This is a genomic window from Streptomyces sp. NPDC048521 (assembly GCF_043199855.1).
Taxonomy (GTDB): Bacteria; Actinomycetota; Actinomycetes; order Streptomycetales; family Streptomycetaceae; genus Streptomyces.
In genome coordinates this window covers 1-55,518 of the sequence record NZ_JBICWR010000002.1, presented here as the reverse complement: position 1 = coordinate 55,518, position 55,518 = coordinate 1, and the positions used below count along the sequence as shown (strand labels likewise).

Below are 55,518 nucleotides of genomic sequence, written 5' to 3'. Positions count from 1 at the left end.
GGCGGGGGGCGCCCCCCACCCCCCGGCCGGGGGGGGCCCCCCCCGGGGGGGGGGCCCCCCCCCCCGCCCGACTGCTTCATCCGGAAGCCGTCAGACGTCCTGGCCGTTCCCGCCGCCGGACGAGACCTTGATCCCCCGGAGGATCTCGTCGATGACGGACACCTTCTGGCCGACGTCCACGCCGAAGCGCACCACGACGATCTGCCGGGCGTCGTTGGGGGAGGGGAAGGCGACCGACTCGACGTAGCCGTCGGCGCCCTTGCTGGTGACCGCCTTCCAGCGCACCAGGTAGCCCTTCTGTCCGGCCACCGTCACCGCCTTGGACGCCAGCACCTCGTGCGAGGTGATGCTGCCGTAGGTGGTGCCGCCGTACGACTGCTTGGCGTTGGCCGCGATGTCCGCCTTGGCGACCTTCTCGGCCGTGTCGTCGTCGATCCCCAGCGCCACCGCCGGAGCGGTGTAGGCGCCGCCGGCGGTGCACGTCTGGTCGCTGTTGCCCGGGCACTTGTAGGAGTTGTCGGAGGTCACCTGGGCGCCGACGCTGATCGCCTGGCCGGTCCAGCCCTGGGGCACCGGCAGGCTGATGCCGTTGACCGGGTCCGGCACCGTGCCGCCGCCCTTGACCTTGGGCGCCTCGGACTGCTTCGGCGACGGCGAGGCGCCGCCCGAGCCGCCGGACCCGCCCGAGCCACCGGACCCGCCGGACCCGCCCGAGTCCCCGGACCCGCCGGACCCGCCGAACGGCCCGCCCGGGCCGCCGTCCTGCCCCTGCCGCGACCCGGCGCGGTCGCTGCCGCCGTCGTCCTTGGAGAGGGCGTACACACCGACTCCGATGCTCGCCAGGACCGCGGCCGCCACCGCGACGGCTATACCGGTACGCAGCCGGCGCCGCGGTCCGGCCGCAGGCTGACCGGGATACGCCGGATACCCCGGGTAGGCGCCGTACCCGGCGGGAGCCGAGGGCGCCGTGTACGGCTCCCCGGCGGGAGCCGAGGGCACCGGGCCGGCCGGTTGCGCCGGGTAGCCCGCTTGCGGGCCGCCGGGTGGCTGCGCCTGCGTCGGGGGACCCCATGCGGCGGCCGTCCCGGTGGGGCGCGTCTGGTCCGTCCAGGCCCTGCCGTCCCACCAGCGCTCGGTGGGCGGACCGTCATTCGTCTGCCCGGGGTCGGGGTACCACCCGGGAGGAGTCACCTGCGTCATGTCCCCACCGTATGAGGCGACGGTGAAAGCGGGATGAGAGGATCCGCCGCCAATCCCGCGGACCGGAACATTTCGCCCGGGTTTTCTCCGTCACTCGTCGGCGCTCGGCGACTGCCCCGGCTCCACGGCTCCCTCTCCGCCGCCTCCACCACCAGCCGCCCGGACCCGCGCGCGTCCGCCGACGGCTCGGGGCGGACACCGTCGAGCAGCCCGGCCGCCCGCGGACACCCGGCGTCGATCAGTTCCTCGCCGGTAACCGACCCGGCGGCCACCGTCCGTACCGTCGGCCCGCGCAGCCGCCCGAAACGGCCTCCCACAGCCAGGGTTGACGGTCCGTCCGGTGCTGACCGGCTGGTCGGGCCGGATGCGCGTCGCCTGCCCGCACTCACTTTCACCCGGCGGGGCAACAGGTGCCCCGACCGGCCACCACACACCTCAGCGGACGACTACGCTCGTGGTCTGTACGTCATTCGGGCGACCTGGGGAGGTAACGGGATGACGGAGGGACGGCCGCCGACGACCGCCTCGGCTCCCCTGTGGGAGCGGGACGCGGAGATCGCCACCGTCGCACAGGCAGTCGACCACCTGTGCGCCGACCGGCAGTCCGCGGGCGGTCTGCTCGTCTTCCGCGGCGAGGCCGGGCTCGGCAAGACGGCGCTGCTGGCCGAGACGCGCCGCATCGCCGAACGCCGTGGCTGCACGGTCTGGTCCGCCCGCGGCGCCGAGACCCTGAGATCCGTCCCGTTCAACGTGGTGCGGCAGTTGCTCCAGCCCGCGCTGTTGTCCTTGCTGCCCGAGGAAGCCCGCGAATACCTCGGCGACTGGTACGACATCGCGGGCCCCGCCCTCGGCATAGTCGACCCCCAGGAAGGCCGCCCCGACCCGCAGTACGTGTGCGACGGACTCGTCGCGGCGGTGCGCCGCCTCGCCCGCCGCGAATGGCCGCTCGTGCTGCTGGTCGACGACGCGCACTGGGCCGACCAGGAGACGCTGCGCTGGCTCGCCGCGTTCGCCGAACGCCTGGAGGACCTGTCCGTCCTCGTCGTGGTCGCCCGCCGGCCCGGCGAGGTCAGCGGGGACAGCGCCCGCCACCTCGACGCGGTGGCCGCCGCCGCGGGCCGTCCCGTCAACACCCTCAGCGCCCTCACCCCCGACGCCACCGCGGGGCTCACCCGGTCCACCGTCGGCCGGCACGCCGACGACGCCTTCTGCCGCGAGGTCTGGGCCGTCACCGCCGGCAACCCCTACGACACCGTCGAGCTCCTCGCCAAGGTGCACGACAGCGAACTCCAGCCGGTCGAGGCCCGGGCCGGCGAACTGCGCGCCCTCAACCGCGCCGCGCGCGGCGGCGGACTGGTCGACCGGCTCAAGGGCCTCGGCCTGGAGGCCACCCAGTTCGCCTGGGCCGCCGCCATCCTCGGCACCCACATCACCGTCGACATGGTCGCCCGCCTCGCCACCATGGACGACGACATCGCCCGCCACTGCGCCGAACTCCTCCGCAGCGCCCGCATCCTCGCCGAGTGCGACCCCACGACCGGCACCGAGTACGAGGACGGCGAGCTGGAGTTCGTCCACCCGCTGATCGCCACCGCCGTCTACAACTCCATCCCGCCCGGCGTGCGCACCGCCATGCACGGCGTCGCCGCACAGATCATCACCCAGCTGGGCCGCGGCGCCGTCGAGGCCGCCCGGCACCTGCTCAAGGTCCACCCGGACGACGACGAAGAACTCGTCGAGCAGCTGCGCGAGGCCGCGCGTGAGCACCTCGCCGTCGGCGCACCCGACGCGGCCCGCCGCTGCCTGGAACGCGCCCTCGAGGAGCCGCCCCGCCCCGAGGTCCACGCACACGTCCTGTACGAACTGGGCTGCGCCACCCTGCTGACCGCACCCGCCGTCACCATCGACCACCTGCAGAGCGCGCTGACCATGCCCGGCCTCGGCGGCGACGACCGCGTCGGCGCCGTCGTCCGCCTCTCCCAGGCGCTGCTCCACAACGACCAGCTGGAGGAGGCCGTCCGCACGGTCGAGGCCGAGGCCGCCCGGCACGACGCCGGCCCCGTCCGGATGCGGCTGCAGGCCATCCAGTACATGTGGGAGGGCATCCACGGCGAGACCGTCTCCCCGGCCCGCTCCCGGAGCCTCGCCGAACTCGCCCGCACCTGCACCGGCCGGGACAACGCCGAACGCGCCCTGCTCATCCTGCGCGGCTTCGACGCGATGACCCACGGCGAGAGCGCCGCCGAGGTCCTCGCACTGTGCGACCGGGCCCTCGTCAACGGGCGCCTCGCGCCCGGACTCGGCTGGACCGACCCCGAGTGGGGCATGGAACTGCTGATGATGCTGGGCAGCGCATACGCCTACGCCGACCGGCTCGACCGCGCCGAGAGCCTCTTCGCCGAGGCCCGCGGCGTCTACACCGGCGCCGGCTGGCGCGGCGGACACCTCTCCCTCGCCAACGCCTTCCTCGGCCTCGCCTACCGCAGACAGGGGCGGCTCAAGGACGCCGAGAACACCCTGCGCGAGGGCCTGGCGCTCGCCGAACGCGTCGGCCGCGGCCTGCCGCTGTACTGGTCCTCCACCTGCGGACTCGTCGACACCCTGCTGGCCCGCGGCCGCGTCGACGAGGCCTGGTCGATCGCCGAGCAGTATGGTTTCGCACCGCCGTACCCGTCCACGATCGTGCTGCCCGACATCCGCTCCGTGCGCGGCCGGCTGCTGCTCGCCGTCGGCCGCACCGAGGAGGGCGTCAACGAACTCGAGGCGGCCGAGAAGACCGCCGCCTCCCGCGGCGGCCACAACCCCGTCCTCGCCCCCTGGTCCATCGACCTCGCCAAGGCCCTCGCCGAGCAGGACCCGGCCCGCGCCGCCCAACTCGCCGCCGACGCCCGCCGGCAGGCCGAGCGGTTCGGCACGGACACCGCCATCGGCGAGGCCCTGCGCTGCGCGGCCGCCCTGGAGACCGGACAGCGCGCGGTCGACCTCGCCGGGCAGGCCGTCACCTACCTGGAGGCCTCACCCTGCCAGTTCGAACACGCGGCGGCCCGGGTCGAGTACGGCATCGCCGCCGGCTCGGTCGCCGAACTCGACCGGGGCCTGGATCTGGCCCGGGCCTGCGGAGCGGACGGGCTGGTGAGGCAGGCGCGGGAGGCGCTGGCGGCGGGGCGGGCGCGGTAGGACGGCCGACCTCCGGGCGACGGCGGGGGCATCCTCACACCTCGGGCTTCTCCTCCTCGGCCAGCACCCGCCGGGCCACCGCGAAGGCCGAGTTGGCGGCCGGCACCCCGCAGTACACGGCGGTCTGCAGCAGTACCGCGCCGATCTCCTGCGGGGTCAGCCCGTTGCGCCGCGCCGCCCGGACGTGCAGGGCCAGTTCGTCGTAGTGGCCGTGCGCGACCAGCGCGGTCAGGGTGATCAGGCTGCGCTCGCGGCGGGACAGCGTCGGGTCGGTCCAGATCTCTCCCCACGCGTAGCGGGAGATGAAGTCCTGGAAGCGGGCGGTGAACGCGGTCTGCCGGGCCTGCGCCCGGTCCACGTGGGCGTCGCCCAGCACCTCACGGCGTACGGTCATGCCGCCGGCGGGTGGACCGTCGAGCTGGGTGCGCAGGGCGGTGAGCACGGCCCGCGGGCACTGGGCCGGGGCCAGGTGGGAGGCCCCGGGCAGTTCCACCAGGGTCGAGGACGGCACCGCGTCGGCGATCTCCCGCAGATGCGCGGGCGGCGTCGCGGGGTCCTGCCGGCCCGCCACGAGGAGGGTCGGTACGGTGATGTCGCCGAGCCGGTCGCGCAGGTCGAAGGAGGCGAGCGCGTCGCAGCAGGCGGCGTACGCCTCGGGGTCGGCCTCGCGGTGGTCCCGTACGAGACGGGGCTCGGTGAATCCGGCCGTGAACCAGCGTGCGTCGGCGCTCTCCACCAGCCACTCCAGGCCGTCCCGGCGCACCCGTTCCGCCCGCTCCCGCCAGGGGGTCTCACCGCCGAAGTGGGCGGAGGAGCAGAGGACCGCCAGGGACAACAGCCGGTCGGGGTGGTGCACGGCCAGGTGCAGACCGACCGCGCCACCGAGGGAGACGCCCGCGTAGCCGAACCGGTCGATGCCGAGCGCGTCGGCGAGGGCCAGCACCAGCGCGGCGAGGTCGCCGACCGTCGCACCGGGTCCGATCAGATCCGCCGCCGAGCCCCCGTGCCCCGGCAGGTCCCAGCGTACGACCCGGTGGCGGGCCGACAGCTCGGGCGCGACCTGGTCCCACAGGGCGTGGGAGGTGCCGAGCGAGGGACCGAGCAGCACCGGGGGCGCGGAAGCAGGGCCTTCGTCGAGGTGGTTGAGGAGTTTCACGGTCAACGTCGCTCCAGTGCACGGTCGGTGAGGGCGCCGGCGAAGCCGGTGTAGCGGGCGGGGTCCGTCAGCTCGGCCAGATCCAGGTCCTTCACTTCCGGTTCGGTGGAAAGGAGTTCGCGCAAGGGTCGCTCCTCGGTGTGCGCCCGGTGGGCCAGTTCGGTGAGGAGTTCCTTGGCGCGGGCACGGCCGAGGCGGGGCGCCAGTGCGGCGGACAGCCGCTCGGAGACGATCAGCCCCCGGGTGAGGCCGAGGTTCCGGCGCATGGCCGCGGCGTCCACCCGCAGGCCCTCCGTCAGTTCGGCCGCGTCACGGGCCGCCCCGCCGGTCAGGCGCAGCAGTTCGCGCAGCGGCTCCCACTCGGCGTGCCAGGCCCCGGCCGGCCGTTCGTCCCCGGCGGCGAGGGAGCCGTACAGGACGGCCGCCAGCTGCGGGGCCCGGCGGGCGGCGGACGCGAGGAGGGTGGAACGCACCGGGTTGGCCTTGTGCGGCATGGCCGACGAGCCGCCGCCGCTGCCCTCGGCCACCTCACCGATCTCGGTGCGCGACAGCGTCAGCACGTCCTCGGCCGTCTTGCCGAGCGCCCCCGCGGTGAACGCGAGACAGCCGGCCAGATCGGCGACGGGCGTCCGCAGCGTGTGCCACGGCAACGGCGGTGCGACGAGGCCGGCTTCCCGTGCGTACGCCCGCGTCAGCGTGGTCGCGTCCTCGCTGCCGTACGCCTGGAAGGCGGCCGCCGTCCCGGCCGCGCCGCCGAGTTGCGCGGGCAGCGTCTGCCGTACCCGGGCGACCCGGTCCCGCGCGTCCAGCACCAGGGACCGCCACCCGGCCGCCTTCAGGCCGAACGTCGTCGGCACGGCGTGCTGGGTGAGGGTGCGCCCCGGCATCGGTGTGTCCCGGTGGGTGGCGGCCAGCAGGGCGAGGGCGCGCTCGGTGCGGGCGAGGTCGGCCAGGACCGCGTCCAGGGCGCGCGCGGCGACCAGCATGGTGGCCGTGTCCAGGATGTCCTGGCTGGTCGCCCCCCGGTGCACATAGGGGCCGTACGGCTCGCCCACCGCCCGGGTGAGGTCGGCGACGAGCGGGATGACCGGGTTGCCCCCGGCGCGGGCGCGCTCCGCGAGCGAGCGGACGTCGAAGCGGGCGGGGTCGGCCGCCTCGGTCACCGCGGCGGCGGCCTCGGCCGGGACGAGGCCCAGCGAGGCCTGGGCACGGGCCAGGGCGGCCTCGGCGTCGAGCAGGGCCCGCAGATAGGCCGTGTCGCTCGTCGCGCTCGCGGCCGGGGAACCGGCCCACCCCGGCCCGAGCAGGCCGCTGTCGCTGTCGTCGGCTGCTGCCGGAACCTCTGTCACTGGAACTCCAGGAAGACCGTCTCGCCCTCGCCCTGAAGGCGGATGTCGAAACGGTAGGTGGCGCCCGCCTCCTCGCCCGCGATCAGCGTGTCGCGCCGCTCGCCCACCTGGGTGAGCAGCGGGTCGGCGGCCAGCGCGGCCTCGTCGCCGGGCAGGTAGATCCGGGTGAACAGGTGCATGAGCAGCCCGCGCGCGAAGACGCAGACGCTCAGGTACGGCGCGCTGCGGCCGCGGGCGCCGGGCCGCAGCGTACGGGTGTACCAGTGGCCGTTCGCGTCGGTCTGCACGCGGCCCCAGCCGGTGAACTCGACGCCGTTGCGGCCCAGGTAGCCGCCGGTGGCGGGGTCGCGCCGGATGGAGCCGTCCACCTGGGGGACCGTGCCGTCGGGGTGCGGCCCCCAGACCTCGACGAAGGCGTCCGGCAGCGGCTTGCCCGCGCCGTCGAGGACGTACCCGTGCACGGTGACGGTGTCAGGGTGGCCGAGCGGCGCGATCTCCTCGCCGCCGCGGAAGGGCAGCGCGTAGCCGTAGAAGGGGCCGACCGTGTGGGACGGGGTGGGCAGCACCCGCTCAGGGCTGCTCGTGTCGATCTTCGTCATGGTGGTCAGCGTCCTTCTTCCGTCCAGGTGGCGGCCGGGCCGTCGAGCACGATGTCCCAGTGGTAGCCGAGCGAGAACTCCGGCACCGACAGGCTGTGGTCGTAGGTGGCCACCATCCGCTGCCGGGCCGCGTCGTCCGTCACGGACTGCAGGATCGGGTCGTACGGGAAGAGCGGGTCGTTCGGGAAGTACATCTGCGTCACCAGCCGCTGCGTGAACGCCGTGCCGAACACCGAGAAGTGGATGTGGGCGGGGCGCCAGGCGCCCACGTGGTTGCGCCACGGGTACGGGCCGGGCCGGACGGTGGTGAAGCGGTAGCGGCCCTCGGCGTCGGTGAGGGTGCGGCCGACGCCGGTGAAGTTCGGGTCGAGCGGGGCGTCGTGCTGCTCGCGCCGGTGGGCGTAGCGTCCGGCGGAGTTGGCCTGCCAGATCTCGATCAGCTGGCCGCGGACCGGGCGCCCGGCACGGTCCAGCAATCGCCCGGAGACGGTGATCCGCTCACCGATCGGCTCCCCGGTGTGCTGCCGGGTGAGGTCGTTGTCGATCTCGGTGACGTCGCGCTCACCGAAGGCCGGCGAGTAAAGCTCCACCAGCTCGGGGTCCTTGCTGGTGTCGATGGCGACCGGGGGCTGCTGCGGGTGGCGCAGCACCGAGGAACGGTAGGGCGCGTAGTCGCGGCGCGGGTGGTGCTCCACGGGAGCGCCGTCGGCGATCCGCTTCTCGTACGCGGCGTGCTCGGCCGCGATCTCCCGGTCGATGTCCTGCTGGGTGAGAGACATGGGGTACCTGACGCTTCCTTATCGTTCGAGGACGAGGGCGAGGCCCTGGCCCACGCCGATGCAGAGGGTGGCCACGCCGATGCCGGAGCCGCGGCGCGCGAGCTGATGGGCGACGGTGCCGGCGAGCCGGGCACCGGAGGCGCCGAGCGGGTGTCCCAACGCGATCGCCCCGCCCTGCGGGTTCAGGATCGCCGGGTCGAACTCGGGCCATTCGGCGAGGCAGCCGAGGACCTGGGCGGCGAAGGCCTCGTTCAGCTCCAGGACCGACAGATCGTCGAACGACCTGCCCGCCTTGCCGAGTGCCCGGTTGACGGCCTCGACGGGAGCGAGCCCGAAGTACCGCGGGTCGGTCGCCGACACCCCGGTCGCACTGATCCGGGCGAGGGGTTCGCGGCCGACGGCCTTCAGGCCCTCCTCGTCGGTGAGGAGCAGCGCGGCGGCGCCGTCGTTGAGCGGGGAGGCGTTGCCCGCGGTGACGGTGCCCCCGTCGGGCCGGAAGGACGGCGCGAGCTTGGCCATCGCGGCGAGGGAGGCATCGGGCCGTACGCATTCGTCGGTGTCGAAGTCGACCGGCTCGCCCTTGCGCCGCGGAACCGGGACCGGCGCCAGCTCCGCGTCGAACAGCCCCTGTTCCTGGGCGGTGGCCGCCTTGCGGTGGGAGGCGAGGGCGAACTCGTCCTGCTGCTCACGGCCGATCTTGTGCTTGTCGGCGATCAGTTCGGCGCTCTCGCCCAGCGGGACGGTCCACTGGGGGTCCATCCTCGGGTTGACCATGCGCCAGCCGAGCGTGGTCGAGTACAGCTCGGTGTGGGCGGCCGGGAAGGGCTTGTCGGACTTCGGCAGGACGTACGGCGCCCGGGTCATCGACTCCACCCCGCCCGCCACGGCGATGGAGGCGTCGCCCACGGCGATGGCACGGGCGGCCTGGATCACCGCCTCCAGGCCGGAGGCGCACAACCGGTTGACGGTCACGCCGGGCACCGAGGTCGGCAGGCCCGCGAGGAGCGCGGCCATGCGGGCGACGTTGCGGTTCTCCTCGCCGGCGCCGTTGGCGTTGCCGAAGCACACGTCCTCGATCCGGGCCGGGTCCAGGTCCGGGGTGCGGGACAGCAGCGCGCGGACGGCGTGGGCGGCGAGGTCGTCGGGACGGACCGGGGCCAGCCCGCCGTTGTAGCGGCCGATGGGGGTGCGGACGGCGTCGACGAGGTAAACGGTGTTCACAGCAGGTTCTCCGCGATGGTCAGTTCGGCATCGGTCCTGGCGACGACCTCGTCGACGCTCACCCCCGGCGCGGTCTCCACCAGGGTCAGTGCGCCGTCGTCGACGTCCAGTACCGCCAGGTCCGTGATGACGCGGTTCACACACGCCTTGCCCGTGAGCGGCAGCGTGCACTCCTTGAGGATCTTCGGGGAGCCGTCCTTCGCGGTGTGCGTCATCACCACGATCACCTGCCTGGCTCCGTGTACCAGGTCCATGGCACCTCCGATGCCCGTGACGAGCTTGCCCGGCACCGCCCAGTTGGCGAGGTCGCCGCCGGCGGAGACCTGCATCGCGCCGAGCACGGCGACGTCGATGTGCCCGCCGCGGATCATCGCGAAGGACAGCGCCGAGTCGAAGAAGGAGGCTCCCGGCAGGACCGTCACGGTCTCCTTGCCCGCGTTGATCAGGTCGGGGTCGACCTGGTCCTCGGTGGGGTACGGGCCGGTGCCCAGGATGCCGTTCTCCGACTCCAGGACGACCTCGACGCCCTCGGGGAGGTGGTTCGGGATCAGCGTCGGCAGGCCGATGCCGAGGTTGACGTACTGGCCGTCCCGCAGCTCGCGGGCCGCACGGGCGGCCATCTCCTCACGTGTCCAGGCCATCAGCTGCTCACCGTCCGCTGCTCGATCCGCTTGTCCGCCGCCTGCTCGGGGGTGAGCGCCACGACCCGCTGCACGAAGACGCCGGGCAGGTGCACCGCGTCCGGATCGATCTCGCCGGGCTCGACCAGCTCCTCCACCTCGGCGATCGTGATCCGCCCGGCCGTCGCGGCGAGGGGGTTGAAGTTCCGGCTGGACTTGCTGAACACCAGATTTCCGTGCCGGTCACCCCTCGCGGCCCGCACCAGCGCGAAGTCGGTGCGGATGGCGCGTTCGAGCACGTACTCCACGCCGTCGAACTCCCGTACCTCCTTCGGCGGCGAGGCCAGCGCGACCCCACCCCGGCCGTCGTAGCGCCAGGGCAGTCCGCCCTCGGCGACCTGGGTGCCGACCCCGGCCGGGGTGTAGAAGGCGGGGATGCCGGCGCCGCCCGCGCGCAGCCGCTCGGCCAGCGTGCCCTGGGGGATGAGCTCCACCTCCAGCTCACCGGCCAGGTACTGGCGGGCGAACTCCTTGTTGGCGCCGATGTACGAGCCGGTCACCCGGGCGATCCGCCCCGCGGCCAGCAGCACCGCGAGCCCGGTGTCCATCGCGCCGCAGTTGTTCGACACCACGCTGAGCCCGCCGACGCCGCGCTCGTACAGCGCCTGGATCAGCACGTTCGGCACACCGCCGAGCCCGAACCCGCCGACGGCGAGCGACGCGCCGTCCGGCACATCGGCCACCGCCGCCACGGCCGTGGCGACCACCTTGTCCATCCGTGAAGCCCCATCTCTCCGCGATTAATCAGCGCACTGAGTATTTCAGCGAGATGCACCCACACGCTGCCACCGGAGACGAAAGCCGTCAAGGCCTCGGAAAACAGGGCTGTTGGTAAGGGAAAGAACTTCTGATCACCAGGTATCGTTCAGTGCACGAACGAATCGATCACGGGAGCGCACATGGCCGCGGTGGACCTCGCCACCCATCCCGGGCACCTGGCCCGGCGGCTCCAGCAGGCGCACTACCTGCTGTGGAACACGATGGTCTCCGAGGAGATCACCTCGCCGCAGTTCGCGGTCATGAACGCGCTCGCCGCCGAGCCCGGCCTGGACCAGCGGACCGTGGGGGAGCGGGTGGGACTGGACCGGTCGACCATCGCCGAGGTCATCAGCCGGCTCGGCCGCCGCGGGCTGCTGCACAAGGTGCGCGATCCCGGGGACGGCCGGCGCTTCCTGCTCCGCCTCACCGACGAGGGCCTGCGCACCCACCGCAGACTGGCCGTGCGCACCGCCCGGATGAACCAGGTCTTCCTCGCCCCGCTGTCCGCCGAGGAGCAGACCGTCTTCCTCGACCTGATCCGGCGGGTCGCGGACGCGGCCGAGGACCTGCGCAACCCGGCCGAGCCGCCGGCCGCCCGGAGCTGACCGCCCGGCCGCCGCCCGCCCCGCGCCGACCACTCCCTTACGGCGCCGGCGCGAACACCACCCACACCTGTCCGGCGGCGAAGTCCATCCGGCTGCCGTCCGCCGCCGTGAACGTCGTACCGCCCGTCGCTGCCGGTCGCGACCAGGTGGCGGCGAAGGACCGTCCGTCGCGCAGCACCTGAGCCTTCCCGGAGCCGACCGTCTCGGTGTACGGGGTGCGGTTGCCGAGTGCGTCGTGGTAGGCGGAGGCGCGGATCTTCACGTACTGCACGACGACCGTCGGCGGCGCCATCCGCCCGCCGTCCGTCGTCACCGTGGGCGTGCCGTCCATCGCGACGAGCCAGCCGCCGCGCTCGGCGGACCAGGTGAAGGTGAACCGGGCGGCCGGGTAGCGCACGGTGCGCGACGTTGTGGGCGTGCCGCCGGAGGGGGCCGGGCCGTAGCGGAAGCCGGTCGTCAGCGCGGTCCCGCCCGGTGCGGCGGGCAGCAGGCCGGCGGGGTGCAGATAGAGGTTGTGCGGGGCGGCCCGGCCGGTGCCCCGGTAGTAGGCGTCCGGGGCCTCGTCCGGCGATTTCGCCCGCAGGGGCGCCTTGTCGATCAGCGGCAGCAGCTTGCGCTGGGCGCCGGAGAAGGCGAGGGTCGGCCGGCCGAACTGGCGCAGCAGCTCCAGATCGGACTCGCGGGCGCTGCGCACCGGTCCGACGGCCGCGGGGAGCCTGGTCGCGTACACCGCCATCAGCCGGCTCAGGCCGCCCTCCACCTGTTCGGCGTACACCACGTCGGCCGCGTCGAGGCCGGTCTGCGGGCGGGCCGCGGGGACGTTGTCGATCTTCACGGCGAGCGGTGAGCCGGCCGTCGAGAGCGAGGGACTCGGTGTCGGGCTGTGGTGCGGGGCGCGGTCGTCGTCCCGGCCCTGGCCGGTGCAGCCCGCCGTGAGGGACGCCGCGAGCACGGCCGTCAGGAGAGCCGCCGTGTGTGTGGCGCGTCGTATGCGCGCCCTGTGTCCGATGCCCACCGTTGCCACCCCCGTCCGTGTTGTCCGATTGTGCGCTCTTGCGGTCAGCTCTGGCCATATCCGATCGCCTGCGATCACGCGCGCTCGGCGGCCGGACCACGAAAGGGGTTCGCGCAGGTACGCACGGGTACCCGGCCGCCATCGCACACACGACGCAGACACTGCGCGCCGGATGCGCCAGGGCGAACCGGCGCGCAGGCGAGGCAAGGGAGCGCGACCCCATGAAGGCAGTCACCTGGCAGGGCAAGCGGGACGTCCGGGTCGACACGGTGCCCGACCCGCGGATCGAGGAGCCCACGGACGCCGTCATCCGCATCACGTCCACCGGACTGTGCGGCTCCGACCTGCACCTGTACGAGGTGCTCACGCCGTTCATGACCCCCGGCGACATCCTCGGCCACGAACCCATGGGCATCGTCGAGGAGGTCGGCTCCGAGGTGACGAACCTACAGCCCGGCGACCGGGTCGTGGTGCCGTTCCAGATCGCCTGCGGGCACTGCTTCATGTGCGACACCGGGCTGCCCACCCAGTGCGAGACCACCCAGGTCACCGGCGAGGGCATGGGCGCCGCCCTGTTCGGCTACACCCGCCTGTACGGGGCCGTGCCCGGCGGCCAGGCCGAGTACCTGCGGGTCCCGCAGGCGCAGTTCGGCCCGATCAAGGTGCCCGAGGGACCGTCGGACGACCGCTTCGTCTACCTCTCCGACGTGCTGCCCACCGCCTGGCAGGCCGTCGAGTACGCCGCCGTCCCGCCCGGCGGCACCCTCGCCGTCCTCGGCCTCGGCCCGATCGGCGACATGTCCTGCCGGATCGCCAAGGCACGCGGCGCCGAGCGGGTGTTCGGTGTGGACCTGGTGCCCGAGCGGCTCGCCCGGGCGAACCGGCGGGGTGTTAAGACGTACGACCTGAGGGCCTTCGACGACGAGAAGGCACTGGTCCACGCCATCCGGGACGAGACCGGAGGCCGCGGCCCGGACGCCGTGATCGACGCCGTCGGCACCGAGGCGCACGGCAGCGCCGCCGCCAAGCTCGCCCAGACGGCCACCGCGCTGATGCCGCGCAAGCTCAGCGCACCCCTCGCGGAACGCTTCAGCATCGACCGGCTCGGCGCCCTGTACATGGCCATCGACCTGGTCCGGCGCGGCGGCACGATCTCGCTGAGCGGTGTGTACGGCGGCATGGCCGACCCGATGCCGATGCTCACCCTGTTCGACAAGCAGATCCAGCTGCGCATGGGACAGGCCAACGTCCGCCGCTGGACCGACCAGATCATGCCCTACCTCACGGACGAGGACCCGCTCGGCGTGGAGGACTTCGCCACGCACCGGGTGCCGCTCTCCGAAGCACCGCACGCCTACGAGATGTTCCAGCGCAAGCAGGACGGCGCCGTCAAGGTCCTCATGCAGCCGTAGCTCAGCCCCGGTCCTTCTCGCCGAGGATCTCCGCCAGGTCGTAGCGCACCGGCTCCTCCAGCTGCGCGTAGGTGCAGCTCTCCGGTGTACGGTCCGGGCGCCAGCGGCGGAAACGGGCCGTGTGCCGGAAACGCTGCCCGTTCTCCATGTGGTCGTAGGCCACCTCGGCCACCCGCTCGGGTCTCAGCGGCACCCAGGACAGGTCCTTCTTGCCCGACCAGCGGCTCGGCGCCCCCGGCAGCCGGGCCGTCTCGTGGGCGGCCTCCTCCGACCAGGCCGCCCACGGGTGCCCCGCCACGTCGTCCATCCGCAGCGGCTCCAGTTCCTCGACCAGTTCGGCCCGCCGCTTCATCGGGAAGGCGGCCGACACGCCCACGTGCTGGAGCCTGCCGTGCTCGTCGTGCAGCCCGAGCAGCAGCGAGCCGACCACGGGGCCGCTCTTGTGGAAGCGGTAGCCGGCCACGACGACGTCCGCCGTCCGCTCGTGCTTGATCTTGAACATGGCCCGCTCGTCCTGCAGGTAGCGCGAGGTGAGCGGCTTGGCGACGACGCCGTCCAGCCCGGCCCCCTCGAACTGCTCGAACCACTGCCGGGCCAGCTCGATGTCGGTCGTCGCCGGCGCCACATGCACCGGCGGTGTCACGTGGTCGAGGGACCGCTCCAGCAGGGGCCGGCGGTCGCTCAGCGGAACATCGAGCAGGGAGCGGTCGTCGAGGGCCAGCAGGTCGAAGGCGACGAACGACGCCGGGGTCCTCTCGGCCAGCATCCGCACCCGGGAGTCCGCCGGGTGGATGCGCTCGGTCAGCGCGTCGAAGTCCAGACGGCCGTTGCGCGCGATCACGATCTCCCCGTCGAGCACGCACCGCTCGGGCACCCGCTCCCGCAACGCCTCGACCAGCTCGGGAAAATACCTGGTCAGTGGCTTTCCGGTGCGGCTGCCCAGCTCGACCTCGGCCCCGTCCCGGAACACGATCGAGCGGAACCCGTCCCACTTCGCCTCGTAGTGCATACCCGGCGGGATCTTCGCCACCGACTTGGCGAGCATGGGCTTCACGGGCGGCATCACCGGCAGATCCATGGTCCGATTCTGCTCGCATACCTGCGCCGCCGCCCGGTGTGCGAGCCGTGCGGGGTGCGCCTACCGTGGCCGCATGGCTGACGCGGTGGAACTGGAAGTGGCCGGCCGGACCGTACGGCTGTCCAGCCCGGACAAGGTGTTCTTCCCGGAGCGGGGATTCACCAAGCTGGACCTGGCCCGGTACTACGCCGCCGTCGGTCCCGGCATCCTGCGCGCCCTGCGCGACCGCCCCACCACCCTGGAGCGCTACCCGGACGGCGTCGGCGGCGAGTGGTTCTACCAGAAGCGGGCCCCCAAGGGCATGCCCGACTGGATCCCGACCGCCCACATCACCTTCCCCAGCGGGCGCAGCGCCGACGAGATGTGCCCCACCGAGGAGGCCGCCGTGGTGTGGGCCGCCCAGTACGGCACCCTCACCTTCCACCCCTGGCCGGTGCGCGCCACTGACGTCGACCACCCCGACGAACTCCGCATCGACCTCGACCCGCAGCCCGGCACCGACTACGACGACGCCGTCCGCGCCGCCGGAGAACTGCGCGCCGTCCTCGACGAGTTCGGCGGGCTGCGCGGCTGGCCCAAGACCTCCGGCGGCCGTGGCCTGCACGTCTTCGTCCCCATCGAACCGCGCTGGACCTTCACCCAGGTGCGGCGCGCCGCGATCGCGGTCGGCCGGGAGATGGAACGCCGGATGCCGGACCACGTGACCATCAAGTGGTGGAAGGAGGAACGCGGGCGCCGCATCTTCCTCGACTACAACCAGACGGCCCGCGACCGCACCATCGCCTCCGCCTACTCCGTACGTCCCCGCCCGCACGCCCCCGTCTCGGCGCCCTTGCGCTGGGAGGAGGTCGGCGTGGCGCACCCCGCCGACTTCGACCTCGCCACCATGCCGGCCCGCTTCGCCGAAGTCGGCGACGTGCACGCCGACATGGACGACCACGCCTACTCCCTGGACGCGCTGCTGGAGCTGGCCCGCCGCGACGAACACGACCACGGCCTGGGCGACCTGCCGTACCCGCCGGAGTATCCCAAGATGCCGGGCGAACCGAAACGGGTCCAGCCGAGCCGTGCCCGCCGCGAGTCGACGTCCTAGCCGGACACCGGGCGAGCGCGCGTCCGGTCGGCCCCGTGTGCCCGGGAGCCCACCGCGGGGCCGTTCTCCGGGGCCGCCGCCCGCCGCCGGGCCACGGGTGGCGGTGGGCGGGGACGGTTATCCTGACCGGCAGCCGCCGATGAGGAGTCCCGAAGTGACCGAGGCAGTGTCGCGTCCCACGCTGGAGGCCGTGGCCGCGCGGGCCGGCGTGTCCCGGGCCACCGTGTCGCGGGTGGTCAACGGCGGGGACGGGGTACGCGAGCCGTTGGCCGAGCGGGTTCGGCAGGCCGTGGCGGAGCTGGGATACGTCCCCAACCAGGCGGCGCGCAGCCTCGTCACCAAGCGGCACGACGCCGTCGCGGTCGTCATCGCCGAACCGGAGACGCGGGTCTTCGCCGACCCTTTCTTCGCCCTCCAGCTGCGCGGCATCAGCAAGGAGCTGACCGCCCACGACAACCAGCTGGTACTGCTGCTCACCGAGGGCCGGGACGACCACGCGCGCGTGGCCCGGTATCTCGCCGGAGGCCACGTCGACGGCGCGCTCGTCTTCTCCCTGCACCTGGACGACCCGCTGCCCGGGCTCATCCAGGACGCCGGCGTGCCCACCGTGTTCGGCGGGCGGCCCGGCTGGGGCGAGGGCACCGACGGCTCCGCGAACAGGAGCGCGGAGGTGGCGTACGTCGACTGCGACAACCGGGGCGGGGCCCGTACGGCCGTACGGCATCTCGTGGACCTCGGCCGCAGACGCATCGCGCACATCACCGGCGCCCTGGACCAGACCTCGGCGGTGGACCGGCTCGACGGCTACCGGGACGTGATGGACGACGTCCTGGGCGGGAGCGACCCCCGGCTGGTCGTGGAGAGCGACTTCACCCCGGCAGGCGGCGAAGGCGCCATGCGGGCACTCCTCGACCGCTGCCCGGACGTGGACGCCGTGTTCGCGGCCAACGACCTGACCGCGCTCGGCGCCCTGCGGGTGCTGCGCGAGCGCGGCCGGCGGGTGCCCGAGGACGTGGCCGTGATCGGTTTCGACGACATGGTGCCGGTCACCGAACAGACCGACCCACCGCTGACGACGGTCCGTCAGGACATCGAGGAGATGGGCCGCCTGATGGCCCGCCTGCTGCTGCGGGGCCTGTTGGGTGGGCGCGGCCGGGACGGAACCGCGCTGGACGCACCGGCCGCGTGGCTCGCCCCGGACGCCGGCGTGATCCTCCCGACGACGCTGATCCGCCGCGCGACCGCGTAAGCCCCGCGAAGCGGCGAGGACGTACCACCGTCCGCGGCCGCGGAGCCGTCAGCGGTGCGGCGACGGCAAAGGCCCCACGGCCCCGCGGTCGGCACGGGTCCGCGGTCGGCACGGCGAGGCCCGCGCGGTCAGCCCTGGGACGACTCGCTCCTGATCACCGCGAACCGCACCCCGCTCGGGTCCGCGAGCTTGGCCATGCGGCCCACGCCCTCCAAGGTCGTCGCGGGCATGCGCACCGTCCCGCCGAGCTGCTGGGCCTTCTCGACCACGGCGTCGGTGTCCTCGACCTCGAAGTACGGCAGCCAGTAGGGGCCGGCCTCCGCCTCGGCGGGGGCGTCGGCCATGGGCACCATGCCGCCGAACATCGCGTCCTCCCCGGCACCGCCCGGATTGACGCAGGTGTACTTCCCGCCCGGGAAGGGCACCGCCGACGTCTCCAGGTCGAGCACCCGGTGGTAGAACGCGGCGGCCGCCGCGATGTCCGGCGTGTACAGCTCGACCCAGCACAGCGCGCCCGGCTCGTTCGCCACGTCCACGCCCTTGGTCTGTCCGGGCTGCCAGATCCCGAACGGCACGCCCGCCTGGTCGGCGAGGAGCGCCATGTGGCCCTGGCCCATCACGTCCCTGGGCTGGAACAGCACCCTGCCGTGGGCCTGCTCGGCCGCCTCGGCGGTGGCCTGCGCGTCCTCGCTCCGGAAGTACACCGTCCAGGCCGGAGGGCCCTGCTCCGGGCCGGTCTGCATGCCGCCCGCGACGGTCCTGCCCTCGAGCTGGAAGAAGCCGTAACCGCCGGCGTCCGGCCCCGCCGACCGGAACTGCCAGCCGAAGAGACCGCCGTAGAAGGAGAGGGCGCCGTCGATGTCGGGGGTGCCGATGTCGATCCAGTTCGGGGCGCCGTCGACGAAACGGGTGGTGAGCATCTTCGCCCTCCTCGGAAGGGGGTCCCGTCCTGTGCACTGCCGAGTCTGGCACCGCCCACCGACAATCGCCGCCGGAGCGCCACGACGCGCCGGACCCGTCCTGCTCTCACCGGGTGACCGGACCGGTTCTCCCCGTACTCCCGTTCTCCCCGTTTTCCCGCCTGTCCCGCGCGCCGCCGTGCGCGGGCATGCGGGCGGGGAGCATCATCGGGGCGGCCGGAAGCCCTGACGGCGTCGTTGACCTCGCGTTGATCGAACGTTTTTCGCCGTCCAGCACGATTCCGGTCATGCACTTCGAAACCATCACCCCGGCCGACGACACCTGGCAGGCGCAGGCCCTGTGCGCGCAGACCGGGCCGGACTTCTTCTTCCCCGAGCCGGGCAGCTCGGTGCGCGAGGCGAAGCGCATCTGCGCCCTGTGCGAACTGCGCCCGGCCTGCCTGGAGTACGCGCTCGCCCACGACGAGCGCTTCGGCGTCTGGGGCGGGCTGTCGGAGAAGGAGCGCCTCGCCCTGAGGCGCGCCTCCCACTGAGCATCGCCGCCCGCACGGGCAGGCGTCAGCCGCCGGCGCGCGCCGCCATGCGGGCCTTGCGAGTGGCCAGCTTCTCGTCGAACTTGGCGGCCTCCGCGTCCAGACCGCCCATGAACAGACCGAGTTCCTCCTGCGCCTGGCGCCCCTCGGGGCCGAGGCCGTCGATCTCCAGGACCTTCAGGAAGCGCAGCACCGGCTGCAGGACGTCGTCGTGGTGGATGCGCAGGTTGTAGACCTCGCCGATCGCCATCTGCGCGGCGGCCCGCTCGAAGCCGGGGATGCCGTGGCCGGGCATCCGGAAGTTCACCACGACGTCCCGGACCGCCTGCATGGTGAGGTCGGGGGCGAGTTCGAAGGCGGCCTTCAGCAGGTTGCGGTAGAAGATCATGTGCAGGTTCTCGTCGGTCGCGATGCGGGCCAGCATGCGGTCGCAGATCGGGTCCCCGGACTGGTGGCCGGTGTTGCGGTGCGAGATCCGGGTGGCCAGTTCCTGGAAGGCGACGTAGGCGATCGAGTGCAGCATCGAGTGCCGGTTGTCGGACTCGAAGCCCTCGCTCATGTGGGACATGCGGAACTGTTCCAGCTTGTCCGGGTCCACCGCGCGCGAGGTGAGCAGGTAGTCGCGCATGACGATGCCGTGGCGGCCCTCCTCGGCCGTCCAGCGGTGCACCCAGGTGCCCCAGGCGCCGTCGCGGCCGAACAGCGAGGCGATCTCGTGGTGGTAGCTGGGCAGGTTGTCCTCGGTCAGCAGGTTGACCACGAGGGCGATGCGGCCGATCTCCGTGACCTTGGACTGCTCCTTGTCCCAGGCCTGGCCGTCCTCGAACAGGCCCGGGAAGTTGCGGCCGTCGCTCCACGGCACGTACTCGTGCGGCATCCAGTCCTTGGCGACCTTCAGATGCCGGTTCAGCTCCTTCTCGACCACTTCCTCCAGGGCGTACAGCAGCCGCGAGTCGCTCCAGACGGACGGGCTGCCGAGGTGAGGGGAAGTGATCGTCACAGGAACTCCAGGGGGACGCCGAACAAAGGAAGGGGACGGCCCGGCGAGCGGTGCCGGAAACCTACGAGATCGTAGGCTACGAATCCGTAGGTTACGAAGCCGTAGGTTAAGAACGCTGTAAAGATCGCTGATCAGCAGGCATGACCCCGGTTCGGACGACACGCCGGACAGCCCCGGGACCCGCAGGTCCCGGGACTGTCCGGGCGACGTGATCACATGGTCAGGCGTACAGCTCCCGCAGGCGTACCGAGAGGCAGGTCACACAGCCTTCGAGCTTCTCGAACTCGCCGATGTCGACCGTGACCACGTCATGGCCGAGGTCGGTCAGCAACTCGGCGGTCTTGGGGGCGCTCGCGGCCATCAGCAGCTTGCTGCCGCCGAGCAGCACCACGTGCGAGCCGGACTCCTCCGGCACCGACAGGAAGCCCGGGAACAGCGAGGGCCGGTCCACCTTCGGGATGTGCCCGATCACCGTTCCGTCCGGCAGCGCGGTCACCGCCGACTTCAGGTGCAGCACCTTGCTCACCGGTACGGCGACCACGCGCGCGCCCAGCGGCTCGAACGCGGCCCGCAGCTGCTGCACGCCGGCCGCGTTGGTCCGCCCGCCCCGGCCGACGTACACCGTGTCGCCCACCTTCAGCACGTCACCGCCGTCCAGCGTGCCCGGGTCCCAGATCCAGTTCACCGAGCAGCCGAGGCGGGCCACCGCCTCCTCGACGCCGGCGGTCTCCTCCCGCCGGGACTCGGCGCCGGGCCGGGTGATCAACGCCACGTTCTTGTACATGACGACGGTGTCCTCGACGAACACCGAGTCCGGGCAGTCGTCGGCCGGTTCGACCTCGATGGTCTCCCAGCCGTTCGTGTGCAGCGCCTCGACGTAGGCCTCCCACTGCTCGACGGCGAGCCCGACGTCGACCTTCTCCCGCTCGATGTGCGTCACCAAACCTTCGGCGAGGCGGGGGCTGGGGCGGCGGACGAGGGCCTTCTTGCTGGGCACGAGGGGCCTTTCGAATCGGTCGGGTCGACGGTGCGGTGTCCGGTGCCGGGGATGCGGCACCGGTCCGCCATCATGCAGGGCGCTCCGGCCGGGGCAAAACCCTCGCCGCACGGCTGTGGCCCTCCTGAGACGTCAGGTCTCAGGCCGAGGCCCCGATGTCCTCCGGTGCGATCTCCTTCAGTTCTCCCTCCTCCATCAGCAGCCAGCGGGTGATGCCGATCGACTCGAGGAACGGCAGGTCGTGGCTGGCCACGAGCAGCGCGCCCTCGTACGACTCCAGGGCCGAGGTCAGCTGCCGGACGCTGGCCATGTCGAGGTTGTTGGTCGGCTCGTCGAGCAGCAGCAGCTGGGGTGCGGGCTCGGCGAGCATCAGCGCGGCCAGAGTCGCCCGGAAGCGCTCGCCGCCCGACAGCGTGGCCGCCTTCTGGTCGGCCCGTGCGCCCCGGAACAGGAAGCGGGCGAGGCGCGCCCGGATCCGGTTGTTGGTGGCGCCCGGCGCGAACCGGGCCACGTTCTCGGCGACCGTCCGCCCGTCGTCGAGCACGTCCAGCCGCTGGGGCAGGAACCGCAGCTGGACGTGCGCCCTCGCCTCGCCCGCCACCGGCGCCAGCTCCCCGGCGACGGTCCGCAGCAGCGTCGTCTTGCCCGCGCCGTTGCGGCCGACGAGCGCGATCCGCTCCGGGCCGCGCAGATCGACGATGCCCTCGACGCGCCCCCCGTAGGCCATCGCCAGGTTCTCCAGGGTGAGCACCTGCCGGCCGGGCGGTACGGCCGTGTACGGCAGGTCGACACGGATCTCGTCGTCGTCCCGTACGGCCTCCACCGCGTCGTCCAAACGCTCCCTGGCCTCGGCGAGGCGCTCCTCGTGCATGATGCGGTGCTTGCCCGCGGACTCCTGGGCGGCGCGTTTGCGCGCGCCCATGACGATCTTCGGCTCGCGCTTGGAGTCGTACATCTTCTGCCCGTACCGCTTGCGGCGGGCCAGTTTGACCTGGGCGTCGGCCAGTTCGCGCTTCTGTTTGCGCACATCGGCCTCGGCGACGCGCACCATCCGTTCGGCGGCCTCCTGTTCGACGGTGAGGGCCTCCTCGTAGGCCGAGAAGTTGCCGCCGTACCAGGCGACCTCTCCGGCGCGCAGCTCCGCGATCTGGTCGACCAGGTCGAGCAGTTCCCGGTCGTGGCTGACCACGACCAGCACGCCCGGCCATGCGGAGACCGCCTGGTACAGCCGCCGGCGCGCGTACAGGTCGAGGTTGTTGGTCGGTTCGTCCAGCAGCAGGACGTCCGGGCGGCGCAGCAGCAGCGCGGCGAGCCGCAGCAGCACCGATTCGCCGCCGGACACCTCGCCGACGGTGCGGTCCAGGCCGATGTGGCCGAGACCGAGTTCACCGAGGGTGACCAGGGCGCGCTCCTCGACGTCCCAGTCGTCGCCGACCGTCTCGAAGTGCTCCTCGGCCGCGTCGCCCGCCTCGATGGCGTGCAGCGCGGCCCGCCGGTCGGCGATGCCGAGGGCCTGATCGACGCGGAGCGTGGTGTCGAGGGTGACGTTCTGCGGGAGGTAGCCGACCTCGCCGGCCACTTTCACCGTGCCGTCGAGCGGGGTGAGTTCACCGGCCAGCAGCTTCAACAGGGTGGACTTCCCTGATCCGTTGACGCCGACGAGCCCGGTCCTGCCGGGGCCGAAGGCCATGTCGAGGCCGTCGAAGACAGTGGTGCCGTCGGGCCAGGCGAAGGACAGGGCGGTGCAGGTGAGGGAAACAGTCATGAGGGCCTCGCGAGGGGGTGTGCGGTCGGGTGCAGAACGCGTGTCGAGACACCGCGAGGCGAGAACCGAAGGGGTCTGGGCACTCGGAAGGCCATGGGAAAAGCCCTGTGCCGGAGGACGGCTCGGACGCCGAGGTCGTACGCCACGCACACCTGACCGGTGTGAACGCGGTGTCTCAGGACCTCAGACGAGCAACGTCCTTCTCCAATCGACGGCAACAGGACCGCTGTAGACCGTACGAGGGGTCCACGGAGCTGTCAACGCCATTACGCTCCGGGTTCGGCTCCCGCGCCCCGGACCGCACCGGGCGTCCCGCGCGGGCCGACGCGCCTGTCGGTACCGAACGGGGCGCTCAGGCGCGCGAAGTGCTCAGCAGGCGTCCCGCATCAGCGCGGCCAGGCCGTGGTCCAGGTCGAGCTGGAGGTGTTCGAGCCCGACGGGCACCAGCGCGTCGGCCGCCTCCAGGAACCGCCGTATCTCGCCCGAGCGCACATGCACGATCGCGGTGCCCTCGGGGGCGTGGAACTCCAGCACCGTGCGGTCGTAGCCGTACGGCCGCACGCGGACGTCGCCGTGGCCCTCCGGGCCCTCGAGACCGGCCGCCAGCAGCTCCCGGGAGAAGGTCCAGCACACCTCGACACCCTCGAGGGTGGCCGGGGCCGGGAAGGTCATGCGGACGGCGAAGGGGTCGTGCCGCTCGTAGCGCAGCGTGGCGGGAATGCTCGGCATGCGCGGTGCGGCGGCGACGAGACGGGCCTCTACGGGCTGCTCGATGACGGTGGACAACGCCTTGCTCCCTCGTGACGGCTGGACTACGCCCGGATGTGTGGCACCCGGCACAGGAAGAGACGACGGAACCGGCCGATGCGTGCACACGCAGAACGAGTGACCTCGGTCACCGCCTTCATGCACGGCGGAACGCCGGATGTTCTCCCCTGCAAGGACCGGCCGGCCGCGCCCGCGCGGGCCGGCCGGTCCTCTGGACGGCGCCGGGGGCATGGGCTAGCTTCGCCCGCCATGAGGCGCTTGGGGAGCACGCGACGCAGGGGACGGACGAGCAGGCTGGCGGCGGCGGGGGTGGCGTGCGGTGCGGCGCTGGCCGCGCTGACGGTCCCGGTGGCCGAGGCCGGGCCGCTCGGGCAGGAGAGCGGGCGACCGGCAAGCGTGCGCTGGGAGGCGAAGGACCCCGGCACCCCGCAGGTCCGCTTCCGGGGGCTCGCCGCCGTCGACCGGCACACCGCCTGGCTCGCCGGCACCGGCGGCGCGGTGCTGCGCACCACCGACGGCGGTTCGACCTGGCGGAACGTCTCTCCGCCCGGGGCGGCCGAGCTGCAGTTCCGGGACGTGCAGGCCTTCGACGCGCGGCGCGCGGTGGTGCTGGCCATCGGAGAGGGCGAGGCCTCCCGGATGTACCGCACCGACGACGGCGGGGCGACCTGGACGGAGTCCTTCCGCAACACCGACCCGAAGGCCTTCTACGACTGCCTCGCCTTCTTCGACCGCCGCCACGGCCTCGCCCTGAGCGACCCGGTCGACGGGAAGTTCCGCATCCTGTCCACCGGCGACGGCGGCCGCTCCTGGCGGGTGCTGCCCTCGGACGGCATGCCGCCCGCCCTGGACGGCGAGGCGGGGTTCGCCGCGAGCGGCCAGTGCCTGGTCACCTCCGGCCCGAAGGACGTCTGGCTGGCCACCGGCGGCGGCGCCCACGCGCGCGTGCTGCACTCCGCCGACCGCGGACTGACCTGGACGGCCGCCGAAACACCCGTCCCGGCGGGCGATCCGGCCAAGGGCGTCTTCGCGCTCACCTTCCGCGACCGCACCCATGGCATCGCCGTCGGCGGCGACTACCGCCCCGACCAGCCCTCGCCGCAGGCCGCCGCCGTCACCGCCGACGGGGGCCGCACCTGGCGGTCCGCCCCCACGCCCCCGCCCGCCTACCGCTCCGGCGCCGCCTGGCTCCCGCACAGCCGCGGCGGCGCGCTCGCCGTCGGTCCCACCGGCACCGACCTCACCACCGACGGCGGCCGCACCTGGCGGACCATCGACACCGGTTCCTACGACACCGTCACCTGCACCCCGGACCTGAGCTGCTGGGCGGCGGGCGAACAGGGGCGGGTGGCCCGCCTGGAACGCTGAGCCGGCCCCGTCCGGCAGACAGGCCGAGGTAAATGTCCTCAAGCCGGGTACTCGTTTCCCGCCGCAAAGGAAGGGAGCGATCATGCCAGCCGGTTCCAGCCCCAAGCGCGAACGTCAGTACGAGCACATCAAGAAGAGCGCGCAGGACCGGGGCGAGAGCGCCGGACGCGCCAAGGAGATCGCCGCGCGGACGGTGAACAAGGAACGCGCCCGTTCCGGCGAGTCCAAGACCGCCAGCCGCAGCTCGACGCAGGACATGTCGTCCAGCAAGCGCGGCGGCCAGCGATCGGGCAACCGGGTCGGCTCCCAGGGTCCGACCTACGACCAGCTGTACAACGAGGCGAAGCAGCGCGGCATCGAGGGCCGCTCGAACATGAACAAGAGTGAGCTGCAGCGTGCGCTGAACTCGAAGAAGAGCTGAGCCGGGAGGCTCAGCCCGGCGCCTGCCGGTGGTGCGCCAGTTCCGGGGCGGTCTTCGTGGCGATGAACTCCGTGACCCGGTACGCGCACACACCGGCGACGGCGAACGGGTCGCCCGCGACGATCTCCTCGATGCGGGCACGGTCCTCGGCGACGGCGAGGATCACCCCGCCGTCGTCGGGGCTCTTCTGTCCGGACGCCAGGAAGAAGCCCTTCTCGTACTGCTCGTCCAGCCACGCCACATGGGCGGGCACCAGGGCGTCGACGGCGTCGAGGGGCGCGGTGTAGGTCAGCTCGACCAGGAACATGATCAGGAGCCTACCCCCGACTTCACCGACCGGGCCTGCGCTCGTACAGTCGTGGTCACCATGACGACCGTAGGCGTACCGGCGGGCTGGCCCGCGACCGAGGAAGAGGCGCGCGCCGTCCAGGACGAACTGCGCGGGCGGGTGGTGCTCGACGAGCCCGGACCCCCGCCCGGGACGGGCCGCGTCACCGGCGTCGACGTCGCCTACGACGACGACCTGGACCTGGTCGCCGCGGCGGCCGTGGTCCTCGACGCCGCCACCCTGGACGTCCTGGCCGAGGCCACGGCCGTCGGCCGGGTCTCCTTCCCGTACGTCCCCGGACTCCTCGCCTTCCGCGAGATCCCCACCGTCCGGGCGGCTCTCGACGCCCTGCCGTGCCCGCCGGGTCTGGTGGTGTGCGACGGGTACGGCCTCGCCCATCCGCGCCGTTTCGGTCTCGCGAGTCACCTGGGCGTTCTCACGGACCTGCCGACCATCGGCGTCGCCAAGAACCCGTTCACCTTCACCTACGACGACCCGGCCCCCGAGCGGGGCGGTTCCGCGCCCCTGCTCGCGGGGAGCGAGGAGGTCGGGCGCGCGCTGCGCACCCGGGACGGTGTCAAGCCGGTCTTCGTCTCGGTCGGCCACCGGGTGAGCCTGGACAACGCGCTGGCGCACACCCTGGCGCTGAGCCCGCGGTACCGGCTGCCGGAGACCACGCGCAGGGCGGACGCCCTGTGCCGCCGGGCACTTCGGCGGGCGACACGGGGCATGGCCGGCGGGGAGGTTCAGGAGGCGACCACGCGCCAGGCGCCGACCTCCTGGTACGCCGAGTCGTAGACGGCCGAACCCGTCGCCGGGCTCGAGGGTGTGATGGCGCAGGTTGCCGCCCCAATACCGCAGGATGCGCTCCAGCTCACCCGCCCGGTCCTGGGCCACCGCACCCAGCTCGACGAATGGGCCTACCTGCGTCCCTACACCAGCAACACCGAACGCATCCAGGCCCTGGCAGACTTCCTCCACACCTACAACCGACCACCGCTGCCACACCGCACTCGGCGGCCGGCCACCCATCAGCCGTGTGAACAACCCTGCGGGTCAATACACCTAGCGGGCCGCCGCCACCCGGAAGGTGATCCCGGCGGCGCGCAGCCGCTCGGTCAGGGCGTCGCCCATCGCCTGTGCCGTGGTGACCTGTCCGGCCGTCGGCGGAAGGTCGTCGAAGGCCAGGCTGAGGGCCGCCTCGGCGAACATCTTCGCCGTCTCGTCGTATCCCGGGTCGCCGCCCGCGACCTCCGTGAACACGCGCCGGCCGCCGCCCTCGCCGACGAAGCGCACCGTGAACCAGCTGTTCGCCCGCTGCTGCGCGCTCGGCCCGTCGCCCGGCTTGAGCCGGTCCGACAGCCAGCGCCGCGCGGGCGGCAACTGGGCGGCGGCCACCGCCGTGCCGACGGCGGCGATCCCGCCGAGGGCGACCGGGAGACGCTTCACCGCGGCGTAGTGGCGGTAGCGGAAGTCGGGGCCGTACCGCTCCAGCGCCCGGGCCGAACGGCGCACGATCTGCCCGTCGATGGTCGGCAGCGGCAGCGCCCACGCGCCGACCTCCCTGGCGAACCTCGGCGTGCCCGTCGGCGCGGCCACCTTGCGCCCCATCAGGCGCGGCTCGTGCCGGCCCCTCTCCCGCGCGGCGGCCAGCATCCGCCGGCCGCGTGCGGCCTGGTTCAGCGCCGAGGCGAGGGTGCCGCCGGAGAAGGCCGCGTCGGCGGTCACGTACCCGTCCACGGTCAGCGGCACGCCCTCCGGCAATTGCCGCACCGTGTAGTACACGCCCAGATCGTGGGGTACGGAGTCGAAGCCGCAGGCGTGCACCAGGCGCGCGCCTGTCTCACGCGCGCGTGCGTCGTGCCGGACGTACATCAGGTCGACGAACTCCGGTTCACCGGTGAGGTCCAGGTAGTCGGCACCGGAGTCCGCGCAGGCGGCGACCAGTTCCTCGCCGTAGAGCACGTACGGCCCCACGGTCGTGGCCACCACGCGCGCGTGCTCGGCGAGGGCGCGCAGGGTGGCCGATTCGTCCACGTCGGCCCGCAGGACGCCGACGTCCGCACCGCCGGGCAGCCCCTCGCGGAGCCGCTCCAGCTTGCGTTCGTCGCGGCCCGCGACCGCCCAGCGCAGCTCCTTCGGCGCGTGCGCGGCGAGATACTCCGCGGTGAGCCTGCCGACGAAGCCCGTCGCTCCGAAGAGCACGAGGTCGTAGGGACGGTCTGTCGTCTTTAGCCTGCTCATGACACCCCTTGGTCGTGCAGCCGCGCCGCTGTCGGTGGCAGAGGCTAGCGTGAGGGGGTGCGCACTTCGACCACCAGCCCGGGGGCAGCGGGGTCCAGCGGGGTTCGACGGCGCTCGCCCTCCGGCCGCACGGCCGAGGTCCCTCACTCTCCGGGGTGATCGATCGGCACTCCGGGCACTTGGCTAAGCGCTTGCTCGTTGAGGTCTTGTGTCCGGTGGTACGTGTTCCTAGCATCACCGGTGTTACATCAGTTGTGTCACAGACGCTTGGGGGCTGGACGCATGACGACGGCAGGGACGCCGACCACGCCGGGCACCGGCCCGCTCTCCGGCGTGCGCGTGGTGGAGCTGGCCGGCATCGGGCCCGGCCCGTTCGCCGCCATGCTCCTGGCCGACCTGGGCGCGGACGTGGTCCGGGTGGACCGGCCGGGCGGTCCTGGACTCGCGATCGACCCCGCGTACGACGTCACCAACCGCAACAAGCGCTCGGTCATGGTCGACCTGAAGGCACCGGACGGCCCCGCCCGCGTCCTGGACCTCGCCGAACGGGCCGACATCCTCCTCGAGGGCTACCGTCCGGGCGTCGCCGAGCGGCTCGGCGTCGGCCCCGAGCAGTGCCACGCCCGCAACCCCCGCCTGGTCTACGGCCGGATGACCGGCTGGGGCCAGGACGGCCCGCTCGCCCCCCGCGCCGGCCACGACGTGGCCTACATCGCGCTGACCGGCACACTCGGCATGATCGGCCGCGCGGGCGAGCCCCCGGCCGTCCCCGCCAACCTGCTCGGCGACTACGCGGGCGGCTCCCTCTATCTGGTCATCGGCCTCCTCGCCGCCCTGCACCACGCGCGCGCGACCGGCATCGGGCAGGTCGTCGACGCCGCCATCGTCGACGGCACCGCCCACCTGTCCGCGATGATCCACGGCATGCTGGCCGCCGGCGGCTGGCAGGACCGGCGCGCCGCCAACCTGCTCGACGGCGGCTGCCCCTACTACGGCACCTACGAGACCGCCGACGGCGGGTACATGGCGGTCGGCGCCCTGGAAGCCAGGTTCTACGAGGAATTCCTGCGCCTGCTCGGCCTGGACGACCTGGCACCGGCGCACCAGGACCCGACCCGCTGGGGTGAGCTGCGCGAACGCGTCGCCGCTCGCTTCGGATCCCGTACCCGGGATGAGTGGACGGCCGTCTTCGAGGGCTCCGACGCCTGTGTGGCCCCCGTCCTGTCCCTGCGCGAGGCCCCGCACCACCCGCATCTGGCCGCCCGCGGCACCTTCACCGAGCACGGCGGCATCACCCAGCCCGCCCCCGCCCCCCGCTTCTCCGCGACCCCGACCACCGTCCGCACCGGCCCGGCCCGGCCAGGTGCCGACACCGGGACGGTGGCGCGTGACTGGGGCATACCTGACCTCGTGAACGACGACCTCATGGCAGACGGCGACTGACCCGGTCACCCGACGCCCCCCGCCCTCGGCGACCGACTCCCGCTCGGCCCACCCTCCCGAAAGGCACACCAGTGAGCACCGAAGCGTACGTGTACGACGCGATCCGCACCCCGCGCGGCCGCGGCAAGGCGAACGGCGCCCTGCACGGCACGAAGCCCATCGACCTGGTCGTCGGCCTCATCCACGAGATCCGCGACCGCTTCCCCGGCCTCGACCCGGCCGCGATCGACGACATCGTGCTCGGTGTCGTCGGCCCCGTCGGCGACCAGGGCTCCGACATCGCCCGGATCGCCGCGATCGCCGCCGGACTGCCGGACACGGTCGCGGGCGTGCAGGAGAACCGCTTCTGTGCCTCCGGTCTGGAGGCGGTCAACCTGGCCGCCGCCAAGGTCCGTGCGGGCTGGGAGGACCTGGTCCTCGCCGGTGGTGTCGAGTCCATGTCCCGCGTCCCGATGGCGTCCGACGGCGGCGCCTGGTTCAACGACCCCATGACCAACCTCGCGGTCAACTTCGTCCCCCAGGGCATCAGCGCCGACCTCATCGCCACCGTCGAGGGCTTCTCCCGCCGGGACGTCGACGAGTACGCGGCCCTGTCGCAGGAGCGTGCCGCCACCGCCTGGAAGGAGGGCCGTTTCGACCGCTCCGTCGTCCCCGTCAAGGACCGCAGCGGCCTGACCGTCCTGGACCACGACGAGCACCTGCGCCCCGGCACCACCGCCGAATCGCTCGCGAAGCTCAAGCCGTCGTTCGCGGACATCGGCGAGCTGGGCGGCTTCGACGCCGTGGCGCTGCAGAAGTACCACTGGGTGGAGAAGATCGACCACGTCCACCACGCGGGCAACTCCTCCGGCATCGTGGACGGCGCCTCGCTCGTCGCGATCGGCTCCAAGGAGGTCGGCGAGCGCTACGGCCTGACCCCGCGCGCGCGGATCGTCTCCGCGGCCGTCTCCGGCTCCGAGCCGACCATCATGCTCACCGGCCCCGCCCCCGCCACCCGCAAGGCCCTCGCCAAGGCCGGCCTGACCATCGACGACATCGACCTGGTCGAGATCAACGAGGCGTTCGCCGCGGTCGTGCTGCGCTTCGCCAAGGACATGGGCCTGTCACTGGACAAGATCAACGTCAACGGCGGCGCCATCGCCCTCGGCCACCCGCTCGGCGCGACCGGCGCCATGATCCTCGGCTCGCTCGTCGACGAACTCGAGCGCCAGGACAAGCGGTACGGCCTCGCCACGCTGTGTGTCGGCGGCGGCATGGGCATCGCCACGATCATCGAGCGCATCTGAACTCCCCGCGGAAACAAGCGACTTCAACGGAGACGACTGTCATGACCGAGAGCACCACCATCCGCTGGGAGCAGGACGACACCGGTGTCGTCACCCTCGTCCTGGACGACCCCGACCAGTCCGCGAACACCATGAACCAGGCGTTCCGCGACTCCCTCGCCGCGATCACCGACCGGCTGGAGGCCGAGAAGGACTCCGTCCGGGGCATCATCTTCACCTCCGCGAAGAAGACCTTCTTCGCGGGCGGCGACCTGCGCGACCTGATCCGGGTCACGCCCGACACCGCGCAGGAGCTGTTCGACGGCGGCCTCGCCATCAAGCGGAACCTGCGCCGCATCGAGACCCTCGGCAAACCGGTCGTCGCGGCGATCAACGGCGCGGCCCTCGGCGGCGGCTTCGAACTGGCCCTCACCTGCCACCACCGGGTGGCCCTCGACACCTCCGGCACCAAGATCGGCTGCCCCGAGGTCACCCTCGGCCTGCTGCCCGGCGGCGGTGGAGTCGTCCGCACCGTGCGGCTGCTGGGCATCGCCGACGCGCTGCTGAAGGTGCTCCTCCAGGGCACGCAGTACAACGCGCGGCGCGCCCAGGAGAACGGTCTCGTCCACGAGGTCGCCGCCACGCCGGAGGAACTGCTCGCCAAGGCCCGCGCGTTCATCGACGCCAACCCCGAGTCCCAGCAGCCCTGGGACAAGCCGGGCTACAGGATCCCCGGCGGCACCCCGGCCAACCCGAAGTTCGCCGCCAACCTGCCCGCCTTCCCGGCGACCCTGCGCAAGCAGACGGGCGGCGCCCCGTACCCGGCCCCGCGCAACATCCTCGCCGCGGCCGTCGAGGGCTCCCAGGTCGACTTCGAGACCGCCCAGGTCATCGAGGCCCGCTACTTCGTGGAGCTGGCCGCCGGACAGACCTCGAAGAACATGATCCAGGCGTTCTTCTTCGACCTCCAGGCCGTCAACTCCGGCGCGAACCGGCCGCAGGGCATCGAGCCCCGCCCGGTCCGCAAGGTCGCCGTCCTCGGCGCCGGCATGATGGGCGCCGGCATCGCCTACTCGTGCGCCCGCGCGGGCATCGACGTCGTCCTGAAGGACGTCTCCGTGGACGCGGCCGTCAAGGGCAAGGGCTACTCCGAGAAGCTGTGCGCCAAGGCCGTCGCCAAGGGCCGTACCAGCCAGGAGAAGGCCGACGCGCTGCTCGCCCGGATCACACCCACCGCCGAGGCGGCCGACCTCGCCGGCTGCGACGCGGTCATCGAGGCCGTCTTCGAGGACACGACCCTCAAGCACAAGGTGTTCCAGGAGATCGAGTCGGTCGTCGCCCCGGACGCGCTGCTGTGCTCCAACACCTCCACGCTGCCGATCACCACCCTCGCCGAGGGCGTGGAGCGCCAGGCCGACTTCATCGGGCTGCACTTCTTCTCACCCGTCGACAAGATGCCGCTGGTCGAGATCATCAAGGGCGAGCGCACCGGAGACGAGGCCCTCGCCCGGGCCTTCGACCTGGTCCGGCAGATCAACAAGACGCCGATCGTCGTCAACGACTCGCGCGGCTTCTTCACCTCCCGGGTGATCGGCCACTTCATCAACGAGGGCGTCGCCATGGTCGGCGAGGGCGTCGAGCCCGCCTCCGTGGAGCAGGCCGCGGCCCAGGCCGGCTACCCCGCCAAGGTGCTCTCCCTCATGGACGAGCTGACCCTGACCCTCCCGCGCAAGATCCGTAACGAGACCAGGCGGGCCGTGGAGGCGTCGGGCGGCACCTGGACCGCGCACCCGGCCGAGGCGGTCATCGACCGCATGGTCGACGAGTTCGGCCGCACCGGGCGCAGCGGCGGCGCCGGCTTCTACGACTACGCGGAGGACGGCAAGCGCGCCGGGCTCTGGCCGGGCCTGCGCGAGCACTTCACGAAGCCCGGACACGAGATCCCGTTCCGGGACATGCAGGAGCGCATGCTCTTCGCCGAGGCGCTCGACACCGTCCGCCTCCTCGAAGAGGGCGTCCTGACCTCCGTCGCCGACGCCAACATCGGCTCCATCCTCGGCATCGGCTTCCCCGGCTGGACCGGCGGCGTGCTCCAGTACATCAACGGCTACGAAGGCGGCCTGCCCGGATTCGTGGCCCGCGCGCGGGAACTCGCCGAGCGCTACGGGGAGCGCTTCACCCCGCCCGCGCTGCTCGTGCACAAGGCGGAGAAGGGGGAGCGGTTCAGCGACTCAGCCCGTTCCTGACCCGGTCAGCCACTCGCTCAGCTCTTCCCGCAGCGATCGCTGGAAAGTGGTCAGCAGCGCCTGCACCACCAAGGGGTGCATGTGCGCCGACAGGGACTTCACGTCCCGGGCGGCACGCTCCGCCACCTCGCCGCGGAAGAGCTGGGAGAGTTCGCGGGCGGCGGCGCGCGAGTGCTCCACGAGCACCTTGCGCGCCGCGAGGATCGCCTCCTGCGACAGCGGTACGTCGAGGAGCTGGACGCCGAGCCGGAGCAGCCCGGCGTCCACCCGGAACGTGTCGTCGTCCCCCGGCACGACGACGTTCATCGCCGCCAGCCGCTCCACGTCCTCCTCGCCCAGCGGCCGTCCCGCCCGCCGCTCCAGTTCCCGGCGCGACACCGTCTCCACCGCGTCCGGCGCCCAGGACGCGACCACCGCGCGGTGGATCGCCAGATCGTGCGGCGTGAGATCGGGCGGCAGCTGCCGCAGATACCGCTCGATCGCCGCCAGGGTCATGCCCTGCTGCTGCAACTCCTCGATGAGGGCCAGCCGGGCCACATGACCGGGCCCGTAGTGACCCACCCGGCGCGGACCGATCACCGGCGGCGGGAGCAGCCCCTTGCTGCCGTAGAAACGGACGGTGCGGACCGTGACGCCCGCCCGCGCGGCCAGCTCGTCGACGGTGAGGGACGTCTCCTCGGCATCGGTCGTCATGTACAGCAGTATCGCTGTCTCACCAACGGTGTGAAACCTGCGGAGGACATGTGAGAAGTACCGCGGTGTGACGTGGGACATCGCATACCGGCAGATCCTCCTGGGAAGCTGCTGCCTTGGTCTGTGCCGCGACACAAGGGTGGTGCGGGCCAAGACCTGCACGAACCCCGGGCCCACGAGGTCCGGGCGCACCAGGAAGTGGAACCACCCGTGAGCAAGGAAGCCGTGGAATCGGCACAGGCCACCCCCCGTCCCCAGGTGACCCGGACGCCCGCGGACGCGGGCGACGCCGGTTACAGCAAGGACCTCAAGGCCCGCCACGTCAACATGATCGCCATCGGCGGCGCCATCGGCACCGGCCTCTTCCTGGGCGCCGGCGGCCGCCTGCACAACGCGGGCCCGGCGCTCGCGCTGGCCTACCTGGTCTGCGGAGTCTTCGCCTTCTTCGTGGTCCGCGCGCTCGGTGAGCTGGTCCTGTACCGCCCGTCCTCCGGCTCCTTCGTGAGCTACGCGCGCGAGTTCCTCGGCGAGAAGGGCGCCTACGTCGCCGGCTGGATGTACTTCCTGAACTGGTCGACCACCGGCATCGCCGACATCACCGCGATCGCGCTCTACACGCACTACTGGAGCATGTTCACCTCCATCCCCCAGTGGGTGCTGGCGCTGATCGCCCTCGCGGTGGTCCTCGCCGTGAACCTGATCTCGGTGAAGATCTTCGGCGAGATGGAGTTCTGGTTCGCGATCATCAAGGTCGCCACCCTGGTGAGCTTCATGTTCGTCGGCATCTTCCTGCTCGCCACCCAGCACGACGTCGACGGCACCAAGCCGGGCCTGAGCGTCGTCACCGACCACGGCGGCCTGTTCCCGCACGGCCTGATGCCGGTCGTCCTGGTCATGCAGGGCGTGATCTTCGCCTATGCCGCCCTGGAACTGGTCGGCGTCGCCGCCGGTGAGACCGCCGAGCCGGAGAAGGTCGTCCCGCGCGCGGTGAACTCGATCATGTGGCGCGTGGGCCTGTTCTACGTCGGCTCCGTCGTGCTGCTCGCCCTGCTGCTGCCCGGCTCGGTGTACTCCGCCGACCAGAGCCCGTTCGTGACCGTGCTGTCCAAGATCGGTGTCCCGGCGGCCGGCGACGTGATGAACCTGGTCGTGCTGACCGCGGCCATGTCCTCGCTGAACTCGGGCCTGTACTCCACCGGCCGCATCCTGCGCTCGATGGCGACGGCCGGCTCGGCGCCGAAGTTCACCGCCCGCATGAACCGCAGCCAGGTCCCCTACGGCGGCATCCTGCTGACCTGCGCGGTCTGCGTGCTCGGCGTCGGCCTGAACTACCTGATGCCCAGCCAGGCCTTCGAGATCGTGCTGAACGTCGCCTCCCTCGGCATCATCAGCACCTGGGTGATCATCATGATCTGTCACCTGATCTTCGTCCGCCGCGCCCGCGCGGGCCTGGTGGCCCGGCCGCACTTCCAGCTGAAGTTCAGCCCGGTCACCGAGATCGCCACCATCACCTTCCTGCTGGTCTGCCTCGGCATGATGGGGAACGACCCCGAGGTCGGCCGCAAGACCCTGCTCCTCATCCCTGTGATCGCCGCCATGCTGGTCGCCGGCTGGTTCGGCGTCCGCCGCCGGGTGACCCGCGGCACCGACCAGGAGCTGACGCAGATGTCGACGCCGTCCGAGTAGCGGCCCCCACACCACTGTCAGCGGCATCGCCTACGGTGGCGTCATGTCCGGGATCTTCGCCCTGGGCGCGGTCCAGCTGGTGCAGGCCGAGCGGAATGTGTGGGTGGCCACCATGATCGGACAGCGCGGGACCAGGACCGGCAGCAAGGGCGTCCCCGTCCGCTACGAGGCGATCGACACCGCCCTCGGCCGTCTCGCCGGCGAAGTGACCGAACTCGGCGCGTCCGTGCACCTGCCCCGCATAGGCTGCGGCCTGCGGGCGGCAAGCGGTCCCGCACAGAGCCCCTCGTCACCGGACGTCTGGTGCGGCGGGGGATCGCGATGACGGTGTACGACCACGGGGAGGGCGGCGCATGAGCGGACGCATCGATGTTCTGGTGCTGGGCGGGGCGGGGGTGGACACGATCGTCCCCGTCCCCGAGCTGCCCCTGCCGTACGCGGACAGTTACATGATCGACTCCGGGATCCGCACCCGGGCCGGGCAGACCGGTGACTTCGTCGCCCTGGGCCTGGCCACGCTCGGCCTGGACACCCACCACCTCGACCTGCTCGGCGACGACCCCGAGGGCGACCTCGTCCGCGCCCTGCACCGCGAGCACGGCATCGCGCTCACCGCGCTCCCGCAGCCCGCCGGCACCAAGCGCGCGGTCAACCTGGTCGGCCCGGACGGCCGCCGCCTGTCCCTGTACGACACCAGCCGCGCCCGTCCCGACGACCGTTTCCCCGAGGCCACGCTGCGCGAGCTGGCCGCCGCCGGACGGCACGTCCACGTGACCATCACCCAGCCGTGCGCCCACGCCCTGCCGGTCCTCCGCGAGACCGGCGTGCCGCTCTCCACGGACCTGCACGACTGGGACGGCGAGAACCCGTACCACGAGCCGTTCGCCCACGCGGCCGACGTCGTCTTCCTGTCCGCCGCCGCCCTGACCGACCCCGAGCGGACCATGCGGCGCATCGCCGAACGCGGCCGGGCCGAGACCGTCGTCGCCACCGCCGGAGCCCAGGGCGCGTACCTGCTGGCCGACGGCGAACTGACGAAGGTACCCGCGGTGACCCCGCCCGGACCGGTTGTCGACTCCAACGGCGCGGGCGACGCCTTCGCCGCCGCGTTCCTCTACGGCCGGCTCACCGGCGCGCCGCCCGAGCGATGCGCCCGGTACGGGGCGATCGCGGGCGCCTACGCGTGCACCGTCCCGGCCTCCCGCGCGGACGCGATAGGCCGGGACGAACTGCTGCGGCGGGCGGCCTGACCCATTCGGTGAGGCGCCCGGTGGGCTCAGTGCCCGTGGACGCCGTTCGTGGCCTCGATCTTCTTCCACGACGTCGGCTGTGCGACGGCCGTACCGGTCTTCACCAGGGACCGGGCCGCGGGCGCCGCCGGCTTCGACGGCTGGAACAGCCAGGTGCCGAACAGCGCGGACAGGGGCTTGCCGGACACCTGCTCGGCGTACTTCTGGAAGTCGGCCACCGAGGCGTTGCCGTACGCGTGCTCCTTCGGCCAGCCCTTCAGGATCGCGAAGAACGCGTCGTCACCGATCTCGTTGCGCAGCGCCTGGATGGCCAGCGCGCCACGGTCGTAGACGGCGATGTCGAACTGGTTGTCCGGACCCGGGTCACCGGGCTCGACCGTCCAGAACGCGTCGTCGGCCGGGTGCGAGGCGTACACGTAGTCGGCGAGTTCCTGCGCGGTGCCCTCGCCCTCGTGCTCGGACCACAGCCACTGCGCGTACCGGGCGAAGCCCTCGTTGATCCAGATGTCCTTCCAGTCCTTCAGCGACACGTCGTCGCCGTACCACTGGTGGGCCAGCTCGTGCACGACGACCGAGGTGTTCGAGCCGTTCGCGAACTGCCGCGGGCTGTAGTACACGCGGGTCTGGTTCTCCAGCGCGTACCCGGTGGTGGTGTTCGGCACGTACCCGCCGGCCGAACCGAACGGATACGGCCCGAAGTAGCCGCTCAGCCAGTCGACGATCTCCCCGGTGCGCTCCACGCTCGCCCGCGCGGCCCCGTCGTTGTCGCCGAGGTCCTTGCTGTAGGCGTTGATGACGGGCACACCGCCGTCGGAGGTGCTGGTGGTGATGTCGAACTTGCCGAGCGCGAGCGTGGCCAGATAGGTCGCCTGCGGCTTGTTCTGCCGCCAGTTGTAGCGGGTCCAGCCCAGCTTCGAGACGGCCGACTGCAGTGTGCCGTTGGAGATGGCCTGGGTGCCGTCCGGCACGGCCACCGACACGTCGTAGGTCGCCTTGTCGAGCGGGTGGTCGTTGCTCGGGAACCACCACCAGGCGGCCTCGGGCTCGTTGGCGGCCACGCCGCCGTCGGGCGTGCGGTGCCAGGAGGTGAAGCCGTACGCGCTCTTCACCGACGGCACCCCGCTGTAGCGGACGACCACCGTGATCGGCGTGCCCTTCGCGAGCGGTGTCTTCGGGGTGACGACCAGTTCGTGCTGGCCCGAGGTTGCGAAGGCCGCCTTCGCGCCGTTGACCCGCACCTCGCTGACGTCCAGCAGGAAGTCCAGGTCGAAGCGGGACAGATCCTGCGTGGTCCTCGCCAGGATGGTCGCCGTGCCCTGCAACTCGTCCGTCCTCGGCTGGTACTGCAGCCTCAGGTCGTAGTGCGAGACGTCGTAGCCGCCGTTGCCGTAGTACGGGTAGTAGGGATCGCCGATGCCCGGCGCGCCGGGGGAGTAGCTCGCGGCCGATGCCGGGATCGCCAGCAGGAGGGAGGCCGCCGCGAGTGCGCCCGGCGCGATGATTCTGCGGTGCACGTCAGCTCCAAGTCGTCAGGACCGTAAGTCCGTTCGGAGAAGTCCGTTCGGAGCCTATTCAGTCCCTGTGGCACCTGACCTGTCCATGGCCCCTTCTGTCACACGATCGCCATTCAGCCGTCACGAGCGCCGCTCGTCCCTCAGATGCCCCCTTTTGTGCGGGAGTTCACCGGAGTACCGTCCGCGCATGCCGACACGCACGCGCCTCACGATCTGGAGAACGCTCGCCGCAGCGGCCGTCGCCACCCTGACGGCCCTCTTCCTCACCCCGGCCGCCGCACACGCCGCGCCGCCGCGCGAGAGCCGGCCCGTCTACTCCTACGCCGACGCCGTCCGCGAGTCCGTGTGGGTCGACACGGGACTCGACGGGGACGGCGACGGGAGGACCGACCGCGTCGCCGCCGACATCGTGCGACCCGCCGAACCGGCCCGGCAGGGCCGCAAGGTGCCGGTCATCATGGACGCCAGCCCGTACTACTCCTGCTGCGGGCGCGGCAACGAGAGCCAGCTGAAGACGTACGACGCCGACGGCCACGTCGTCCAGATGCCGCTGTTCTACGACAACTACTTCGTGCCCCGCGGCTACGCCTTCGTCGGGGTGGACCTCATGGGCACCAACCGCTCCGACGGCTGCGTCGACGTCGGCGGCCGCTCCGACATCCAGTCCGCGAAGGCCGTCGTCGACTGGCTCAACGGCCGCGCCGAGGCGTACACCAGCCGTACCGGCGGCACACCGGTCAAGGCCGGCTGGACCGACGGCCGCACCGGCATGATCGGCAAGAGCTGGGACGGCACGATCGCCAACGGCGTCGCCGCCACCGGCGTCAAGGGGCTGAAGACCATCGTCCCGATCAGCGCCATCTCCTCCTGGTACGACTACTACTTCGCCCAGGGCGCCCCGCTCTACGACGGCGGCCCCGACGAACTGGCCGGCTACGTCGAGAGCGACGACGCGCAGGCCCACTGCGCGGCCGTGCGGAAGAAGCTCGCCGACGGCAGCCCGTCCAGCGGCGACTGGACCCCGCTGTGGACCGAGCGGGACTACGTCAAGGACGCGGCCCGGGTGCGCGCCAGCGTGTTCGTCGTGCACGGCATGCAGGACCTCAACGTCCGTACCAAGCACTTCGGCCAGTGGTGGGACGCGCTCGCCCGGCACGGCGTCGAGCGGAAGATCTGGCTGTCCCAGACCGGGCACGTCGACCCCTTCGACTACCGGCGCGGCGCCTGGGTCGACACCCTGCACCGCTGGTTCGACCATGAACTCCTCGGCTACGACAACGGCATCGACCGCGAGCCGATGGCCGACGTCGAACGCCACCCCGACCAATGGGTCACGTCCCGGGCATGGCCGCCGCACGGCACCCGCGCCACCACCCTGCACCCCGCCCCCGGCACGCAGGCCGGCGTCGGCACCCTCGGCACGCGCCGGGCGGGCGGCACCGAGACCTTCACCGACGACCCGAAGCTGAGCGAGACCGACTGGGCCGCCCACCTCACCACGTCCACACCGGAGAAGGCCGGCTTCCTCACGGCACCGCTCACCCGGGACCTGCGCCTGTCCGGCTCCTCCCAGGTGACGGTCACCGCCACTGCGACCACGACCTCGGCCCACCTGACCGCCGTCCTGGTCGACCTCGGCCCCGACACCATCCGTGACTACGCCGACAACGCCGAGGGCATCACCACGCTCACCGACCGCACCTGCTGGGGCGAGAGCACGGCCGGGGACAGCGCCTGCTTCAAGGAGACCGAGGCGAGGACGGCCGACGTCGACTACACCGTGTTCAGCCGCGGCTGGGCCGACCTCGGCCACCACGCCTCCCTCGGCAAGGGTGTCCCGCTCACCCCGGGCACGGCGTACACGATCACCCTCGACCTCGCGGCCACCGACCACGTCGTCCCCCAGGGGCACCGGCTGGCCCTGATCGTCGCCGGCACGGACAAGGACCTCATCGACCCACCGTCCACGAAGCCGACCCTCACCGTGTCCCTGTCCGGCACCAGCGCGAAGCTCCCCCTGGTCGGCGGCGCGCCGGCCTTCACCCGCGCCACCACCGGCAGTTCCTCCTCCCCGGCCCCCAGGCCCACCACCCTGAACGGCGTCCGCACCCCCCACACCGCCCAGCACATCCCCACGCCCTGACGGCAGAGGCGGCCGGGGGAGGGCAGCCCGCGCCCCCGGCCGGCGCCCACGTTGACGAGCACCCGCCGGGCTGACGAGCCGGACCCCCAGAAAGCCGCCCCGATCTCCGCCGGCCCGGTGCCTCGGACGGCAGGGCTGCCCTCCGGGTCCCTGCCGGGGCGTGGGCTCGGGGGTCGGGTCGCCGCCGCGGTCTTTTCCGGCTGAGGGCTCGGGTGGCCGGGTTGCCGTCCCGGTCTTTGCCTGTTGAGGGGGGTCGGCGTGCCGTCCCGGTCCTGCCGGGTGGGGGGTTCGGGCGGTCGGGTCACCGTCCCGGTCTTTGTCGGTTGAGGGCTGGGCTGCGCTCCAGGTCCCTGCCTGGTGTCGGCTCGGATGGTCGGGAGCCGCCGCGATCTTTTCCCGCTGAGGGCTCGGACGGCCGTCCCGGTTCCTGCCGGGTGGAGGGTTCGGGCGGTCGGGTCACCGCCCCGGTCTGTCGAGGGCTGGGTGCCGTCCCGGTTCCTGCCGGTGTGGGCTCGGGTGGTCGGGTCGCCGCCGCGGTCTTTTCCGGCTGAGGGCTCGGGTGGCCGGGTTGCCGTCCCGGTCTTTGCCTGTTGAGGGCTGGGTGCCGTCCCGGTTCCTGTCGGGGCGGGGGCTCGGGTGGTCGGGATGTCGCCCCGGTCCTCGGCGTGGTCGGTGTTCAGGTGGTCGGGGACGCCAGGTCGGCGGCCTCGCGGGCGCAGCCCCAGGCCACCGTGATCCCGGCGCCGCCGTGGCCGTAGTTGTGCACCAGCGCGCGGCCGTCCGGCAGGGGCTGCCGTTCCAGTCGTACGGCGTCGCGGGCCGGTCGCAGTCCCACCCGGTGGGCCAGCACCCGCGCGCCCGCGATCTCCGGCCGGACCGCCGCGCAGCGGGCGACGATCGCCGCGGCGGTGTCCGGGTCCGGTTCCAGCGACCAGTCGTCCTCCTCGGCCGTACCGCCGAGGAGAAGTCCGCCGGGCTGCGGTATGAAGTAGGTGGAGGCCGCGGACCCGTGGTCGACCGAGGTGAACCAGGTGTCGATGCCGGGGTTCGCCACGACCACCAGTTGCCCGCGCACCGGACGCACAGCAGGGTCCGGCACCAGTGAACGAGCCCCCAGTCCGGTGCAGTTGACCACCACCGCGGCGGGCACCGCGGTCAGGTCGGTCACCTCGCGCCGCTCCACCGTCCCTCCGGCCTTCACCAGCCGCTCCCGCAACCACGCCAGATGCGCCGGCATGTCGATCACGGGCAGTCGGGCCGCCAGCCCGTCGGCCACCGCCCGCAGCCCCGGCACCCGCCCCGCCCACTCACCCAGTTCGTCCAGCCCGGTCCCCCGATGTACGCCGTCGACCAGGCGTACGCCCGTCTCCTCCGGGCGCGCCGCCAACTCCTCGTACACCTGGAGGGATTCCAGCGCCCACGCACCGACCAGCGGCTCCGGTTCGATGCGGTACGGCCACCACAGGCCGCCGGCGACCGCCGAGGTCGTACGCCCGGCGGGCTCCCGCGCCCACACCCGGACCCGCCGCCCGGACTCGGCCAGCACCACGGCCGTCGTCAACCCGGCGACCCCGCCACCGACCACGATCACTTCGTCACTCGGCTCGCTCTCCACGCGAGGACGATAGGCCCTGCCCGGCCGAATATATCATGCAGCGCTCACATCCGTCCCGGTGTGGGGATACTCACAGCATGTCTGCCGCATACGCGACCTTCGGCCTGGCACCGGCGATGCGTGCCGGCGACGTCCTGGCCGACGGCGGCTACCGGATCCACCGCGACTTCGTGGACTTCGTAGTGGACGGCCGTCCGCTGTTGTTCCGGCTGTCCGACCTGGACGCCGTCTCGCCGCTCGCCTCGGACGTCCCGCCGGCCATCTTCACCGAGCACGTGCGCGCCCTGCTCCTGGAGGTCGAACCACCGCTGCCCGACGGCCGGTTCGTCATCTACGGCTGCCCCGAGTGCGAGGACCTGGCCTGCGGTGCGGTCACCGCCGTCATCGAGCAGGACGGCGAGGACTACATCTGGCGGGACTTCGCCTGGCAGACGGACGACACCGCCGACCTGGAACTCAACGGCTACCACGGCATAGGGCCGTTCCGTTTCCACGGCCCCGAGTACCGCGCGGCCCTGGCCGCGCTGATCGACGGCGCCGACGGCCCATCCGCGCCCCGTCGCAGGGTCCTGCTGATCGGCGCCCGGGTCGCCGTACTCGCCAGGCTGGCCGCCGCACTGCGCACCATCGGGATCGGCGCCGACATCACCCAGGACGCCCGGGGCGTCCCCGCGGAAGAACTGCGCGGGTACGGCGCCGTCGCCTTCGGCCGCGCGGTCGGCGAGGCGGAACGGGCAGCCGTGCTGGAGGCGTTCGACCGTGCCGGGGTCGAGGTGGCCCACGTGGACGGCCTGGCCCCGATCGTTCCGCTGCTCGTCGCACAGATCGAGCACGCTCTGGACCGAAGCCCGGTGTCACAGCGCCGGCTGACCGGCCTGACCGCCGGGGACGACACCGCGGAGATCGAGGTGGCCTCCCCGTGCCGGGTGCGCGTCACCGCGTACCGTCTCGACCGGTTGCACCGCACCCACCGCCACGACGTGTTCGACGGCACCCTGGAGCCCGGCCTGGCACCGCCTCCCCCTGGACCCCGGAGCGGTCAAGGGGGAGGCGTACCTCGTCGCCCGGACCGCCCAGGGCGTCCTCGCGACACCGGTGCCGCAGGTGGGCGCGTCCGGCCCGGGGAAACCCCGCTGATACCCGGGCGTCCGGCCCATTAGGATCGGCGTTCTGATGACTGCCACCCTCGTCGCCAAGAACCTCGCCGCCGGGCACGGCGACCGCTCCCTCTTCTCCGGTCTCGACCTCGTCGTCGCGCCCGGCGACGTGATCGGGCTGGTCGGCGCCAACGGTGCGGGCAAGTCCACCCTGCTCCGCCTGCTCGCCGGGCTCACCGCACCCGAGCAGGGCGAACTGCGGCTGTCCCCGCCGACCGCGACCGTCGGCCACCTGCCGCAGGAGCCCGAGCGCAGGCCGGGGGAGACCGTCCGGGCATTCCTGGCCCGCCGCACCGGCGTCACCGAGGCGCAGCGCGTGATGGACGAGGCGACCCAGGCGCTGGTCGACGGCGCGCCCGGCGCCGACGACGCCTACGCGACCGCGCTGGAACGCTGGCTCGGTCTCGGCGGCGCCGACCTGGACGAGCGTGCGGAGGAGGTCGCCGACTCCCTCGGCCTCGCCGTGGACCTGGACCAGCCGATGACCTCCCTGTCCGGCGGCCAGGCGGCCCGCGCCGGCCTCGCCTCCCTCCTGCTGTCCCGCTACGACGTCTTCCTGCTCGACGAGCCCACCAACGACCTCGACCTCGACGGCCTGGAGCGCCTGGAACGCTTCGTCACCGGCCTGCGCGCGGGCACGGTCGTCGTCAGCCACGACCGCGAGTTCCTCACCCGCACCGTCACCAAGGTCCTCGAACTCGACCTCGCCCAGCAGCAGATCAACCTCTACGGCGGCGGCTACGCGGCCTACCTGGAGGAGCGCGAGGTGGCCCGCCGGCACGCCCGCGAGGACTACGAGGAGTACGAGGGGAAGAAGTACGCCCTAGAGGACCGGGCCCGGACGCAGCGGTCCTGGATGGACAAGGGCGTGAAGAACGCCCGGCGCAAGGCCGGCAACGACAACGACAAGATCGGCCGCAAGTTCCGCAGCGAGGCCAGTGAGAAGCAGGCCGCCAAGGCCCGGCAGACCCAGCGCATGATCGAGCGCCTGGACGTGGTCGAGGAGCCCCGCAAGGAGTGGGAGCTGCGCATGGAGATCGCGGCCGCTCCGCGCTCCGGCGCCGTGGTCGCGACCCTGCGGGACGCCGAGGTCAGGCGCGGCGACTTCACCTTCGGCCCGGTGTCCCTGCAGATCGACTGGGCGGACCGGGTCGCGGTCACCGGAGCGAACGGAGCCGGGAAGTCCACCCTGCTCGGTGCGCTGCTGGGCCGCGTCCCGCTCGACTCCGGGCATGCCGCCCTCGGCTCGGGGGTCCTGGTCGGCGAGGTCGACCAGGCCCGGGGACACTTCCACGGCCCGGAGACGCTGCTCGACGCCTTCCGCGCGGCCGTCCCCGACACCGACCCCGTCGACGTCCGTACCCTGCTCGCCAAGTTCGGCCTGAGATCCGAGCACGTACTGCGCCCGGCCGCGACCCTCTCCCCGGGCGAGCGCACCCGTGCCGCCCTCGCGCTGCTCCAGGGCCGGGGCGTCAACCTCCTCGTGCTGGACGAGCCGACGAACCACCTCGACCTGCCGGCCATCGAACAACTGGAGTCGGCCCTCGACGCCTACGAGGGCACGCTGCTCCTGGTCACCCACGACCGGCGCATGCTGGACGCGGTCCGGGTGACCCGTCGCCTCGAGGTGGCGGACGGCAAGGTGACCGAGCGCTAGGGCCTGTCTGACCACTCCCGTCTGCCGCGCGCAACGACGCGAATGGTCAGACAGGCCCTGGGCCCGGGCCGGTGCCCGGCCGGGGCGATGGGCCCAGCGGGCGGCGGCCAGGGGCTCTCGGGGCAGGGGTTGTCGGCCGGGACGAGGGCCGGAGCGGCATGGCTCCGGCCCTCGTCCGGTCAGCGCTTCTTGGGGTCCAGCAGGCCCGCCCGGCGCAGCGCGTCGGCCATCGCGCTGTTGGCCGGGGCCGGCGCCTGCCGTCCGCCCCGGTCACCGCCAGCACGGCCCTGCCGCTGACCCTGACCGCCCTGTCGCTGTCCCTGACCGCCCTGCCGTTGCTGGGGCGGCCGGGCGCCGCCCCCGCGCTGCTGCCGGCCGCCGCCCTGCCCCTGCGGGGCGGCCTCGTCGTCCAGGCGCAGGGTCAGCGCGATCCGCTTGCGCGGGATGTCCACGTCCAGGACCTTCACCTTGACGATGTCACCCGGCTTCACGACATCCCGCGGGTCCTTGACGAACGTCTTGGACATCGCCGAGACGTGCACCAGACCGTCCTGGTGGACGCCGATGTCCACGAAGGCGCCGAAGGCGGCCACGTTCGTGACCACGCCTTCCAGGACCATCCCGGCGGACAGGTCGGAGATCTTCTCCACGCCCTCCTTGAAGGTGGCCGTCTTGAAGGCGGGACGCGGATCGCGGCCCGGCTTCTCCAGCTCCCTGAGGATGTCGGTGACGGTCGGCAGACCGAAGGTGTCGTCCACGAAGTCGGCGGGCCGCAGCGAGCGCAGCACGCCGGTGTTCCCGATGAGGGAGGCCACCTCCTGGCCCGTGGTCTTCACCATCCGGCGCACCACCGGGTAGGCCTCCGGGTGCACGCTGGAGGAGTCCAGCGGGTCGTCGCCGCCTCGGATGCGCAGGAAGCCCGCGCACTGCTCGTACGCCTTCGGGCCGAGCCGCGCCACCTTCTTCAGCTCCGAGCGGGAACGGAACGGCCCGTTCTGGTCCCGGTGCGCGACGATGTTCTCGGCGAGCCCGGCGGAGATGCCCGACACCCGCGAGAGCAGCGGCACGGACGCGGTGTTGACGTCCACACCGACGCCGTTGACGCAGTCCTCGACGACCGCGTCCAGCGAGCGGGACAGCTTCACCTCGGACAGGTCGTGCTGGTACTGGCCGACACCGATGGACTTCGGGTCGATCTTCACCAGCTCGGCCAGCGGGTCCTGCAGACGCCGGGCGATGGAGACCGCGCCGCGCAGCGAGACGTCCATGCCGGGCAGTTCCTGCGAGGCGTACTGCGACGCCGAGTACACGGACGCGCCCGCCTCGGAGACCATCACCTTGGTGAGCTTCAGCTCCGGGTGCTTGGAGATCAGTTCACCGGCGAGCTTGTCGGTCTCCCGGGACGCCGTGCCGTTGCCGATGGCGACCAGCTCGACCGCGTGCTCCTCGGCGAGCCGCGCCAGCTTGGCGATCGCCTCGTCCCACTTGTTGGCCGGGACGTGCGGGTAGATCACGTCCGTCGCGACGACCTTGCCGGTCGCGTCGACCACCGCGACCTTCACTCCCGTACGGAACCCGGGGTCCAGGCCGAGTGTCGCGCGCGTGCCGGCCGGCGCGGCCAGCAGCAGGTCGCGCAGGTTCGCGGCGAAGACGTTCACCGCCTCGTCCTCGGCGGCGGTCCGCAGCCGCAACCGGATGTCGAGGCCCAGGTGGACGAGGAGGCGGGTGCGCCAGGCCCAGCGGACCGTGTCCGTCAGCCACTTGTCGGCGGGCCGGCCCCGGTCGGCGATCCCGAACCTCGAGGCGACGATCCCCTCGTACGAGGACGGAACCGATGAGGACTCAGCCGGTTCCTCCGGCTCCAGGACGAGGTCCAGGACCTCCTCCTTCTCGCCGCGCAGCATCGCCAGGATCCGGTGCGAGGGCAGCTCGGTGAAGGGCTCGGCGAAGTCGAAGTAGTCGGCGAACTTGGCGCCCGCCTCCTCCTTGCCCTCGCGCACCTTGGCGGCCAGCCGCCCGCGCACCCACATGCGCTCGCGCAGCTCGCCGATCAGGTCGGCGTCCTCCGAGAACCGCTCGGTGAGGATCGCCCGCGCGCCGTCCAGCGCGGCCTGCGCATCGGCGACGCCCTTGTCCGCGGCCACGAACGCGGCCGCGGCCGCCAGCGGCTCGACCGTCGGGTCGCCCAGCAGGCCCTCCGCGAGCGGCTCCAGGCCCGCCTCGCGCGCGATCTGCGCCTTCGTACGCCGCTTGGGCTTGTAGGGCAGGTAGATGTCCTCCAGGCGCGCCTTCGTCTCGGCGCCCCGGATCCGCGCCTCCAGCTCCTCGGTGAGCTTGCCCTGCTCGCGCACCGACTCCAGGATCGCGGTCCGCCGCTCCTCGAGCTCCCGCAGATAGCGCAGCCGCTCCTCGATCGTGCGCAGCTGCGCGTCGTCGAGCATCTCGGTCGCTTCCTTGCGGTAGCGGGCGATGAAGGGCACCGTCGAACCGCCGTCGAGCAGCTCGACCGCGGCCTTCACCTGCCGCTCCCGTACGCCGAGTTCCTCGGCGATCCTGCCTTCGATGGACCCTACTTCGATGGATCCGGGTGTCGTCACGATCCCGTACCGCCTTCTCCACTGAGGTTGCGCGGCAATTGTGGCAGGTGGCGCCGACAATCGGGGATCAGGGCGGCGCGCGGCGGGCCGCCGGGTCCAGATCTCAGGCGCGGCTCCCGCGGGCGGAGGACGAAGCCCCGCCGAACAACCGGGCCACGGCCCGGAACGGAAGCGTCACCACCGTGGCGATGGCCCCGCCGATCTGGCGCAACACGTCTGCGATGGCACGGAACACGAAACCCTCTCCCTTCCGCCCGGTCCCGGTGACCGGACAGGGAACGGGTACCTCCGCGGAGCCCGCTGGAACCCCGCGTGGCAGGAAAGGTGGGAAACGCGTCGTTGCGGCCATGCCCGGACCCGCCAAGAATCGCGGTCATGGCACAGCGAACCGTCCTGATCGTCGTCTTCGACGGCGTCCAGAGCCTCGACGTCACCGGTCCTCTGGAAGTGTTCACCGGTGCCGAGAGGCGCATCCCGGGCTCCTACCGCATCCGTACGGCGTCCCTGGACGGCGGCCCGGTGCGCACCTCCAGCGGGCTGACCCTCGTACCGGACGGCTCCCTGGCGGACGCGGACGGACCGCACACCCTGGTGGTCCCGGGCGGCGAGGGCACCCGCAGCCCCGACCCGCGGCTGGTGGCGTGGCTGCGGGGCCACGGCCCGCGCGCGCGGCGCCTGGTCTCCGTGTGCACCGGAGCGATCCTGCTCGCCCGTGCCGGGCTCCTGGACGGCCGCCGGGTCACGACGCACTGGGCGTACTGCGAGAAGCTCGCCCGGGACCATCCCGCCGTCCGGGTCGACCCCGACCCGATCTTCGTACGGGACGGGGACGTGGCCACCTCGGCCGGCGTGACCGCGGGCATCGACCTCGCCCTCGCGCTGGTGGAGGAGGACCTGGGCCGGGACGCCGCGCTGACCGTCGCCCGCCATCTGGTGGTGTTCCTGCGCAGACCGGGGAACCAGGCCCAGTTCAGCGCCCAGCTGGCCGCCCAGACCGCCCGGCGCGGACCGCTCCGGGACGTCCAGCAGTGGATCACCGAGCACCCGGACGGCGACCTCGGTGTCGACGCGCTGGCCGCCCGCGCCGCCCTGTCGCCGCGTCACTTCGCCCGCGCCTTCCATGCCGAGACCGGGACGACACCCGGCCGCTACGTCGACCGGGTCCGCCTCGAGCACGCCCGCCGCCTGCTGGAGGACACCGCCGACGGCATCGAGGAGATCTCCCGCGCCAGCGGCTACGGCACCCCCGAGGCCATGCGCCGCGCCTTCGTGCGCGCCCTCGGCGCCTCCCCGGCCGAGTACCGGCGCCGGTTCCGCCCGGCGCCCGCCCCCTGATCCACCGACACCCGTCCGACGCAAGGGGAGAACACATGCAGATCGCCATCGTCCTCTACGACCGGTTCACCGCCCTGGACGCCGTGGGCCCCTACGAGACCCTCGGCCGGCTGCCGGACGCGCGGACGGTCTTCGTCGCCGAGGAGACCGGACCGGTGCGCACGGACACCGGGAACCTCGCGATCACCGCCGACCGGGCCCTCACCGACGTACCGTCCCCGGACCTCGTCATCGTGCCGGGCGGTCCCGGACAGCACGCCCTGATGGACCACGCGCCCCTGCTCGACTGGCTGCGCACCGCCGACGCCACCAGCACCTGGACCACCTCGGTGTGCACCGGCTCGCTGCTGCTGGCCGCCGCCGGTCTGCTCACCGGTCGTCGCGCCACCTCGCACTGGCTCGCCCTCGACATGCTGGAGCGGTACGGCGCGCGGCCCACCGGCGAACGGGTCGTGTTCGACGGCAAGTACGTCACCGCGGCCGGTGTCTCCGCCGGCATCGACATGGGCCTCGCACTGCTCGGCAGGATCGCCGGCGACGACTACGCCCAGGCCGTCCAGCTCGCCACCGAGTACGACCCGCAGCCGCCGTACGACGCCGGCTCCCCGGAGAAGGCTCCCGCACACCTGGTCGCCGAACTCCGCGGGCACAGCCGGTTCATTCTGACGTAGACACGCTCCAGGTGAAGCGCGGCCGCCTGCGCTCCAGGAACGCGGCGACCCCCTCCGCGGTGTCGCCGCCGCCGCGCGCCTGCTCCGCCCAGTGCCCGTCCCGGTCGGTCCGGCCGTTCGCGAATTCCTTCGCGGCGGCCTGGGTGAGCTGCGAGCGGGACGCCAGGGTCCGGGTCAACTCGGCGACCCGATCGTCCAGTTCGCCCTCGGGCAGCACCTCGTCCACGAGCCCGGTGCGCAGGGCGCGCCGAGCGTCGATCAAGTCGGCAGTGAACAGCAGGTACTTCGCGGTGGCCGGACCCACCAGCGACACCAGCCGCCGGGTCGAGGAGGCGGGGTAGACGATGCCCAGCCGGGCCGGTGTCACCCCGAACAGCGCGCCCTCCTGCGCCAGTCGCAGATCGCAGGCCGCCGCGAGCTGCGCACCACCGCCCACACAGTGCCCGCGCACCGCGGCGAGGGTGGGTTTCGGGAACGCGGCCAGGGCCTCCTCGGCCGCCACCGCGAGCCCCTGTGCCTCCTGGGGCGAGTCCTGGAGCGTGGAGATGTCCGCGCCCGCGCAGAAGGTCCCGCCCTCCCCGGTCAGCACCAGCGCCCGGACGCCCGGGTCGTGCGCGAACCGGTCCAGCAGCGGCGGCAGCGCCCGCCACATCGCGGCCGTCATGGCGTTGCGCTTGGCCGGGTGGCGGATCACGACGGTGGCGACGGAGTCGACGACCCGGTGCGACAGCTGGGGCTCCATGCGCCGGATGCTATCCGCCGCACCGTGCCGCCGATCGAGAGGCCCGGAGTGAGGTACGACTCGGTCTGCTCCTCGTGCGCGCCGGACTCCTACAAGACGAAGAGTTCGCGAACCGGCGTGCGGGGCAGACAGGAACAGTCCTTCAAGTGACCATGTCATACGCCAACGGTCAGATCCGTTCGATACCAGCTGACTTCTGTTCAGGTATCCGGGCCGGAGCGGATCGTTACCAACACTCGACGTGTGGTGACAATCGAGCGCGAGGGTGGCGACCGGACGATGGACAACCACGGGCGCGGGGACGACCCGCGCCCAGCGGGGGGCGCCGAGCGGCCGCCCGACCCACTGCCGTACGAAGGCGTCTGGCGGTTCACCGCGCCCGCCGTGGACGCCTCGGTCCCGCAGGCGCGGCGCGCGGTACGCGACCTGCTGCTGCGCCAGGGCGTACCGGTCTCCGACGAGCTGAGCTACGGCCTGCTGCTGATCGTCTCCGAGCTGGTCACGAACGCGGTCAAGCACGCGGCGCTGCTGTCGCCGATGCTGGCCGTGGAGGTGGCCGTCGGCGCCGAGTGGGTGCGGGTGTCCGTGGAGGACAACCATCCCTACCGCCCGACCGCCCTGGAGGCCGATCACGGCCAGACGGGCGGCCGGGGGCTGCTCCTGGTCCGCGAGGTGGCCCGGGAGGCGGGCGGGGTGGTCGACGTGGAGCACACGGCGAGCGGGGGCAAGGTGATCTGGGCCGCCATGCCGCTCAAACCCGCGATCCTCATGTAGGGACGGCCGAGGGCTACCAGCCTGCGGACGGGCCCGTCAGCTCCTTGATCGCCGGGCGGGCCGCGTCCAGCACGGTCATGAACCAGGCCGAGAACGGATCCCGGGCGTGCCGCTGAGCCAGCTCGGCCGCCGTGACGAAGGCGGTCGAGGCGATCTCCTCCGCGTCCGGCGCGAGCGGCGCCTGCACCAGGCCGACGAACAGGTGGTTGTACTCCTGCTCCACCAGCCCCGAGGCCGGGTCCGGGTGGTGGTAGCGGACCGTGCCCGCCTCCGCCAGCAGCGAGGGGGACACGCCCAGCTCCTCGTGCGTGCGCCGGGCCGCCGCCGCGAACGGCGCCTCACCGGGGTAGGGGTGGCCGCAGCAGGTGTTGGACCACACACCGGGCGAGTGGTACTTGCCGAGGGCCCGCTGCTGGAGCAGCAGCCGGCCCTGCTCGTCGAAGAGGAACACGGAGAACGCGCGGTGCAGCTGCCCCGGTGGCTGATGGGCGGCGAGCTTCTCCGCCGTACCGATCGTCATACCCTTCTCGTCGACCAGTTCCAGCAAAATCGCCTCTGCGGTGCCCTTCGACGAGCTGTGCGTCGCGGTGGCAGGTGTGATCGGCATACCCATCCTTCGCCTCGGTCTTCGCACCCCAAGTCTGCCGTACGAATCCGGCACTCCCGGCACTTCCCGGCACGTACGCGCGCGGCGCGGCACCGGAAGTGGGACCCGGTAGATCATGCTGCCCGGCACCTGTCGCACAGAACCGTCCGGGGGTGCGCCGAACTGGAGTTCCCGCGGTCAGTGGCAGAGCCGCGCCTCGTGCTCCGCGTGCCCGCCCGGCTCCAGCTGGAAGGTGCAGTGCTCCACGTCGAAGTGGTCGCCGAGGCAGCCCTGCAGTTCGTGCAGCATCTTCTCGTTGCCTATGGCGTTCAGCACCTCGGAGCTGACCACCACGTGCGCGGACAGCACGGGCATGCCGGAAGTGATCGTCCAGGCGTGCAGATCGTGCACGTCCTCCACCCCGTCCAGCGCCAGGATGTGCGCCCGGACCTCCGTCATGTCGACGTTCTTCGGGGCCGCCTCCAGCAGCACGTCCAGCGTCTCGCGCAGCAGCTTCACCGTCCTCGGCACGATCATCACCGCGATCACCAGCGAGGCGATGGGGTCGGCCGGCTGCCAGCCGGTGGCCAGGATCACGGCCGCCGAGATCAGCACCGCCACCGAGCCGAGCGCGTCCGCGGCCACCTCCAGGAAGGCGCCGCGCACGTTCAGGCTCTCCTTCTGCCCGCGCATCAGCAGGGTCAGCGAGATCGTGTTGGCCACCAGACCGACCAGACCGAACACGATCATCTGGCCGCCCCGGGTGTCCGCGGGCGTGACGAACCGCTCGATCGCCTCGTAGAGGACGTACCCGCCGACACCGAGCAGCAGCAGGCAGTTGGCCAGCGCCGCGAGGATCTCGGCGCGGGCGTACCCGAACGTGCGGTTGGTGCTCGCCGGGCGGTTCGCGAAGTGGATCGCGAGCAGGGCCATGCCGAGGCCCACCGCGTCGGTCGCCATGTGCGCCGCGTCCGCGATCAGCGCGAGGGAGTCCGCGACCAGGCCGCCGACGAACTCGACCACCATGACCGTGAGCGTGATGCCCAGCGCGATGCGCAGCCGGCCCCGGTACGCGGCCGCGGCCGTACCCGTGGCAGGCGCAGCGGCGTGCGCATGCCCGTGGTCGTGCCCTGCCCCCATGACTACCGCCCTTCCGTGTGCCGTCAGGGAGCCAGTGAACTACGGGCTGGGGGTATCGGGCAACGCGGCACTGAACACCGTTGTCATGTGCCCTGACCTGCGGAAACGATCCGCAGGTCAGGGGGCTCGGCTCAGTTGCCGTGGTGCAGCCGCCAGCCCTGCCAGGCCGAGTCGACCATCTCCCGCACCCCGCGCCGGGCCCGCCAGCCCAGTTCCTCGGCGGCCCGCTCGGCCGAGGCGACCGCGCGCGGCGCGTCTCCCGGGCGGCGCCCCTCCACCAGGGGCGGCCGGCGGTCCCCGGTGACCTCACCGATGACGTCGATCAGCTCACGCACCGAGACGCCCTCGCCCCGGCCGACGTTCAGCGTCAGATCGCCGGCCAGGTCCCCGTCGGCGAGCCGCCGGGCCGCCGCCAGGTGCGCCTCGGCGAGGTCGGCCACGTGGATGTAGTCCCGGACGCAGGTGCCGTCCGGCGTCGGATAGTCGGCGCCGAAGATCCGCGGGGCCTCGTCGCGGGTGAGCCGGTCGAAGACCATCGGCACGATGTTGAACACCCCGGTGTCCGCCAGTTCCGGCGCGGCCGCGCCCGCCACGTTGAAGTAGCGCAGGCACACCGTGGAGATCCCGTGTGCCTGCCCCGCCGCCCGCACCAGCCACTCACCGGCCAGCTTGGTCTCGCCGTAGGGGTTCACCGGGGCGCACGGGGTGTCCTCGGTGATCAGGTCCACGTCGGGGTTGCCGTACACGGCCGCCGACGAGGAGAACAGCAGTCGGCGGATGCCCGCCTCGGCGACCGCGTCCAGCAGCGTGGCCAGGCCGCCGACGTTCTCCCGGTAGTAACGGGTGGGCTCGGCCACGGACTCGGCGACCTGCTTGCGCGCCGCGAGATGGACGACACCCGTCACGCCGTGCTCGGCGAAGACCCGCTTGAGCCGCTCCCCGTCCAGCGTCGAGCCCTCGACGAGCGGGACCTGTGCGGGCAGCCGGGCGGGCACGGCGGCCGACAGGTCGTCCAGCGCCACGACGCTCTCCCCGGCACCGGCCATGGCCCGTGCCACATGCGCCCCGATGTATCCGGCTCCGCCGGTGATCAGCCACGTCATGGTCGCCCACCCTATGCCCGGCCCGCCCGGTGTCCCGGATGCCCGGGTCTGCCCCCACGGGTTTGTGGGCGGGGCCCCGGATCCCCGATGATGATCGCGGCAAAGGCCGGGGCAGCCCCCGTGGACCGGCCCGTGAACGGCCGGTGAACACGGGCTCCGACCCATCCGATAACCTCTGCCGACATGCCGCCCGGGTGCCGCAGGCAGGGGCGCCCCACCACGCAGAAGACCGGCGCCCGCGCGCCGGCACCCAGGGAGTGAGTTCGGTTGTCGACCGCCATCGTCACCGGTCCGCCGGTCCCCGGATCGTCGCTCGAGAACGATCTGCGGTCGCTCGGCTTCGACGTGCGGGTGGCAGTGGACGCCTCCGAGGCGGAGACCCTGCTCGCCGCCGCTCCCGCCACGGACCGCGTGGCCCTGGTCGACGCCCGCTTCGTCGGTCACCTGCACAGCCTGCGCCTCGGCCTGACCGACCCGCGCTTCCCGCTCGCCGCCGTCCCCGGCGCCGTCACCGCGCAGCCGGCCGCCCGGCAGGCGCTGACCCGCGCCCTGGCCCGCGAGACCTCCGCGGGTGGTGGCACGGCGGTCGCCGTGGACAGCCTGGCCGACCGCATCGTCACGGCCCTCGACGCCGACGGCAGCGAGGTGCACCGGCCGGAGCTGGGCAGCCTGGTGGCCGCCGTCCCGGCCGATCCGCAGGCCCGCAACGAGGCCCGGCAGTCCGTCGCCGCCGTGGACGAGGAGACCGTCCGCCTGAAGTCGGCCGTGAAGTCCCGCGACGGCTTCTTCACCACGTTCTTCATCAGCCCGTACTCGCGCTACCTCGCCCGCTGGTGCGCCCGCCGGGGCCTGACCCCGAACCAGGTCACCACGGCCTCCCTGCTCACCGCCCTCATAGCGGCCGGCTGCGCGGCCACCGGCACCCGCGGCGGGTTCGTCGCCGCCGGCGTGCTGCTCATCGCCTCCTTCGTGCTGGACTGCACCGACGGCCAGCTCGCCCGCTACGCCCTGAAGTACTCCACGCTCGGCGCCTGGCTCGACGCCACCTTCGACCGGGCCAAGGAGTACGCCTACTACGCCGGTCTCGCCCTCGGCGCGGCCCGCGGCGGCCATGACGATGTATGGGCCCTCGCGCTCGGCGCGATGATCCTCCAGACCTGCCGGCACGTGGTCGACTTCTCCTTCAACGAGGCCAACCACGACGCCACCGCCAACACCAGCCCCACCGCCGCCCTCTCCGACAAGCTCGACAGCGTCGGGTGGACGGTCTGGGTGCGCCGCATGATCGTGCTGCCGATCGGCGAGCGCTGGGCCATGATCGCGATCCTGACGGCGGCCACGACCCCGCGGATCACCTTCTACGCGCTGCTCGTCGGCTGCGCCTTCGCGGCGACCTACACCACGGCGGGCCGCGTGCTGCGCTCCTTGACGCGCAAGGCGCGGCGCACCGACCGGGCGGCCCAGGCGCTGGCGGACCTGGCCGACTCCGGTCCGCTCGCCGAGGCCGTCCGGCGGGTGCTGAAGCGGGGCCTGCCCGGGCTCGCCGTGCCCGCCGTGGCCCTGCTGGGCGGCGCGGCCGTCCTGGCCTGCTCGGCCCTCACCGACTTCGGCGGCGTCCTGCCGGTCGCCGGCGCCCTGGTGTACGTCCTCGCCTCGGCCCTGGCCGTCGCCCGCCCCCTCAAGGGCGCCCTCGACTGGCTGGTACCGCCGTTCTTCCGGGCCGCCGAGTACGGCACCGTCCTCGCCCTCGCGGCACAAGCGGACGTGAACGGAGCCCTTCCAGCGGCTTTCGGCCTGGTGGCCGCCGTCGCCTACCATCACTACGACACGGTGTACCGCATCCGCGGCAACGCCGGTGCGCCCCCGGCCTGGCTGGTGCGCGCCATCGGTGGGCACGAGGGGCGGACGCTGCTCGTCGCTGTCCTCGCGGCGGCGCTCACCCCCTCTCAGTTCAAGGTCGCGCTCACGGTCCTCGCCGTGGCCGTCGCCGTGGTGGTGCTCGTCGAGAGCATCCGCTTCTGGGTGTCCGCCGGGGCGCCCGCCGTACACGATGAAGGAGAAACCGCATGATCGGCCTCGTGCTGGCTGCGGGCGCCGGGCGGCGTCTGCGCCCCTACACCGACACCCTGCCCAAGGCTCTGGTGCCGGTGGGCCCCGAGGGCGCGGAGGAGTCGCTGACGGTCCT

Annotated in this window: 47 protein-coding genes and 3 pseudogenes; 24 read left to right on the top strand and 26 right to left on the bottom strand. The window is 72.6% G+C overall.

Annotation, left to right across the window (positions count from 1 at the left end):
- Positions 1-90 precede the first annotated feature (90 nt).
- A complete protein-coding gene (locus tag ACGFRF_RS04700) occupies positions 91-1,200 on the bottom strand; it encodes a DUF2510 domain-containing protein (protein ID WP_393737146.1) in 1,110 nt (369 codons plus the stop codon).
- A 495-nt stretch (positions 1,201-1,695) separates the two neighbouring features.
- Here ACGFRF_RS04700 and ACGFRF_RS04695 point away from each other — a divergent pair, with 495 nt between their 5' ends.
- Positions 1,696-4,377, top strand: coding sequence for an ATP-binding protein (locus ACGFRF_RS04695; protein ID WP_393737145.1), 2,682 nt, complete (start codon positions 1,696-1,698; stop codon positions 4,375-4,377).
- Positions 4,378-4,411: 34 nt separating this feature from the next.
- Here the strand turns inward: ACGFRF_RS04695 and pcaD are convergent, their stop codons facing one another.
- Genes pcaD through ACGFRF_RS04660 form a run of 7 tightly spaced genes read right to left on the bottom strand, consistent with a single transcriptional unit; the run spans position 4,412 to position 10,877 of the window.
- On the bottom strand, positions 4,412-5,539 hold the full coding sequence (gene pcaD / locus ACGFRF_RS04690; protein WP_393737144.1) for a 3-oxoadipate enol-lactonase: 1,128 nt from the start codon (positions 5,537-5,539) through the stop codon (positions 4,412-4,414).
- A complete protein-coding gene (gene pcaB, locus ACGFRF_RS04685; protein WP_393737143.1) occupies positions 5,536-6,882 on the bottom strand; it encodes a 3-carboxy-cis,cis-muconate cycloisomerase in 1,347 nt (448 codons plus the stop codon). The genes pcaD and pcaB overlap by 4 nt, the downstream gene beginning before the upstream one ends.
- Positions 6,879-7,481, bottom strand: coding sequence for a protocatechuate 3,4-dioxygenase subunit alpha (pcaG, locus tag ACGFRF_RS04680; RefSeq protein ID WP_393737142.1), 603 nt, complete (start codon positions 7,479-7,481; stop codon positions 6,879-6,881). Before pcaG ends, pcaB begins: the two co-directional genes overlap by 4 nt.
- Positions 7,482-7,486: 5 nt before the next feature.
- Positions 7,487-8,260 carry a protocatechuate 3,4-dioxygenase subunit beta gene (gene pcaH, locus ACGFRF_RS04675; protein ID WP_393737141.1) on the bottom strand — a complete coding sequence of 258 codons (774 nt, stop codon included), beginning with the start codon at positions 8,258-8,260 and terminating at the stop codon, positions 7,487-7,489.
- Positions 8,261-8,278: 18 nt separating this feature from the next.
- On the bottom strand, positions 8,279-9,481 hold the full coding sequence (locus ACGFRF_RS04670) for a thiolase family protein (protein WP_393737140.1): 1,203 nt from the start codon (positions 9,479-9,481) through the stop codon (positions 8,279-8,281).
- Entirely contained in the window at positions 9,478-10,122 is a 645-nt protein-coding gene (locus ACGFRF_RS04665; RefSeq protein ID WP_393737139.1) for a CoA transferase subunit B, read from the bottom strand. Before ACGFRF_RS04665 ends, ACGFRF_RS04670 begins: the two co-directional genes overlap by 4 nt.
- Complete coding sequence (locus tag ACGFRF_RS04660; RefSeq protein WP_393737138.1) at positions 10,122-10,877, bottom strand: CoA transferase subunit A; 756 nt, start codon at positions 10,875-10,877, stop codon at positions 10,122-10,124. The genes ACGFRF_RS04665 and ACGFRF_RS04660 overlap by 1 nt, the downstream gene beginning before the upstream one ends.
- Before the next feature lie 183 nt (positions 10,878-11,060).
- On the opposite strand from ACGFRF_RS04660, the gene ACGFRF_RS04655 reads away from it, so the two are divergent.
- Positions 11,061-11,525: a MarR family winged helix-turn-helix transcriptional regulator gene (locus ACGFRF_RS04655; RefSeq protein ID WP_393737137.1), complete on the top strand. Its 465-nt coding sequence runs from the start codon at positions 11,061-11,063 to the stop codon at positions 11,523-11,525.
- Between the two features lie 37 nt (positions 11,526-11,562).
- On the opposite strand, the gene ACGFRF_RS04650 is transcribed toward ACGFRF_RS04655, so the two are convergent.
- Positions 11,563-12,534 carry a DUF3048 domain-containing protein gene (locus ACGFRF_RS04650; RefSeq protein WP_393737667.1) on the bottom strand — a complete coding sequence of 324 codons (972 nt, stop codon included), beginning with the start codon at positions 12,532-12,534 and terminating at the stop codon, positions 11,563-11,565.
- Between the two features lie 227 nt (positions 12,535-12,761).
- Here ACGFRF_RS04650 and ACGFRF_RS04645 point away from each other — a divergent pair, with 227 nt between their 5' ends.
- Positions 12,762-13,952 (top strand): zinc-dependent alcohol dehydrogenase, encoded by a 1,191-nt coding sequence (locus ACGFRF_RS04645; protein WP_393737136.1) that lies wholly within the window; start codon positions 12,762-12,764, stop codon positions 13,950-13,952.
- 1 nt (position 13,953) lies between these two features.
- Here ACGFRF_RS04645 and ACGFRF_RS04640 read toward each other — a convergent pair whose 3' ends face one another.
- A complete protein-coding gene (locus ACGFRF_RS04640; RefSeq protein WP_393737135.1) occupies positions 13,954-15,030 on the bottom strand; it encodes an ATP-dependent DNA ligase in 1,077 nt (358 codons plus the stop codon).
- A 73-nt stretch (positions 15,031-15,103) separates the two neighbouring features.
- Between ACGFRF_RS04640 and ligD the strand changes: the two genes are divergently transcribed.
- Positions 15,104-16,123: a non-homologous end-joining DNA ligase gene (gene ligD, locus ACGFRF_RS04635; RefSeq protein WP_393737134.1), complete on the top strand. Its 1,020-nt coding sequence runs from the start codon at positions 15,104-15,106 to the stop codon at positions 16,121-16,123.
- 154 nt (positions 16,124-16,277) lie between these two features.
- The gene (locus ACGFRF_RS04630; protein WP_393737133.1) at positions 16,278-17,372 is read left to right on the top strand and encodes a LacI family DNA-binding transcriptional regulator; all 1,095 of its coding nucleotides are present in this window, start codon (positions 16,278-16,280) and stop codon (positions 17,370-17,372) included.
- 128 nt (positions 17,373-17,500) lie between these two features.
- Here ACGFRF_RS04630 and ACGFRF_RS04625 read toward each other — a convergent pair whose 3' ends face one another.
- The gene (locus tag ACGFRF_RS04625; protein WP_393737132.1) at positions 17,501-18,292 is read right to left on the bottom strand and encodes a VOC family protein; all 792 of its coding nucleotides are present in this window, start codon (positions 18,290-18,292) and stop codon (positions 17,501-17,503) included.
- A 287-nt stretch (positions 18,293-18,579) separates the two neighbouring features.
- Between ACGFRF_RS04625 and ACGFRF_RS04620 the strand changes: the two genes are divergently transcribed.
- Entirely contained in the window at positions 18,580-18,825 is a 246-nt protein-coding gene (locus ACGFRF_RS04620) for a WhiB family transcriptional regulator (RefSeq protein WP_393737131.1), read from the top strand.
- A gap of 25 nt (positions 18,826-18,850) precedes the next feature.
- Here ACGFRF_RS04620 and ACGFRF_RS04615 read toward each other — a convergent pair whose 3' ends face one another.
- From ACGFRF_RS04615 to ACGFRF_RS04600, 4 genes are all read right to left on the bottom strand, one after another.
- Positions 18,851-19,825 (bottom strand): acyl-ACP desaturase, encoded by a 975-nt coding sequence (locus ACGFRF_RS04615; protein ID WP_393737130.1) that lies wholly within the window; start codon positions 19,823-19,825, stop codon positions 18,851-18,853.
- A gap of 220 nt (positions 19,826-20,045) precedes the next feature.
- Positions 20,046-20,822 carry a dimethylargininase gene (ddaH, locus tag ACGFRF_RS04610; RefSeq protein ID WP_393737129.1) on the bottom strand — a complete coding sequence of 259 codons (777 nt, stop codon included), beginning with the start codon at positions 20,820-20,822 and terminating at the stop codon, positions 20,046-20,048.
- A gap of 139 nt (positions 20,823-20,961) precedes the next feature.
- On the bottom strand, positions 20,962-22,587 hold the full coding sequence (locus tag ACGFRF_RS04605; protein ID WP_393737128.1) for an ABC-F family ATP-binding cassette domain-containing protein: 1,626 nt from the start codon (positions 22,585-22,587) through the stop codon (positions 20,962-20,964).
- 369 nt (positions 22,588-22,956) lie between these two features.
- On the bottom strand, positions 22,957-23,373 hold the full coding sequence (locus tag ACGFRF_RS04600) for an SsgA family sporulation/cell division regulator (RefSeq protein WP_393737127.1): 417 nt from the start codon (positions 23,371-23,373) through the stop codon (positions 22,957-22,959).
- A 276-nt stretch (positions 23,374-23,649) separates the two neighbouring features.
- Between ACGFRF_RS04600 and ACGFRF_RS04595 the strand changes: the two genes are divergently transcribed.
- Positions 23,650-24,723 (top strand): WD40/YVTN/BNR-like repeat-containing protein, encoded by a 1,074-nt coding sequence (locus ACGFRF_RS04595; protein ID WP_393737666.1) that lies wholly within the window; start codon positions 23,650-23,652, stop codon positions 24,721-24,723.
- Between the two features lie 82 nt (positions 24,724-24,805).
- On the top strand, positions 24,806-25,144 hold the full coding sequence (locus tag ACGFRF_RS04590) for a plasmid stabilization protein (protein WP_393737126.1): 339 nt from the start codon (positions 24,806-24,808) through the stop codon (positions 25,142-25,144).
- A gap of 10 nt (positions 25,145-25,154) precedes the next feature.
- On the opposite strand, the gene ACGFRF_RS04585 is transcribed toward ACGFRF_RS04590, so the two are convergent.
- A complete protein-coding gene (locus tag ACGFRF_RS04585) occupies positions 25,155-25,451 on the bottom strand; it encodes a YciI family protein (protein ID WP_393737125.1) in 297 nt (98 codons plus the stop codon).
- Between the two features lie 60 nt (positions 25,452-25,511).
- Here ACGFRF_RS04585 and ACGFRF_RS04580 point away from each other — a divergent pair, with 60 nt between their 5' ends.
- Both ACGFRF_RS04580 and ACGFRF_RS04575 read left to right on the top strand, forming a co-directional pair.
- Positions 25,512-26,270: an endonuclease V gene (locus tag ACGFRF_RS04580; RefSeq protein WP_393737124.1), complete on the top strand. Its 759-nt coding sequence runs from the start codon at positions 25,512-25,514 to the stop codon at positions 26,268-26,270.
- 96 nt (positions 26,271-26,366) lie between these two features.
- Positions 26,367-26,541, top strand: a pseudogene (locus ACGFRF_RS04575) (integrase core domain-containing protein); the annotation flags it as partial.
- Here ACGFRF_RS04575 and ACGFRF_RS04570 read toward each other — a convergent pair.
- Entirely contained in the window at positions 26,538-27,716 is a 1,179-nt protein-coding gene (locus ACGFRF_RS04570) for a saccharopine dehydrogenase family protein (RefSeq protein ID WP_393737123.1), read from the bottom strand. The pseudogene ACGFRF_RS04575 and the gene ACGFRF_RS04570 overlap by 4 nt on opposite strands.
- A 282-nt stretch (positions 27,717-27,998) precedes the next feature.
- Here ACGFRF_RS04570 and ACGFRF_RS04565 point away from each other — a divergent pair, with 282 nt between their 5' ends.
- From ACGFRF_RS04565 to ACGFRF_RS04555, 3 genes are all read left to right on the top strand, one after another.
- Positions 27,999-29,159 (top strand): CaiB/BaiF CoA transferase family protein, encoded by a 1,161-nt coding sequence (locus ACGFRF_RS04565; protein ID WP_393737122.1) that lies wholly within the window; start codon positions 27,999-28,001, stop codon positions 29,157-29,159.
- 71 nt (positions 29,160-29,230) lie between these two features.
- Entirely contained in the window at positions 29,231-30,445 is a 1,215-nt protein-coding gene (locus tag ACGFRF_RS04560) for an acetyl-CoA C-acetyltransferase (RefSeq protein ID WP_393737121.1), read from the top strand.
- Between the two features lie 41 nt (positions 30,446-30,486).
- Complete coding sequence (locus ACGFRF_RS04555; RefSeq protein ID WP_393737120.1) at positions 30,487-32,670, top strand: 3-hydroxyacyl-CoA dehydrogenase NAD-binding domain-containing protein; 2,184 nt, start codon at positions 30,487-30,489, stop codon at positions 32,668-32,670.
- Here the strand turns inward: ACGFRF_RS04555 and ACGFRF_RS04550 are convergent.
- A complete protein-coding gene (locus ACGFRF_RS04550; protein WP_393737119.1) occupies positions 32,656-33,363 on the bottom strand; it encodes a MerR family transcriptional regulator in 708 nt (235 codons plus the stop codon). The genes ACGFRF_RS04555 and ACGFRF_RS04550 overlap by 15 nt on opposite strands.
- A gap of 210 nt (positions 33,364-33,573) precedes the next feature.
- Between ACGFRF_RS04550 and ACGFRF_RS04545 the strand changes: the two genes are divergently transcribed.
- The 3 genes and pseudogenes from ACGFRF_RS04545 to ACGFRF_RS04535 all read left to right on the top strand — a co-directional run bounded on the left by ACGFRF_RS04545 (position 33,574) and on the right by ACGFRF_RS04535 (position 36,299).
- Positions 33,574-35,049 (top strand): amino acid permease, encoded by a 1,476-nt coding sequence (locus ACGFRF_RS04545; RefSeq protein WP_393737118.1) that lies wholly within the window; start codon positions 33,574-33,576, stop codon positions 35,047-35,049.
- 55 nt (positions 35,050-35,104) lie between these two features.
- Positions 35,105-35,406, top strand: a pseudogene (locus ACGFRF_RS04540) (Appr-1-p processing protein); the annotation flags it as partial.
- Complete coding sequence (locus ACGFRF_RS04535) at positions 35,403-36,299, top strand: adenosine kinase (RefSeq protein WP_393737117.1); 897 nt, start codon at positions 35,403-35,405, stop codon at positions 36,297-36,299. The pseudogene ACGFRF_RS04540 and the gene ACGFRF_RS04535, both read left to right, overlap by 4 nt.
- A 26-nt stretch (positions 36,300-36,325) precedes the next feature.
- Here the strand turns inward: ACGFRF_RS04535 and ACGFRF_RS04530 are convergent, their stop codons facing one another.
- On the bottom strand, positions 36,326-37,813 hold the full coding sequence (locus ACGFRF_RS04530) for a M1 family metallopeptidase (RefSeq protein WP_393737116.1): 1,488 nt from the start codon (positions 37,811-37,813) through the stop codon (positions 36,326-36,328).
- A 187-nt stretch (positions 37,814-38,000) separates the two neighbouring features.
- Between ACGFRF_RS04530 and ACGFRF_RS04525 the strand changes: the two genes are divergently transcribed.
- Positions 38,001-39,956, top strand: coding sequence for a Xaa-Pro dipeptidyl-peptidase (locus tag ACGFRF_RS04525; protein ID WP_393737115.1), 1,956 nt, complete (start codon positions 38,001-38,003; stop codon positions 39,954-39,956).
- 676 nt (positions 39,957-40,632) lie between these two features.
- Here ACGFRF_RS04525 and ACGFRF_RS04520 read toward each other — a convergent pair.
- Positions 40,633-41,547, bottom strand: coding sequence for an FAD-dependent oxidoreductase (locus ACGFRF_RS04520; protein ID WP_393737665.1), 915 nt, complete (start codon positions 41,545-41,547; stop codon positions 40,633-40,635).
- 101 nt (positions 41,548-41,648) lie between these two features.
- On the opposite strand from ACGFRF_RS04520, the pseudogene ACGFRF_RS04515 reads away from it, so the two are divergent.
- Together ACGFRF_RS04515 and ACGFRF_RS04510 are read left to right on the top strand one after the other, a co-directional pair.
- Positions 41,649-42,708 (top strand): annotated as a pseudogene (locus ACGFRF_RS04515) (oxidoreductase).
- A gap of 36 nt (positions 42,709-42,744) precedes the next feature.
- Entirely contained in the window at positions 42,745-44,385 is a 1,641-nt protein-coding gene (locus ACGFRF_RS04510; protein WP_393737114.1) for an ABC-F family ATP-binding cassette domain-containing protein, read from the top strand.
- Between the two features lie 179 nt (positions 44,386-44,564).
- On the opposite strand, the gene ACGFRF_RS04505 is transcribed toward ACGFRF_RS04510, so the two are convergent.
- On the bottom strand, positions 44,565-46,982 hold the full coding sequence (locus tag ACGFRF_RS04505) for a Tex family protein (RefSeq protein ID WP_393737113.1): 2,418 nt from the start codon (positions 46,980-46,982) through the stop codon (positions 44,565-44,567).
- A 103-nt stretch (positions 46,983-47,085) separates the two neighbouring features.
- Positions 47,086-47,217 carry an LPFR motif small protein gene (locus tag ACGFRF_RS04500; protein WP_251095718.1) on the bottom strand — a complete coding sequence of 44 codons (132 nt, stop codon included), beginning with the start codon at positions 47,215-47,217 and terminating at the stop codon, positions 47,086-47,088.
- 140 nt (positions 47,218-47,357) lie between these two features.
- On the opposite strand from ACGFRF_RS04500, the gene ACGFRF_RS04495 reads away from it, so the two are divergent.
- Entirely contained in the window at positions 47,358-48,317 is a 960-nt protein-coding gene (locus ACGFRF_RS04495) for a GlxA family transcriptional regulator (RefSeq protein WP_393737112.1), read from the top strand.
- A 35-nt stretch (positions 48,318-48,352) separates the two neighbouring features.
- Positions 48,353-48,988, top strand: a complete 636-nt coding sequence (locus ACGFRF_RS04490) for a DJ-1/PfpI family protein (protein WP_393737111.1) — start codon at positions 48,353-48,355, stop codon at positions 48,986-48,988.
- Here the strand turns inward: ACGFRF_RS04490 and ACGFRF_RS04485 are convergent.
- Positions 48,975-49,730 carry an enoyl-CoA hydratase/isomerase family protein gene (locus tag ACGFRF_RS04485; protein ID WP_393737110.1) on the bottom strand — a complete coding sequence of 252 codons (756 nt, stop codon included), beginning with the start codon at positions 49,728-49,730 and terminating at the stop codon, positions 48,975-48,977. The two genes, ACGFRF_RS04490 and ACGFRF_RS04485, sit on opposite strands and share 14 nt — an antisense overlap.
- Before the next feature lie 279 nt (positions 49,731-50,009).
- On the opposite strand from ACGFRF_RS04485, the gene ACGFRF_RS04480 reads away from it, so the two are divergent.
- A complete protein-coding gene (locus tag ACGFRF_RS04480; protein ID WP_393737664.1) occupies positions 50,010-50,504 on the top strand; it encodes an ATP-binding protein in 495 nt (164 codons plus the stop codon).
- Positions 50,505-50,517: 13 nt separating this feature from the next.
- Here the strand turns inward: ACGFRF_RS04480 and idi are convergent, their stop codons facing one another.
- The 3 genes from idi to galE form a co-directional block, all read right to left on the bottom strand.
- On the bottom strand, positions 50,518-51,111 hold the full coding sequence (gene idi, locus ACGFRF_RS04475; RefSeq protein ID WP_393737109.1) for an isopentenyl-diphosphate Delta-isomerase: 594 nt from the start codon (positions 51,109-51,111) through the stop codon (positions 50,518-50,520).
- A 177-nt stretch (positions 51,112-51,288) separates the two neighbouring features.
- A complete protein-coding gene (locus ACGFRF_RS04470) occupies positions 51,289-52,230 on the bottom strand; it encodes a cation diffusion facilitator family transporter (protein WP_393737108.1) in 942 nt (313 codons plus the stop codon).
- A gap of 131 nt (positions 52,231-52,361) precedes the next feature.
- Positions 52,362-53,333, bottom strand: a complete 972-nt coding sequence (gene galE, locus ACGFRF_RS04465; RefSeq protein WP_393737107.1) for a UDP-glucose 4-epimerase GalE — start codon at positions 53,331-53,333, stop codon at positions 52,362-52,364.
- 267 nt (positions 53,334-53,600) lie between these two features.
- Between galE and ACGFRF_RS04460 the strand changes: the two genes are divergently transcribed.
- Together ACGFRF_RS04460 and ACGFRF_RS04455 are read left to right on the top strand one after the other, a co-directional pair.
- Positions 53,601-55,403 (top strand): DUF5941 domain-containing protein, encoded by a 1,803-nt coding sequence (locus tag ACGFRF_RS04460; RefSeq protein WP_393737106.1) that lies wholly within the window; start codon positions 53,601-53,603, stop codon positions 55,401-55,403.
- Positions 55,400-55,518: sugar phosphate nucleotidyltransferase (locus tag ACGFRF_RS04455; RefSeq protein ID WP_393737663.1), on the top strand; the 119-nt coding region annotated here is incomplete at its 3' end. The genes ACGFRF_RS04460 and ACGFRF_RS04455, both read left to right, overlap by 4 nt.

Bases quoted from the DNA above. Each gene is read 5' to 3' on its own strand.
- ACGFRF_RS04700 (WP_393737146.1), bottom strand. From the start codon at position 1,200: ATGACGCAGGTGACTCCTCCCGGGTGGTACCCCGACCCCGGGCAGACG.
- ACGFRF_RS04695 (WP_393737145.1), top strand. From the start codon at position 1,696: ATGACGGAGGGACGGCCGCCGACGACCGCCTCGGCTCCCCTGTGGGAG.
- pcaG (WP_393737142.1), bottom strand. From the start codon at position 7,481: ATGACGAAGATCGACACGAGCAGCCCTGAGCGGGTGCTGCCCACCCCG.
- pcaH (WP_393737141.1), bottom strand. From the start codon at position 8,260: ATGTCTCTCACCCAGCAGGACATCGACCGGGAGATCGCGGCCGAGCAC.
- ACGFRF_RS04665 (WP_393737139.1), bottom strand. From the start codon at position 10,122: ATGGCCTGGACACGTGAGGAGATGGCCGCCCGTGCGGCCCGCGAGCTG.
- ACGFRF_RS04660 (WP_393737138.1), bottom strand. From the start codon at position 10,877: ATGGACAAGGTGGTCGCCACGGCCGTGGCGGCGGTGGCCGATGTGCCG.
- ACGFRF_RS04655 (WP_393737137.1), top strand. From the start codon at position 11,061: ATGGCCGCGGTGGACCTCGCCACCCATCCCGGGCACCTGGCCCGGCGG.
- ACGFRF_RS04645 (WP_393737136.1), top strand. From the start codon at position 12,762: ATGAAGGCAGTCACCTGGCAGGGCAAGCGGGACGTCCGGGTCGACACG.
- ACGFRF_RS04640 (WP_393737135.1), bottom strand. From the start codon at position 15,030: ATGGATCTGCCGGTGATGCCGCCCGTGAAGCCCATGCTCGCCAAGTCG.
- ligD (WP_393737134.1), top strand. From the start codon at position 15,104: ATGGCTGACGCGGTGGAACTGGAAGTGGCCGGCCGGACCGTACGGCTG.
- ACGFRF_RS04625 (WP_393737132.1), bottom strand. From the start codon at position 18,292: ATGCTCACCACCCGTTTCGTCGACGGCGCCCCGAACTGGATCGACATC.
- ACGFRF_RS04620 (WP_393737131.1), top strand. From the start codon at position 18,580: ATGCACTTCGAAACCATCACCCCGGCCGACGACACCTGGCAGGCGCAG.
- ACGFRF_RS04605 (WP_393737128.1), bottom strand. From the start codon at position 22,587: ATGACTGTTTCCCTCACCTGCACCGCCCTGTCCTTCGCCTGGCCCGAC.
- ACGFRF_RS04590 (WP_393737126.1), top strand. From the start codon at position 24,806: ATGCCAGCCGGTTCCAGCCCCAAGCGCGAACGTCAGTACGAGCACATC.
- ACGFRF_RS04585 (WP_393737125.1), bottom strand. From the start codon at position 25,451: ATGTTCCTGGTCGAGCTGACCTACACCGCGCCCCTCGACGCCGTCGAC.
- ACGFRF_RS04580 (WP_393737124.1), top strand. From the start codon at position 25,512: ATGACGACCGTAGGCGTACCGGCGGGCTGGCCCGCGACCGAGGAAGAG.
- ACGFRF_RS04570 (WP_393737123.1), bottom strand. From the start codon at position 27,716: ATGAGCAGGCTAAAGACGACAGACCGTCCCTACGACCTCGTGCTCTTC.
- ACGFRF_RS04565 (WP_393737122.1), top strand. From the start codon at position 27,999: ATGACGACGGCAGGGACGCCGACCACGCCGGGCACCGGCCCGCTCTCC.
- ACGFRF_RS04555 (WP_393737120.1), top strand. From the start codon at position 30,487: ATGACCGAGAGCACCACCATCCGCTGGGAGCAGGACGACACCGGTGTC.
- ACGFRF_RS04550 (WP_393737119.1), bottom strand. From the start codon at position 33,363: ATGACGACCGATGCCGAGGAGACGTCCCTCACCGTCGACGAGCTGGCC.
- ACGFRF_RS04535 (WP_393737117.1), top strand. From the start codon at position 35,403: ATGAGCGGACGCATCGATGTTCTGGTGCTGGGCGGGGCGGGGGTGGAC.
- ACGFRF_RS04525 (WP_393737115.1), top strand. From the start codon at position 38,001: ATGCCGACACGCACGCGCCTCACGATCTGGAGAACGCTCGCCGCAGCG.
- ACGFRF_RS04510 (WP_393737114.1), top strand. From the start codon at position 42,745: ATGACTGCCACCCTCGTCGCCAAGAACCTCGCCGCCGGGCACGGCGAC.
- ACGFRF_RS04495 (WP_393737112.1), top strand. From the start codon at position 47,358: ATGGCACAGCGAACCGTCCTGATCGTCGTCTTCGACGGCGTCCAGAGC.
- ACGFRF_RS04490 (WP_393737111.1), top strand. From the start codon at position 48,353: ATGCAGATCGCCATCGTCCTCTACGACCGGTTCACCGCCCTGGACGCC.
- ACGFRF_RS04485 (WP_393737110.1), bottom strand. From the start codon at position 49,730: ATGGAGCCCCAGCTGTCGCACCGGGTCGTCGACTCCGTCGCCACCGTC.
- ACGFRF_RS04480 (WP_393737664.1), top strand. From the start codon at position 50,010: ATGGACAACCACGGGCGCGGGGACGACCCGCGCCCAGCGGGGGGCGCC.
- idi (WP_393737109.1), bottom strand. From the start codon at position 51,111: ATGCCGATCACACCTGCCACCGCGACGCACAGCTCGTCGAAGGGCACC.
- ACGFRF_RS04470 (WP_393737108.1), bottom strand. From the start codon at position 52,230: ATGGGGGCAGGGCACGACCACGGGCATGCGCACGCCGCTGCGCCTGCC.
- galE (WP_393737107.1), bottom strand. From the start codon at position 53,333: ATGACGTGGCTGATCACCGGCGGAGCCGGATACATCGGGGCGCATGTG.